The sequence below is a fragment of the Rhodocyclus tenuis genome (assembly GCF_014197755.1).
In the GTDB taxonomy this organism is placed as follows: Bacteria; Pseudomonadota; Gammaproteobacteria; order Burkholderiales; family Rhodocyclaceae; genus Rhodocyclus; species Rhodocyclus tenuis.
Map to the genome: position 1 here is coordinate 1 of NZ_JACIGE010000014.1, position 57,671 is coordinate 57,671.

The following is a 57,671-nucleotide window of genomic DNA, read 5'->3' on the forward strand; positions in this document are numbered from 1 at the left end:
CAGACGCCAGCGGCGTTCAAGAATGCCTGTTTATCAACCACCCAACCGGAGGCCGTTCTCCAGGAATAAGTGGTCCGGAGAATTCAGGCAGGTCAACTCGGTATCCTCTTCGCCGAAGATCGCAGCTTTACAGAGGCTGTCCCTTCGGCAGCCTTTTATGGATTTTTCACCCCTCTATGCAGAAAGGTATATATGAGTTCGCTCGCTGAACTGATCGCCCAAAAAGAAGAGTTGGAAAAGCAAATTGAAGCCATCAAGCAGAAAGAGCGCAAAGAGGCGATCGCCTACGTTCGCACGGTCATCGAATCTTTCGAGGTGACACCTGACGAGTTGTTCGGCAAGCCGAAGGGCGGCAAGTCTGCCGTTGCGGCGAAGTATCGGGACCCTGTAACCGGAAAGACCTGGAGTGGGCGCGGACGGGCGCCGACCTGGCTCGAGGGAAAGAACAAGGAAGATTTCGCGATCTGAGAGCAGTTCGGAAGATCAAAAGCCCACCTGATTCAGGTGGGCTTTTTTGTGGGTTGCGCGCGTCAGCATACAGAAAAGATCTCGATAAACGGCTGGAGCGCTAGGCAAAAAGTCGTCCCAAACCGTTATATCTAAGGTGATATTGCGCCTCAGGATTTGCCACATTAGCATCGCGCTTTTGAATTTTTGTGTCGAATGCGCGATTTTGTCATTTCGACCAAGCAATCAGAAATGGCCTGCGATCCTGTCCGTCAATTCCTAATGTTCAGAAGCGACTCGGTGGCTTTGCCTCGATCGCCGAACATCCGTTCGTCCGACCGGCTCGCGGTTATGCGATTCGGCGCGCTGACTATCGCCGCGCTCATCTCAGGCACAGCCCAGGCCCAACAGGTTCGGGACGAAGGCTTGCGTTTGCTGGACGAACAAAGGCTCCGTGAGAAAGCGGAGTTGATGGCGCGGCCTCCGGCAGAAGTCACGGAGAACACACGAGTTGAGTCTGCGAACGCCAGCGGGGACGTTAACGTCAATGCGATCGACGAAGACGGCCCTACCGTAATCGTGAAGGAGATCGTCCTTGCCGGCGACCAGTTATTAACGCAAGACGAACAGCAGCAACTTGTTGCGCCATTCTTGGGGCGCCCGCTTGGCGCGAAACGGATCGACCTTCTTCTGCAAAGGATTACCGCGGCCTATCTTGATCGGGGGTACATCACTACCAGAGCGTATCTGAGCCCGCAGAATCTTCATTCCGGGCGCCTCGAAATCACCATCATTCCCGGTGTCATAGAGTCGATCGCTGTGGATGGGAAACCTGCTCCATGGCTTTCAACAGTGGCTTTGCCGTTTTCGTCAGGGGGCTCACTGCGGCTTGCTGACCTTGAGCAAGGTGTCGATCAGATCAATCGCCTGCGTTCAAGACGGGCGGAGGCCCAGATACTTCCTGGACAAACCCCTGGTGGCTCAACCATCGCCATTGATACTCGCGCTGAAAAGTCTTGGCGAGTTGGCGCGGGTGTCGACAACTACGGTCAGTCCGCAACAGGGGAGCGCCGCCAGCGGATCCTTGCCGAATTCGACAATCTCCTCGGTCTTTGGGATACCTGGTCGTTTACAACGCTTGAGTCCAGCAACAGTCATTCCGACCTTCTTTCGACATCGGTGCCTATTGGCTTCGGTACTTTCAGCTACGCCTACTCCCGCTCATCGTCTGAGACGTGGTTGATCCCGAGCGTCTCGAAACTCAGAAGCGAATCATCAAGCCAGACCGTTGGCTGGAATCAGGTCATATATCGTGATTCCCGCTTCCGCATTGCCTTGGACTCGACCGTCGCGTTGAGAGAGAGCAAGCGGCGCCTCGATACCATCGAACTGAAGCCCCAGCAACAATCTACGGGGCGCCTCGCCAGCAACGTCCTCTACCGAGGCAGCCGAACAGTCTTGAGTGCTGAAATTGGCTACAGCAGAGGACTGGCGATGTTTGGCAGCGACGTCGACATCGCGAACCTGCCCCGCACCTCCCCCCACAACGATTTCGAAAAATGGGATGCCAACGCCAACCTCTCGTGGCAACCAATCGATGGGTTGACCATAAGGAGCGTTATCGCCGGACAGGCCGCGCGAATGGGGCTTCCTGGACAAGAGCAGCTATTTCTTGGAGGCGCCGGTTCAGTACGCGGTTTCAAGGAAGGTTCTTTGTCGGGTGACCGGGGCGCCTATATGCGCAACGAATTCTCCTTCAGTCACGAGTTGATCCGTGAAGCAGCGCGATCCAACGTGTATGTCGATCCCTTCCTGTTGTTCGATGCATCCGTCTCGCGGCTGCTATCCGATCCAGTTGACCGGCACTTGGCGTCTGCCGGCGTCGGCTTGCGAATGAACTGGAAAGGGCTGAACGCCGATCTGGCGTGGGCGAAACCTCTGACAGCACCTGAATGGGTCAGTCGGGAAGCACGGTTACACCTTCTTCTTTCCGCGCAATTCTGACGTGGGCGATGCGCGGGTTCTTTTCTGTTATTTCGGGGCGAGTCATGAACAGAAGTTTCAAATCGGGCGAAATACTTAATCCCCTCAGACTGGGGCACCAACGGACGGTCTTGAATGCAGTTCTCGTCGGGCTGGTGATCGGTTCCGTAGCATTCCCCGTGTGGGCTCAGAGCGCCCCACCCACTTCTTCGCACATACCCGCCAATGTAGCGGTCGTGGCTAAGGTCAACGGCAAGCCAATCTATCAGCCCCGGTTCGACAGTCTCCTTGCCTCTTACCTTGCGAACGGAGGCGTCGATGGGCCTCAGTTACGTCAAGTCATTCGCGGCGAATTGATCGTTCAAGAGCTCCTGCGACAAGAGGCTGCCAAGAAGAATCTCCAGAACGATCCGCAAGTTCAAACTGCGAGAGACGAAGCCGTGCGCCAAGCCATGATTCAGCGCTACCTGCAATTGGCTTTGAAGCCGGAACCGGTTACTGAAACGGCGGTTCGAGCACGCTTCGATGCCATCGTCGCGACCTTGGGAGAGTTTGAGTACAAGCCCCGAATCATTGCCCTCAATTCGCTTGAGGACGCACAAGGCGCCTTGGCAAAAATCCGAAGAAACGAGGCGTCTTTTGCCGACATCGCTCGTCAGGTCAGTGCACTGCCATCCGGGGCTAGCGGCGGAGAACTCGATTGGGTGTCCTTTCGCGTACCTGCAGTCGAAGGACTGACACAAGGAATTCCTTTGCCGATTGCGAACGCGCTGGCAGCGCTTCCTCCAAAAGGGATTGCGTCCGAACCGATCGGGATTGATGGGCGCTATTACCTGCTGCAACTCGACGAACGTCGCCCAACGACCGTGCCTCGCTACGAGGACGCCGCGACAGGGATCCGCCGAGCACTGGAGGCGCAAGCGCTTGAGCGTGCGACGGCGGTCCTCATGGGGCGTTTGATGAATAACGCCCGGATTGAATAGACAGCCCGCGGGATATCGCCCAGATCCATTTCAATCAAGCCGCGTGGTGAACTTCCCCACGAACGGCCCAGCCAAGGATTTTTCGATGCTGCGTCAGTCTGCCCGCATATTTACGCGCCCAGTGCCGAGAAGCTCGGAGAACACTGCTCCGGCGGCGCGCTTCCCTGCGCCTGATCAAAGGCTCCTCACCGACGCAGACCTCCATGGCGCCCACGAGGGCGTTCCTCGCTGGCGCAGGTTGGCGGCAGCTTTGCTGACGGCATGGTTGGTCTGCTCGCCGACGGGGCTTGTCATGGCCGGGCCGATTTCTGCGGCGATTGGCGCTGCATCGACGCGTCCTGAAGTCACGACGACTTCCTCGGGCGTTCCTCTTGTCAACATCACGACGCCCAACGCCGCGGGCATTTCGCACAATCGTTACGACCGCTTCGATGTCGATCCCATTGGTGTTGTTCTCAACAACAGCCGGGTGACAGCAACCAACGCGCTCGGCGTCCAGATCGACGCCAATGCCAATCTGTCGGGTCGGAGCGCAAGTCTCATTCTCAATGAGGTGGTGACTGCGATTCCGAGTCAGTTGAACGGACCCATCGCAATTTTCGGGGACCGGGCCGCGATCGTAATCGCCAACCCGAATGGTGTGACATGCAACGGCTGCGGGTTTATCAACACCTCGCACGTCACCCTTACAACGGGTACTCCGCAGTTCCTCGCAAGCCCGGGTGGTTCTGCAACAGCCTTTGATACTGCAGCTGCGCTAGCTTTCACGGTCGCTGGCGGCCAAGTCGTCGTTTCAGGAGCTGGCCTGTCGTCGCCGCTCGATCGCCTCGACTTGATCGCCCAAACGTTAATGCTTGATGGGCAGGTCAGTCTGGGCAGTGGGGCACTCAATCTCATCGCCGGACGGAACACCGTCGATGGCGCATCGCTGGCCATCCTCGCTCAAGGAAGTGCCAATACGCAGGCCGGGATCGGAGCGCAGCTCGCGATCGACGCCAGCCTGCTCGGCGCAATGAATGCGGGCGTCGTGCGTATGGTGGCAACTTCAGCCGGAATGGGCGTCAAGGTGGCTAGCAACCTCGCTGCGAGCAGCGGGGATCTGCGAATCACCAGTAACGGGGATCTCATTCTCAAGCGTGCCGACGCTGCCCGAGATATCGTGCTGGCAGCTGCCGATACCTTGACGCATGCAGGTATGAGTGCGGGACGAGATGTCGCGGTGAGTGCCGGGGTTCTCGACAACAGCAATCAACAAATCGTCGCGCAGGGGGCCGCAACTTTAATTGCGCCGGTTTTCAATAATCGATCCGGCCGTGTTCAGGCGGGTACGGAGCTTCTGGTGCGATCCCCGGGGGGAGTATTTGACCTTTCGGCTGGCGAATTACTGGCGGGGGCTTCTCTTCGTCTCTATGCGGACGTTCTCACCAACACGGGCCGGTTTACGCCCAGTGGCCCCACCACACTGGTGGCCGATTCGAGTCTGATCAACTCGGGGGTTTTGCTGTCGGGCAGCACGCTGACATTGGAAACCGGAATCGCGGGTCTGATTCTGAATACCGGCACGCTGGGGGCTTTGGGAGACCTTGCGATCCACTCTTCCGCGTTGGGAAATACAGGTTCGCTGCAGAGTGGTGCGAACTCGACGATCGACGTGAGCGGTAATCTCTACAACGACGGAACGCTCACAACAACAGGCCTGCTGTCGCTGAACGCCGGCAACCTCAGCAATGCGTCAAATGGCCTTCTGATTGCCAGCGCCGGAAGTCAGTTCGCTATTGCTGGAGAGTTTGCCAATGATGGTACTGCCGGGGGCTCCGGCTCGCTGTCGATCACCGCCGGCAGCTTTCGGCAGGCGGGCACCCTCGAAACTTTGGGCAACCTTGATCTTGCCGTTGCTGGCGCGGCAAACAACCTTGGGTCTATCACCAGTCACGCTGACTTGAGGTTCCGTTCTGGAAGCTTCAGCAACAGTGGTCGCATCCAGGCAGCCAACGATGCCTACTTCAATTTCGGCGCAGGGGGGAGTAACGCCGGCGGGAACCTGCTGGCTGGCCGTGACCTGAGCTTATTCACCCAACAGTCGAGCGCTCTTGGGGGCACGGTTGCTGCCAACCGAGACCTTGTCCTGAACTTTGGCAGCTACACCCACAATCCTTCAGAAACCGTCTTTCTAGCGGGGCAGGATCTAACGGTTAACGCAGCAGATTTCGTCAATAAGGACATTCTGGAGGCATGGCGCGATCTGCACCTGAGCGTAAGCGGCACGCTGACTAATAGCGGTCTGCTGTTAGCTGGGCGAGACATTACTGCGGCAGCCGATGTGCTGAAGAACACCGCCGGCTCGATTGAAGCGACCCGAGACCTGTCGGTTTCCGCTGGGAGCGTACTCAATCAAAGCGCGTTCACATCCACGGTCACCGTCGACTATTCGATGGATGACTACCGTGCACGTGTGCTTGCTTCGACCGACGACGAAGTGGTCCAGGGCAAGCTTTTCAATGAAATAACTCCCGACTGGCAATGGCACAACAGTCGCTTCTACCTAATTAATCGTTATCGCTATTTCCGTGATAGCGATTTGCGGAATCCGACCTTCACGTTGACGGTCTCCAGCCACGGTGCGAAAGCCACTATGTCGGCTGGCCGCGACTTGACGGCTCAAGTGAGCGGTAGTTTTACGAACGACGCGGGCCTCGTCTCTGCCGTCCAAGATGTCGCGATCACGGCAAACAGCTTCTCGAACGCCGCGAGTCAGAACGATGTCTTCTACGCGAATGTATTCGCCGGCGGCGGCGGACACAAACTCCAAGCCAATGTTTACACGCCCACGGTCGTCAAAGCAGGGAACAGCGTCACTGTAACTGCGCCAACGCAGGTCAATAGCGGCACGATTGCCTCAAATACGGTCACTTTGGCGGGTAGTCACCTCACCAACGGGCTGACGGATTACCACTATCAGACGCCGCCGCAGACCCTGCCTCATTCCGACATTGCGTTGACCGTAGGGCAACTCGGGCTGCCCAACCTGGCAACACCCGCAGCGCTGCCTCCGGGCGTGAGCTTTACGCCCACTGGAGGGAGTCTGTTTTCGAGTGCGTCCCGCCTTGCTCTTCTGACTCCATTGCCTGCAGGCAGCATCAATAGTCTGTTGCCTGCCGAGCTGCGCAATACCCAGACTTCGTTCTTGTTGGATGCCTATCTCGAACGCGAAGCTTTGCGACAAGCGGCTTTTGCCGAAGCAGGAAAAGCGAGTTTTCTGGCGAGCGGAGATGTTGACGCGGAGCGTGCACAACTTCTGGATGCGGCGGCACGGTTCGCAAGTGCGCAAGGTATCCATCTCGGCGTGGCACTGAGTGATGCACAACGTCGAGCGCTGACCGAACCCATCCTCTGGTACGTCGAGCAATCGTTTACGGGGCCAGACGGAAATCGTTACACGGCATTGGTTCCGCGCGTGTACCTGCCGGAGAGCAGTCGACAAGAACTCGCAACGTCCAGCGTCGGAACAATTGAGGCCGGTCAGGCTACGTTGACCTTCGCCTCCGATATTCGTAACACGGGCTCCATTCAAGCGAATAACCTAAGTATCACGACGGAGCGACTGGTCAACGAGAAGCGCAGTGCGGAGTGGGGGCGCTATACCACCGATATCAAGGGCGGCTACTTGGAAGTCTGGGGCGATCGCGTTCAGCCTGGAGGCTTCGTTGGTGCGGCAGCGCTCACCCTCAATGCCAACCGCGTCGACTCGATCAGCGGCGAGTTCTTTGAAGGTGGGCACGATGCGAGTGCAAAGCTACAAGCACTTCTCGGCAGTAATTTCAGCCAGAGTCTGAATGACGATCACACCCACACGAAGGCGCACGTCAGCAATAACGGCGGGCTGAAACAGGTCGCGATCATGGTGGTGGCAATGGTCGCCGCCTACTTCACCGCTGGCGCGGCTTCGGGAATGATTGCAAGTAGTGCAGCGCAATCGGCTGGTATTAGCGTGCAAGCATTGGCGTCTTCCGGCTCTGCCTGGGCCGTGGGAGGCGCGGCCAACGCTGCCGCTACTGGGGCCTTGGCGAGTATGGCAGGAAGCGCCACCTCGCAGATTCTGTCGACGGGACGCATCAATGGTGGGCAGTTGTTCAAGAGCGGCGTCACCGGAGCACTGACTGCCGGTTTGCTGAACGCTAAGGTATTCGACACCGCCAAGGGGGCCCAAAGTCTGAACCAGATCGCTGGCGTGCAGGATGTATCGGGAACCGGCGCAAAACTGGCTAACTTCAATTTCGACAACTTCGGGGCAAACCTCGGTGGCATGGCTGCGCGGGGGGTGGTGAATGCCGGCGTGAACCGCCTCGTTTATGGTGAGCAGGCCGGGAGCTTCGGTAACGCATTTCGTAACAGCTTCGTCGGCGATCTGGCGGCGGTAGGTGCGAATGCCGTTGGGGGGTTGAAAGATATCGATCCGACGACCCGTGCGCTGGCCCATGCCGGGGTCGGAGCGCTAGCTGCTAAAGCCACTGGTAGGGATGCGGTGGCCGGCGCCATCGGCGCGGCCGGTGCGTCCTTGCTTAACCCAGTGATCGACAAAGCCATCGGCGGCGAGGACGGCTCGGGCTGGGGGAGTGACACGAAGAGTGCGCAGCAGAACCAGAGCGTCACGCTGCAGGCAGCCAGCATGCTGGCTGCTGGTGCCTTCAGTCAGGCTGCCGGCCATGACGCAGTCACAGCAGCCAATGCGGCGCAGAACGAGACGTTGAACAATTACCTGTCGCTCAAGCAGATCCAAGACAAAGAAAAAAAGCTGAACGAGGCCGACACGGACGAAAAGCGGCTGCAGATCAAGAAAGACTACGCTGAGATCGATAAACGCCAACAGAAAGAAGCGGAAGACTGCTTGCTTGGCGGTGGCAACTGCGCCAGCGTCATGATCGACTCGAAAATGCTGAAAGAAGTGTTGACCGAACTCTCGGCTTCTTGCAGTCCGCCACGAGCTTGCTCTGCCGATGCGCGCTCCAGCATCAATCAGATCAACTCGCTGTTGGGCAAGGCGGACGCGATTGCAACTGCCTATCCATTAGAATCGATAGCAGCACTACTTGCGACGGGAGGGCTGGGAACTGTTGTTGGGGCGGCAGAGAGGCTTAGCTGGAATCCGTTGACTGGGCCTGGTCCGTTGGGAGCGAAAATTGCCAGCACGTTCAGAAGTTCAACATATACCGAAGCGGTAACTTCGGAAGCTACTACCCTCTATCGAGTTTACGGCGGATCGGCAGGAGAGTTGGGCGCGTACTGGACGCGTACCGCGCCAACAGGGCCTGTGCAGTCGATTATTGACAGCGCTCTTAATCCAGCTTGGGGGAACAATGCTTTGAACGTTGCCAGAATTAACGTTCCAGTAGGGACGCGCATATTCGAAGGCATTGCTGCTCCTCAGGGCGGCCTTGTCGGCGGTGGCAATCAGATCTTTATTCAGAACGTCAATCCAGCGTGGATAATCAAATGACCAAATGCCCTTGGGAAATAATCAACGACTTTCGTAGTCTCTTGGAATTCAATCGCTTTGTACAGTGGATGAATGAGCAAGTAAACGCGAATGTCGCGAGAGAGATTGCAGTCAGATCGCCATACGCTAGTTCTACGTCGCTGAATGAAAAATGGTTTTTTCATATTGATTCGGGAGAGGCATGGCGACTCATATGGCCTGACCCACCTTTTACAGGAATTTTTGAGCCGGTTCGACTGATTTCGGACACCGCGCCGGGTCATATTGCTGCCACTTCCCGCCCATAAGCGCCATTGAGCGCGTCGAGAAGGGAAAACGCTTGATGCGATTTCAGCTCATTATCGAGATGAACGAGGAAACAGTCTGCTGCCTGATAGAAGCAGTTCTTCGCTGCTCTGGGAAGGCGGTGTCTGTTCCGGCACTTACGTCAATGGCTGTGACTTATCCTCTAGTGCTGGATCAGCCTCTAGGATATCTCGCATCAGCGAGCCCTAACCTTGAGGTTAGGTCAGATGGGGACGGAAACCAGTCTGTGTGTCGACATCAGCGCGTTGCATGCGCTGGCCACTGATTATTGATTCCAAGGGGCAAGTGAGCAGCGAGCATCGAAAGTCAATCCTAATTCTGCAGCTACTTCAACAACATAGTCGCGTTGTTCAATGAGTTGTCGTGCAGGTAAGCGCGCGACTCGGCGTAGCTTATTAATCGAGATTGGGATGCGTTGCTCCGCATACTTGTCCAGTGCCCAGCGAATCGCTCGGTTGCGGAACTGCTCTTCGGTTTCGGCTGAATGCTCAGCTTCAGCCTTCGCAGATGGATAGCGATGTTGAGCGTTTCGGTTCATGACACTCAAGGCGCCAGCGGCTGACAACAACCGTGTCTGCGTCAGTCGGGTCGGGCGATCGGGCTTGCACATTTCCTCGTGCACAGTGCGCCGAATACTTGCAACGGCATCTTGGTCCATTTTGAGCCAGTTCTTGCGCGCTATCCGGGTATTTCGGTGGGCATTCCTTACGGGGGCGGGGAGCTTTGCCTCAAGCCAATCCCGGTCGTATTCCCTTAGCCAGTCGTATGCGCCGGCATGGTTCTTGGCAAAATCATCGCGTGTCTCGCGTGGGTTGCTGCGGAGAAAAGTGTGGAGCGCTTCCCGATGCTTCTCTCGCTGTCGTGCGATAGTGGCATCTCGGTGGGCGTTTCGAAGCTCCGGTTGGTCGAGTTCAATCAGGAGAATTGACCACTCGGAAACATCGAACTGCTGCGCAATTTCGTATTTCGGCAATCCTTGTCTTAATGCACTGCGAACGGCGGCGAGGCGCTCAACGCCAAGCCTCCGCGCAGTGGCCGGCGGCAAAGGCAGACGGATGCCCTGACGTCGCATGACAGATGCCAGTGTATAGGAATGAACACCTAAGCGCTGGGCGGCGACGGTAATCTTCCCTTCTGCGGAGTCGATTGCCGATAACATGGCTCTGGCGTCTAAACGCGTTCGTTCGTTGCTGCGTAGTTGCCCGTAACCAGATGGTTGTCGGTTAATCCTTTGCTTTGGTTCAGCGGCTATCGGTTTCGAGAGTGTCGCAATGTCGTGCGTTATCAGCCTAGTGAGCAGCAACATGTGCAGGACGTTTGGAATCCTCCGGCCATCTAGTGCGCTACGTGTCAGCGTTCGTGATGGACGGTGTTTGTGGGGTTGGGAGTCGAACCAGCTGCCAGTGCCAAGCTCACGAAGAAGTGGTTCGCCGAAGCGGTCGATTAGGGCGTCGATCATGGCGGCAGAATCAAGGCCGCCACGCACCGCCGCAAAACCACCGTTTCTCAATGCCGAGAAAAGATGGGCAGCAATGGGCTCACTTGGAATCGGTGCGGCTAAGATGGCGCTGACCTGTTTCGACAACCAAAGCCAGCTGGCTTCCGTTAGGGCATCGTGCCCCATTCCGAACAAAGGGGGGGTGAGCGGATCGCTACATCCACAACGGCCTGCGACCTGCCACATGCTGACAGCGTTGCGCGTGCTTCGGCAGCGCACGCAGCTTGAATGCAAAGGCCGAGCGTGGGTCGCACACATTCGCACGAACGACGGTTGGTGTTGACGGTAGAGCACGGGATAGCCCAATGTCTTGAGATCATGTGCGAGACATTCCGGGCAGAACTTGCCGGCATTTAGCATGCTCTGCCCCTGACTGACTGTGATCCCGAGCGTTGCTGCGGGGTTTGTGCTTTCGCCTGTGACTATAGTGGTCAGAGTTTCTGCAGCGCGTTTGGGATGGCAAAAGTGCAGAAAGAGCGGAACGAGCGTGTGATCTAGGGCAATTCGTTTGGGCGCGCCCTCCCATGGATGTCCCGGCGGCAGAATCGACACGAAATGTCGGAGGTCGTGGGGAATCAGCGAACTTGCAGAGGCGATACGCAGCCCGAGCAATTTGAGGTGGCGAATCTTAGGAGTGGAACTGCGTGCCAGATGGCGTGCGGCCACCGAGGCGAACGTCTCCCCAGGTTGTGCGATGGGGAAACCCGGCAGCCTCATCACCTGTCGAGGAGGGGGAGAAGATCGTTGATCGAGTCGGCCATGACGAGTTTTCTGATCTGCTCTTCGGTTAGTGCCGATGTGGCCTCAGGCCCTTGCAGGGGGCGTTGCCCGGGTTTTGCCTTGGTTTTGGCATTCGGCGTCTGGGAGTCGGGTGGAGCTTCGGAGTCGGCCGAAGCTTCCACTTCACTGGGATGTTCGCAGGCGCCCATCTCGTCCTCGCTGCGGTCGATGGTTGGGTAGGCGTTCCGGTAAAGATCGTCGAACTGATCCATTAGGCGAGGGTCTCCCGACTGGAGAATGCGGATTGCCGGGTGTAGGGGGCTCATTCGTTCCAGATACACCTTGCGGATCAAGTCGGCATCAACGGTTTCGACACCATCGTCCTCCATCGCCGCGAGTTGAGCGGCGGCCAAGACCGAAAGCATGATGCCGCTAATGCCTTGGCTGACGTCGTAGAGGGCTTCAGCGACCTCGTTGGAGTATTCGACGGGCTTGCGTACCCATTGGTATTTCCAGGCGGCGCTGCAGAGCAGATCCCAAGCATCGTCCTCGTGCGACATCGGCCGCTCAAGATCGAAAAAGCCACCTTCGCAAAGCCGACGTGCCGAACTCATGGTTCCCTCAAGGAGCTTCAGCGCCTTGTACGTGCCGATCACCACGATCGGAAGGCCGAGTTCGTCTCTCAGATTGACGAGCAGGGCGATGATCTTTGCTGCTCCCACGCCCATCAGCGAGAGATTCTGGAATTCGTCGAGCACCAGCATTCCAACGTGGTGGTTTGTGACAATTTTTCGGATTTCTTTGAGGTATAGGCTCCGGTCGCCTTTCAGCTTGCTGAATATGCCTCCGTACAGCGTGGTGCGCAGGACGTTGTCGGTGTGGTCGCCAAAGGTGGAGCACAGTGTGCCGAGTGTGCAGTGTTCGGGGAGATTGCGTCGCAGCCAGAGGATTTGCGTCTCCGGGAATTCTGTCTCGCGAAATGTGGTGTGGCGGCAGACCTGATTGCCGGCGTAGGAAAGAATACGGTCCAACAGGGTTGATTTGCCCATTCCCGAATGCCCGGCCACGAAAGATATGGTCGAGCGAAATGGCTCGCTGGTCGGTCCACCATACAGAATGGCTTGTCCCTCGGGAGTCATCGGATTGCGGGCCATGTAGCTGTCGAACATCTGGGACGTAATGCCGATCAGCGCCCGGCGATGGGCTGGCAGGCTCGGGACGAAAAAGCGCCGCAGTCGATTGACCCTTAGACGGCGTATAGAGGTGGGCAATTCGCGCTCTTCGGGGTTGAATTTGGCCTGCAGCCCGAGAGCAAGGAATGCTTCGGAGTCGTTTTCGGGAGGAAGCCGCAAATGCGCGAGCAGCGGGTTGTCGTCTATATCGGGTACGCCGATGCTACGGTAGATTGGGCCGATTTCAGTTCTTGCTGATTGCATCGACTGCGCTCCACAGTTGTTTGAATTTGTCAGCCTTGTTCGGTTTGGCTGACGAGTCGACAACGGTGCTGGCCGCAGTAGGGGCGCCGGTTTCGGGTGGCACCGTCGTCGGCAGCGCTCCATTCAACCCGGGGGAGCGCTCGTTGGCCCGTTCTTGGGCTCGGTTCTCCCGAATTCCGGCTTGGGCCGCACTGGTTTTGATCAGGGTTTTCTTCTTTCCCTTGACCGCATCCTTGATTGTCTGACGAATGTACGTCTGGCGTTCGCGACGCTTGCCATGGGCATTGAAGGCCGCCTGTCGAGTCAGCACCTCCTGCCAGCCGCGATAATTCTCCGCTTCAGCAAATGAAGCCTTGAGACGGTAAATTTCGGGGTCGGTATTAAAGGCTGGGGTCCAGGTGCTGCGTTTCCGGTCGTAGAAGTAGACTTCGGACGCCAGTAGCGGATTGTAGGCGACAGCCAGTTTGACCTTGTCGTCAATGGCCGCAGCCAGATAGCCGAGTTCGCGCAGGCGATCGCAATTGAAGATTTCGCCCTTGGCGTGGATGCCCCGGGATGTGACCGTTGCCTTCATCGTGGTGAGGAGATGTTCGTAGACGAAGTTGGGCCCCATTTCGCGAGTGAATCCGGCGCGATGCGTCAAACCCCATTCATAGAAGCCGATGCGACTTGCCACTTTCGCCCCTTCCGGCAGCGCATCCGGCGGAATGCGCTTTGCTTCGACGGGTTCGCGATTGATGTCCATGATGATTTCGACCAGAATGCGCTCGAATTCGAGGATGTCTAGGGCCGCAGCTTTCTTGCCATCGGGGTCGCGACGCTTGCGAATCTTGGCAAAACGGCCGGGTAGGTCGAAGCGGCCTTTCTGTGGTTTCTTGATTTCGGCATGCTTGCCTTCCACCGTCCCTTTCGCTTCAGGTGTCATGGGAGGCGGCGTCTCGACCCGAATGCCGGAAGCGGGAAACTCCTGGCCCATGTTCGAGACGAGTTCGGCACGGTCGGCCCGCAGCATAGTGGGCAATTCCCGACACGGCCAGTCCTTAGCTGCGTAGGGGAGGCCTAGCCGCTCGAAGACCGCCCCTTTGTCGCTGAAGCAGTTATATAGCGCCAGAGCGGCGGTCGCCCAGCTTGGGTTTTCCAGGGTAACGGCGTAGCCGACGATGGCCCCGGAATAGATGTCCACGATGAGATATACAGCGGGTCTGCCAACGAGCTTGCCCTTCGTCAGTCGGGAAACGAGTTGGATCTGGAAGTAGGTGGCATCAATCTCGAAGAATCCCGGACCGAAGGCGTCATCGGTGGCCTTGCCTCGATTGCCGCGGGGCAGTTCGGCATCTCGCTGGAAGGCTGCCTTTTTGAGCTGGCGGAAACGATACCGAGTCTGTGGCCAGGTTGGTGCGCGGTATTTGTCGATCAGGGCGGGGTCCAGGAAGTACCCACCGTCGTCTGGCGAGAAGGCTCCGGCGGGTATCTTGTAGATATCGATGAGCATGTCGTGGTAAGCGTCCCTCCATTTCTTCTTCTGCTTTACGACGTACAGATTCCAGGCCTTGGCGATGCTGTCCATGACTTCATGGGCCGGCGTGTCGGAAGTCGACTCCGAAACCCTCCCGGTTACGCCGCGCTTGTTTCCCCGCTCTTGGGGTTTCACGGACCGGTCGGCATCTCCTTCAAGGAATACCCGTAGCACTGCTACCGGGTTCCGCCCGGAGCGCAGCCATTCACAGAGCCAGCGCTTGATCGTTCTGCCGTTGAGTCCCATGGCCTTGGCGATTTCGGCATTGGCGGCGGCCAGCGCCTTGCGTGTGTGCAGCGAGGCGGGGGCTTGTGCGACTATCCCCGTGGCTTTCAGGACGTTTTTGTAGCGTTCTGTCGCGCCTTTGGGCAGCTTCCCCGGGGTGGAAGGAATCATCAGGTAAGGGTCGGTGATTTTTTGCAGCGCGTCGGATTTGAGGTGCTCAAGCCAGTCCCGGTAGCCGATCGTGAAGGGGAGCGAGTTGGCTCCGTCTCCGACCTCGATGAGGATGATTTTTTCGAGCCCTACCGTTTCGATGACGCGTACCGGGCCGTTGATCTTCGGCAAAGGCGTTGTCGGTTGGAAAACGTCGTTGATGGCAAACATGATCCCTACCTTGAACTAAGCACGACAGGTGAACGATGGTCCAGCAGCGCGGTATCGATGTCGATACGGCTGGTTCGCTTCCAGACCGCAGTGCCTAGCAAGGCATGGCCTGTCTGGATATCGAGACTGAGGTCACGGCTTGTTTTGCCTAGGACTTCGTTGAAGCAACGGTTTGGGGTATGGTTCGCTTCGAATTGCCGGCTGAAATGGGCCGGATCAACGCCGGATTTCTGCGCCCGGTCGTCATTGAGTGCCATCTCAAAAAACTGGAGATTCTCTGCTCGCACATTTGGGATGTTCTTTTCGGTGGCAAGGATCCAGCGTATTCCGCGACGGTTCCAGTAGAGGCGTTCGATGAGCAGTTTTTCCAGAGCACGGGGCTCTAGGTCCTTGGTGAGCTTGACGCTGACGGCGATCAACTCCAGTCCGTCGGGACGCTTCATCGTCAGCAGCAAGTCGGTTGTGATGACGGTTGGCGTTGCGGTACCCGGATACCGCGGGTGTTTGATCCCCAGCTTGCGAGCGATCTCCTGTGTTTCGTTCCACGGCAGGAGTGCAAATTGCTCCCGGATGTCAAGAATGGAGGGGCTGTATTCAGCGACGAGATGGACCTTGAATTCCTGTCTCGAAAGGTAGTGATGATTTCGTCCCGTGGCCCAACTTTTGACGGTACTGGAAGCCCCCATCGAAGGGACATCGCGGACGAACATGAATGGCTTGTACGCCAGCCCGCTTCCCTGGCCAAAGCCGGCGTTGATCCAGCGTTCGACAACTTCTGGCGAGGGGTTACGCGCCTTGGTCCCGGCCATGAGTGGAGGGGAAGCTGTGAGGCACCTTGGGCGTCAAGTCATGCAGATCGGTCATCTTACAAACTGCCCTGCAGTGTTGTTGAGAAGATTAGTCTGATGAGGAGCCTTGCGGTAAACTGAGACGCTACGAGGGATGTCGTAGACAGTCAGGTTCCGCAACCTCATGGTCTGCAATTTACTACTATGACATCCGATTTGGACAAAATTTTTATCCTTTTATAGGTTTTTGGACAAATAATTTGTCTCTTGGACAAAATAATTTGTCCCTGAACAATCAGGGAGGCTCGCATGGCTTCAGTCAATAAAGTAATCATCGTCGGCAATCTCGGCAAAGACCCGGAAACCCGCTATCTCCCGAACGGCGACGCCGTCTGCAACGTTACCGTCGCCACCTCCGAATCGTGGAAGGACAAGGCCAGCGGTGAGAAGAAGGAAATCACCGAGTGGCACCGCATCGTCTTCTTCCGCCGTCTGGCCGAAATCGCCGGCCAGTACCTGAAGAAGGGCTCGTCGGTCTATATCGAAGGCCGCATCCGCACGCGCAAGTGGCAGGACAAGGAAGGCCAGGAGCGCTACACGACCGAGATCGAAGCGACCGAAATGCAGATGCTCGGTGGCCGCCAGGGAATGGGCGGTCCGTCCAGCGGCGGCGACAACGAATACGGCGGCAGCATGCCTTCGGCGGCACCGTCGGCACCGCGCAGTGCACCGGCCAAGAAGGCGCCGAGCTTTGACGACATGGATGACGACATCCCGTTTTAACCCGAACTCATGTAGGAGAAAGATTAATGCAGCCCCCTTGTGGGGCTGTTTTTCTTTGCTCGTTCAATGCGTTAAGCGATTGAGGTCGCCCCTTTTCCTTCCAGACCGGGTTTTCTGGATGGAAAGATTCGCACATTTTTATTTGAAGAAACACGAACTCAATTTTGGTGGAAAGATTCTTATCGCGAACTCAGGGGGAAGGAAAGATTCTCACCACCTAGCGGCGCGAGATCGGATTGATCTTGCTGGCCTCCATCCCCTCGACAGATTTCCGTTTGGGTGATTCTCCGGCTATGCATGCATTTGCCTGTACGAGGACCTGGGACAGTGATTGGCCACGCATTTGGAAGTACAGCGTCAACAGCTGGTGATCCTTGCGATAGTTGTCAACTTCCCGCTTGAGTTGCCGAAGTTCCTCTTTCAGCGCCTGAAGCGTCGTCTCTGCCTTAATTCCCGATTCGCCGGAATCTGCCTGTTCCAATTGCCTCGCGTTGCGCAAGTCCGACGCGGTTTTCCGGGCGTCATCCATCGCGGCCTTGATTTGAGCCTTGCTACGTAAGGTAACGACGGATGTTTGAAATTTCTCGGCAAGTTCGGCATACGTCATCGGCATTTCTGGATTGTCCAGTGCATGCGCCTTGATGCAACGAACGATCGCCTCGATCTGCGGTGGCTTGAGTTTTCGGGCCGCCCGTATTTTCTGGCCCGTCTTCAATCCCGGCTTTTTTCTCTCCAAACCCTGTTCCTTTAAAGACGCATCATTCACGCCATTGAAGGGCTGATTGGGTGGTCGATGGATGGGGGCGATTGAAGTCATCGTAGGGTAGTGGTTTGAGGTGGAAATCAGGTCAGGTGTCGCTAGGTCCGTTTTTGAACGATTTCATTAAGAGCTCAACTTCTGCCGCCTTTTGCTGGTACAGATTCACCCATTTGCTGGCTTCTTCATAGCCGCACTCTGCTCGATGCCGAGCGTTATTCAGTATGAGTTGGATGAACTGCCTCATGCGATCAAGTTCGGATGCACGCTGTGGGGGAGGGAGGCCATCCCATAGCAAAGCGTCTGGGCCCAGTGAGATTTCCGCATAACGAGCACAAGGCCGGTTGCGCCAGTCATGCTGGCAGTACCCCAGCCCAAGATCGAGTACAGCCCTCTGTGCGGCAGCAGCGATTGCATCCTGCCTCGGAGAGACTTTGAGGGGAGGGGGTTGGGTATCGAACCGCTTTGCCGTTGCTCGGTGCGCGGAATGGGCTTTCTCCGCCGCCGTCATGTGCTGATATGCCTTGGTGTCGCTTGGATTCTTTCGGGCGAACCATTCGGTCTGGAGAGCATCGCTCATCCCACCCCGCTGCAGGATCGTATTCAGGGTGTGGCGGAAGCGATGCGAATTAATTCGAAAGTTAGCCTCTTCTTGCCCAGAAAAGTATCGCTTGAAAACGCCGAGTCCTCTTGCTCCAAGAAAATCACCTAAGTTGCGAACGTTCACTGGCCAGACGGCATAGCGGAAGGTGATCTTCTGAGAGTGAAAAGCGTGCTTGAACGCGATGAATATCATGTCTTCCAGCGCCAGATCTTTGCCTGGCGGAGTCACATGAACGGCAGGTCCTGAAAATATTTCCTTTTGCAAAGCAGACACTATGTCAGTCCGCAGGTAAGTGCTAGTTTTCTTCATGCCACGGGATGGAAAAATATTTCTGGTTTTCAGCCACGCCCTAATCCTTCCTTTGGGTAATCCAAGAAAGGATTGGAGGTCCTGAAGTGTTATATGAGGCGTATCGGTGAGCCCTCTGGTGTCAGCTGCTCCGGTAATCGAAATGTGTTTGGCGGCTGCCCGACATTCATGTGTCAGTTCGATTGCCTCACCAAGCGCCGCCTCAATGAGGGGAATGGTTTGTGGGATCAGATACAGCTTCTCAAGATGGACAACTTGGCAACCCTCACTCCGCTTTTCCTTGTAGTACAAGATGTAGGCGTACCCCTTCCTGTCGTGAGCGATTGTCTGGACGGGGAATGTCAGGATTTCCCCGATACGTCGTCCCGTGCATACTGCGATTACTACAGCATTGATCAGGAGTCGATCCCAGGTGTGATTCTCAGGAATGGTCTGATACAAACACCCAAGCGCCTTCATAACGTCATCGGAGATGAGCTTGGCTGATGCCCCCTGTGCAAGATTGGGTCGTCCAATCTGACGTAATCAAGTCCACCTGTTGAAGCAGGGCGGACCTTCTTCGAATATCTAAAATTGAGTCGTCGCGCACAGAGGCGGTTCTGGTCGATTGCAGCTGCGATGACTTCGACAAATCGTTGAAGCTTGTAGGTAGTGGTTTCAGCTTGCGTGGCGGCGATCTGATCGCATGCAGCTTCAAGGTCTCCTGTAGTGAGTGTCGTCAGGTCATGATTGCGCGGAGCAAGCTGTTGTGAAATGAATTGCGCCGCGATGATGACCTGCTGTTGGTCGACGAAGCACTGATTTCCAACTTGGTGCCGGAGCACCACGAGACTGCGGACAACTTCTCCAAAAGTCCTTTCGAAGGCATGACCAGGGATCTTGGGAGATTCACCTCGTTCAGTGAACCAAAAGTTCAGAGCTTTGCGCTCGCTTCTGTGGCTGCGAATGGTTTGAGAAAAAATATGAGTCACGTCCCAGACCGGAGAATCCCAATTGACTTCCCACTGCGCGGCTGCCTCTCGACCATCGCGGATAAGCGTCGAAATGTTGGTTCTGCAGTCGTCCTCAATCTTCGAGATTAGGACAGAAACCTTGCGTGGGGCCTTGCCTGCGTTATTCATTTCCACACCCCCGCCGTGTCGTAGAAGCGATCAAACGTTTAATCGACTCTTTAACTAAGGTCGTGGCTTGATTGGAGTCATTTGCTACAGTCGTTGTTTCAGGGAACGCAGCCTCTAGAGCACGGAGAATTCGGGCATGATCGACTTCTGCATAAGGCTTGAAGGCAGGGCACAAATAGCAACTCAGTGGCACCGGTAGCGGTTTGGGGCTCTTGTTATGGCTAATGTCTTGCTGACCGTAGGACTTTCCACAAGCTCCGAACATTTCTAGGATTGGCTCAATGCCTCCAGCAGATGCATTCTTGAGGTGAGGAACTATGCGTGACCCGATGTCGTAATAGACCCTGACGGATTGGGTGTCACTGTGGCCAAGCGCGACGGCTAGTTCAGCCTTGGAAATGCCCATGTCAACCATGTCGGTTGCGAATGTGTAGCGCATTCTCCTGGGGTTGATGTGTAGCAGTTCACCTGTTATCGGGCTGGTAATCTTGTGACGACGGACAAATTCAACGAGGAGTTCATTAAAATCCCCGCTTCTAAAGCATAGTGCGAATTGTTGGTTGTTGGTTTCAAGTACCTGCCGACGTGGATGACGCAGCATGAATAATGGGCGACCATATTGAGCATTGTCCTTGGCAGGGAAAATTTCTTCATTAGACTTGATCACTTGCCTGATCAGATTTGATAGATACGGGGTAGTGATAACCGTCTGAAATGAAGTGCGAGGACAATTTCTTTTCTTTATAAGTGGAATAGATAGAGAGCCGTTCGGGTCCGATAACGGATGAGAAGAAGGTTTGAAATCTTCTTCGAACAAGGTACGGAGGCTGAGTGAATTTCGACCAAACGCTAAGGTCAATGCGATAGCTAGTTTTTGCTGGAGATGGCGGTGCTTAGTGGACTCATCATTAAGCAGCGAGAGTTGGAGTAGTGGCCGTTCAAGTTCGTGATCTAAAGGCCCACGCAGTGGATCGTTACTTCTTACTGCAACCCCTTTGGGTCCGCCTGGGATGCGCATTGTGTTGACGCGCTGAGCAAATCGTTTGTCAAAACCGAGGTCGGCGGTGCGTGTCGCCCCCCATTTGTACCACGCGACGGGAAACCAATAACGCGAGTAGGTTTTGGCACGTTGCAGTTGGTCAGCCAATTCCTGCATTACCAAGACAAGAGTAGAGCGATAGCTTTCCAAGTCTGGTGCAGCGGTTAGGTGCTCATAAGAAGGAGCCTTCTTGAGCAGGTTAGGCACTTCGACCAATGCATTTTTCCCGGCAGATGAAGAAACGCGGATGGCTCTAGTCATCGAGAATGACAACAGCGAGTATCTCAAAATGGGGCAGTCGATTTTGAAATTGGTATATTGCGTGTTTGCGCCTGTTGGGAAAATCCAACGGTTATCCGATGTGACAATCTTGTTTCCGTCACGGTCGATGATTGATTGAGGAATTGGAAGGATGGCTCCGGACTGCACAAGCGAGTCGAGATAAGCGGCTTGCCATTCGGCTGATGTCTGAAATGTTGTTGCGTTAGTGAGGGACATCTTCATCCTCCAGTTGTTTTTTTTGCGAACATGGCTCGCTGTCTCGTGATGAGGTGTTTTCTCGAGCGCTTCTCCCTTGTTCTCTGAATATATGGTTCTACACTTCTAGGCGATGAGTCACCGCGTAGCTGCATCAAAATTGGGCGGCGCTCTTCTTCGGTAAGCCCCTCACTAACGAGGCTTTCCTCTGTGTCATTAGAAAACGTGTGGCGCATGCTCATTGGCGTGAGGCCGCTCATTGGGAATCCGTCAATATCGCCATCGTCACAAACTGCAGCGCGCAATTCTTTGAATATTTTCTGTACTGCACGGGCCGACAATGGTGTTCCACGGTCAATGCTTAAAAACATCAATGAAGTGGGCTCGTGGTAGCGCTTCTCTAGTTCCGGCCGAATATCGTCGAGATATTCCTTGAGATGCTTCGCGGCGCCCTGATGGCTGAGCGGCAAAACTCTGGACTTGCGTTTTACTTGGGCGGGGTTGGGCCTCGGATCGTCAGCTGCGTGGGGGCGACGGACGATATACAAACTCGTTGGATTCCCAAATTCGACATCTTGGACCCGAAGATTTAGTAGCTCCCCAAGTCGGATGCCGGTGTAGTACATCAGCTCAAATATCGACTGATTTCTGATTCGTGTAGATAATTCTGAAAATGGGTTCGCGGGATTTTCGGGGTCTAGCAACTCAAGAATTCTATCGGCTTGGCGAGGCGTTAGAGACTTGACGCTATAAATCGCGACAGGCTTAGTGGGCCTCATGTCCGAAAAAGCAGTTTCGAGCTGGTGGATTCGTTCGATGAAAACCTTGCTCCGTGGATCGGAGAGCGGGATGCGAACGGAAGCTTCCTTCATCACGAAGGAACAAAATTCACTGGCTCGAAGGAGTCTGGTTAAATGGGTTTCGGCGCAGACGACTGACGACGACTTCCCGCCGCTCCTTTGACGAGAAGTTCTGAGAAATTCTGAAAGGCTAAATATTTCAGCAGCGGAAAAAATTTCCCCCGCCAGCAATCGTCCGACCAAACCACGATGGTCTTGGAGGATGGATGCCCCCCATTCCAGTGTGAGCGCAATGCTTTCAGCAACTCGGAGAATGGTATTGGGGGCGTACCCTCGATAGTTGTTGATGAGGAAGGTCAGGGCATGCTCATCAGGCCTGGCTGTTTGGAGATCGATGACCATCGACATCCGCTCGCCGCCAGCATGGACGGCAGTTACTACTTTGTAGTGCTTCATATACGCTCGATCGGCTGATCCAACTTTGACTCTTCCCGAGGGAGTGCCACCCTGCGAGCAAGGACTGTGTCGATCACAATCCAAGCTGCATGGTTAGAAAGTTACAGATCGAGATTGGGGATTTCCTGAAAATCTTCGCCGAATAGAGATGGCGGCAAGACGCGATAACGCCATGATTAATAATGAATTAAGCGTTTATCGTCTTGGTGGGTGTCCGTTACGGACGATGGGCAATGAAAAATTAAAATTAGATTTACCGACTCAATTATGGTAAGGGCCCGACGTTCGCCCCCGAATTGAGTAGCGGCTGCCTTTAGAGACCAATCGACGACGACACGGAGATTGGGCATGAAGAAGCGCTTTACCGAAGAACAGATCATCGGCTTCCTGCAACAGGCGGAAGCTGGCGTGCCGGCCAAAGAGTTGTGCTGGCAGCATGGATTCAGTGACGCCTCGTTCTACAACTGGCGGGCGAAGTTTGGGGGAATGACGGTTTCCGACGCCAAACGCTTGAAGGCGCTTGAGGATGAGAACGCCAGGCTCAAGCGTTTGCTGGCGGAGTCGATTCTCGATGCCGAAGCCTTTAAGGCCGCACTGGGCCGAAAACGCTGAGCCCCCGACGACGCCCCCAGAATCGAGTAGCGGCAGACGTTGGAGTCCACTCAGTGGACTTGCCACGAAAGCCAGGGCCGATGCCGGAACGAACCACGCTCATCCGCGCACCCTCACGAGATCCTCCCATCGGGTCGAATAGCACGGCGACTTCCGCCCCTGCCGCATCTGCCAGGCACCCCGGCTTCCCGTTGAAGCCCCCGTCTTCAAGGTGCCTCGCCCGAACTTTCCATTCACCCGGTCCACGGCCGCCATCAGCGCCGCCAACCGGCCGGACCCGTGCTCATCCGCAAACAGGTCGCGAGGCACTTTGTCCTTCCCGAGCAGTTCGCCGAGCAACACCCCGGCCTTCGCATAGGGGAATCCCGGTCGATAGATCGCCCGTACTCCCTCTGTTGCCACCGTGGTCAGTTCAAGCGTGTCGTCACTCGCAACGGCCAGTGGCAGGGTCAGACTCTGGCTGTACTGCGGGTCATCCCTCCGGAACGGACTCGTACGGATGAACACCGTCAGGCAGCCGGCACATGAACCCTGGCTGCGCAGCTTCTCCGCCGCACGCCCGACAAAATGCGCCACCGCCTGCTGCAGGTCGGCCAGTTCATGAACCGAATTGCCGAAAGAGCGCGAGACCATGATCTGCTGCTTCGGCGGAGCCGCATCTTCCAGCGCCAGACACGATTCACCGCGCAGTTCGCGCACCGTCCTTTCAAGCACCACCGAGAACGCCTGCCGGATGCGGGTTGGGTCGGCATCGCGCAACTGTCCGACCGTGGTAATGCCCATCTCTGCCAGCCTTGGCGCGGTTCGGCGGCCGACGCCCCAGACCTCGTCTACCTCGATATCACCGATAAGACATGCCTGAGCCTCCGCCGAGAGTGCCGTCAGGTCGCAGACCCCGTTCCACGCCGGACGCTTCTTGGCGACATGATTGGCGAGCTTGGCCAGTGTCTTCGTTGCGCCGAAGCCGACGCATACCGGCAGCCCCGTCCAACGCTTCACCTTCTCCCGGATGTCCTGACCAATTGAGCTGAGTTCTCGGAATCCCGCCATTCCGAGGAAGCACTCGTCGATGGAGTAGATTTCCTGGTCGGGACTGAAGGCGGCGAGCAGTGTCATCACCCGGTGGCTCATGTCGGCGTAGAGCGCATAGTTCGACGATAGAGCGATGCCGCCTTCCCGTCTGAACTCCTTCTCTATCTTGAACCAGGGCACTCCCATCGGAATGCCCATGGCCTTCGACTCGGCATTGCGCGCAACAACGCAGCCATCGTTGTTCGACAGGACGACCACCGGCTTGCCGGCAAGCTTGGGATTGAAGACGCGTTCGCAGCTGGCGTAGAAGTTGTTGCAGTCGACGAGCGCAAAGCTCATGGCTGCCGGCGCTTGGCGCGGGGCCGCGGGTCGTGGATGACGCGGATGACCACGCCCCAGACCTGAATCCCTTCGGGCGGCACCGGAATCGGCGGATAGGCCGGGTTGGCCGGTAGAAGATGCGGCTTGCCTTCTTGGCGGCCGAGGCGTTTGACGGTGAACTCGGCATTGATCTCGGCAACGACGATGTCACCCATCTCTGGCTCGACCGCCTTGTCGATGACCAGCAGGTCGCCATCACGCAGCCCAAGGCCGGTCATCGAATCACCTTCACACCAAGCGAAAAAGGTCGCTTCGTGGTGCTGGATCAAGTCATTGAGATCGAGCCGACCTTCAACAAAATCCGCCGCCGGCGAGGGAAAGCCGGCGCGGATGCCGGTGGCGAAGACGGGGAAGCTGACGCGCTCGGCCACTTCTGCCGGCGAGAGGAAACGCAGGTGGAAGTGCGCACGCGCAAGGGAGGAATCGGGATGTTCAAAGGGGAGGAGCATGACCTTGTAGCGAATACTGGATGGATGTCCAGTATAAGGCTAGAAGGGAGTCCCTCCAATGCGCCGTGTCTTGCGTTCGTACCGCCACTCCCATGGCGGCGTCGGATTCGGGTCGCGCCAGAGGCCGCGCTGGGCGATCTGCGCCTCGTGTTCGGCCAGTTCGTACTGCATGCGCAGTGAGGGTTCCTGCTCATGCGCGTATTGCCGGTACCACCAGGCTAGACCGGCCTCGATCTGGGCAAGGTTCTGGTCCTGACCATAGACATAGACGGTACAAATCTCGCGCCGGTACTTGTCGCGCTTGCTGCATTCCAGGGTGACCTGACGGCCGAAGACGTGATTGGCGAGGTGCTGCTTCGATGCCTGTCCGAAGGCCTGGGCTTTCTCCGGCGCATCGATTCCTGCCAGGCGAACCTTGTGCGGCTGGTTGCTCCCATCGAGCACGGTGATGGTGTCGCCATCGCTGACGCCGACGACTCGCCCGGTAATGGTGTCGGCGCTGGTCGCCGAGGCGAGTCCGATCAGGCTGATGCCGAGGGCAAGCAGAGCGAGGTGGCGCATCACGGCAATGGTACTGCTGCGAGCAGGTCCGGGTCGTCGTTGGCCGGGCCGTTCACGCGTTTGCTAACCGGATGGGCTTCCATGAAGCGCTCAGGGTATGGGCCAAGCAGTGCCTGCAGACGACCGACATCGCCGAAGTCCGGATCGAGCCAGAGAGCGTAGTCCTCCGGGGGAATGATGGCTGGCATCCGGTCATGGATGGGGCGCATCAGCGGGTTGGCCGTGGTGGTGAGCACGGTAAAGGTCAGCAGGGTTTCGCCGCTCGGAGCGTTCCAGTGTTCGAGAAGACCAGCGAGGCCCATCGGCGAGCCGTCGCGCAGGTGGATGGCGAAGGGCTGCTTGCCGCCGGCGACCGGTTTCCATTCGTAGAAGGCATCGGCTGGCACCAAAACACGGCTCTTGCGGAAGGCATGGCGAAACATCGGCTTGATGGCGACCGTTTCAGCCTTGGCGTTGATCGGGTGGCCGATGTCGGCGGGGTTTCGGACCCACGAGGGGATCAGGCCCCATTGGGCGAGAGAGCAGGCACGGCTGCCATCAGGTAGCAGGCGGACGACGGGCAGGGACTGCGAAGGGGCGGCGTTGAAGCGCGGGGCGAAGTCGATGGAGGCCGAAGTGGGTCTGGTACCGGCTGCTCGGGCCGGAGAGGGCGTATCTGCCGCACATGGGGGGATTGTGGCATGGAATGCGGGCGGAACAGGTGTATGGGTGGTCGGGCAAGGAACGTCGTTTTATGGGTGATCGCCATGATTGACCAAAGACATTCTTCAGGACTGTAGCCTCGATGGCGCGCCAACGGCTGCAAATGCTTGATGAACGAGCCGTGGTATCCGGCTGTTCATCAGCCTTTCCGGGCATTCGCCTAATCGGAAAGGCTCGTCCGGTTGCCGTTTCATAACGGCCCTTCGGAACCGTCTACAAGGGCAGGGGCGATTCAGACCATTCGCATTAGAATCGCAGTATGGTCAATGGGGCAGAACATAAGTTAAGCCCTAGGCGCCTACACACCGGGGAGCCGCATGCAATTACGCCAAATCAAGGTCAGCCATTTTCGCGGCATCGCCGCCCTGGACTGGAGGCCATCCCATTCGTTCTGCTGCCTGATTGGACCAGGAGACTCGGGAAAATCAACGGTGTTGGACGCCGTCGAGGCGCTGCTGTCCTCCCGTTGGTTCTCGTTCACCGAACCCGATTTCCTTGGCTGCGACACTTCGACGTCGATCGTCATCGAGGGAACCATTGGCGAGCTGTCGCGCGCCTTGAAGTCCGATGAACGATTCGGCCTCCACATCCGAGGTTGGACCAGCGCCGGAGCCATTCGCGACGAGCCGGAGGACGACGACGAGCCCGTGCTGACCCTAAGGCTGACGGTGGATGCAACCATGGAGCCGGTTTGGGAGCTAATTTGCGACCGCATGGATGATCCACGAACCCTGTCCAACCGGGACCGGGCGTTGTTCGGCTTGGTCCGGCTGGCTGGCGAGGATGCCCGCCACCTCGCTTGGGGCCAAGGATCGGTCTTGTCGCGCCTGACTGGCGACACCGAGGACGCAGCCGCGCGGCTGGCCGACGCCTATCGCACAGCCCGAGCTAGCGCCAAACTTGACGAGATCGAGTCGCTGGCTAATGCGGCAGAAGCCGCTGAGGGTTTCGCCAAGGGACTTGGCGCCTACGTCGAGGACTCCTACGAGCCAGGCCTCGAGCTCGGGCGTTCGGGTTTGTCGTCTGGCTCAATCGCCTTGCACGACGGCGGTGTGCCGCTGAGGCTGGCGGGCTTGGGATCGCGCCGCTTGGCAACACTCGCCATCCAGAAATCCGCTATCTCCGAGGGCGCCATTATCTTGGTCGATGAAATCGAGCATGGCTTGGAGCCACATCGCATCATAGGAGCTATCGCCCAGCTCAAAGGGGACCAGACTAGGGCGGTAACAGACAAGAAGCCCGTAGGCCATGTGCTAATGACCACACACTCGGATGTAGCCTTAGGTGAGGCCGGTGAAAAAAGCCTGCACGTGGTCGAGATCACCCGGCCCGACCGCCTTACCAGCATCACGACTCCTGCGACGCCACAATCCATCCGCTCGCTGCTTCGTTTCACGCCCAGAGCCCTATTCGCCCGGCGTATCCTAGTCTGCGAAGGCTATACGGAAGTGGGTCTCCTATTGGGGTTGAGGGAGTATTGGCCGACGCGACATGACAACAAGCCGATCGAGCAACTCGGTGCCGCCATCGCCGATGGCAATGGCGGCGAGGCCTGCGCGATGGCTTTGGCGCTGGACAAGCTTGGATACCTAACGGCGCTCTACCGCGACAGCGACGATCCGCTATCCGCTGAACAGCAAGCCAAGCTGGCTTCGGCAGGGATTCCAGTCTTCGAATACGGTGGGGGACTCTATACGGAACTTGCAATATTCAGCGCCGCGACCGACGCCCGTGTCCAAGAGCTTCTTCAACATGCTCGCGAAGAGAGAGGCGACGATTTCATCGACAACAACCTCGCCGCGAAGATCGACGATCTTAACGTCGACTGCGTCCGCCTTGGGTTCGACTCGTGGGAGCTACTGTCTTCCAAGAACGGCGAAGAACTCCGAGTAGCCATTTCCGAGGTCGCCGCATCGAAAGGCAAGGAGAAGAAGAACAAGAAGCCCTGGTTCAAGGACCAACGCCTTGGACGCGGCCTCGCTCCATTCGTTTGGAGCATCGCAGCCGAGGCGCCTGCCTCCCCGTTGGCAGTGGCGTTAGCCGCCGCCGAGGCTTGGCTGTATGCCTGAGGCCGCGGACCTCATCGCTCTGAGCAACGCTGCGATCGTGGCCCCAGCCGGGCACGGCAAGACCGAGATCATCGCCAACGTTGCAGCCTTGGGGCGGCGTGCGCTCGTCCTGACGCACACCCATGCCGGCGTTCACGCTATCCGGTCGCGCATGAAGCGACTGGGCGTCCTTCATTCAGCAGTGGCAGTGGACACAATCGCCGGATGGTGCATGCGGTACGCCCATGCATTTCCTGGAGTTGCCAAGCCGCCGCCCGATATGCCTAAGACAGCAGCGGAGTGGGAACAACTCTACCAAGGAGCGGCGTTGGCACTGCAGGTCACAGCCGTGCGGGAGGTAATCTCCGCCTCGTACGACCGCATCCTGATCGACGAATACCAAGACTGTGGAGGGAGCCAGCATGCGTTGGCCATTGCCCTCTCCGGAATAGTGCCGACGTTGATCTTTGGCGATCCTATGCAGGGCATCTTTGAGTTTGCTGGTGCGACTCTCAAATGGGACAGTGAAATTCATCCAAGCTTTCCGCTGGCGGGAACGCTCGACACACCCCATCGCTGGAACGGCAAGAGTCCGGCACTTGGGGAGTGGATTGCCGAGACTCGGATCAAACTCATGACGGGCGAAGCCATCGATCTGGCGGATCCTCGCATTACCTACCGGGAATCCAATGATGCATTCGACATGGCTACGTTGTTCGAAGGCTTAGACGGCAAGGAAGGCAGCTTCGCCGCGATCCACTGCAACAAACGCATTTGCTATGGGCTAGCTAAGGCAGCAAGCGGCGGCTACCAAGCTATTGAGGAAATCGCGGCAGGCAGGCTCAATGAATTCGCAAAAGCGTGGGACCGTGCGTCAACTGCCGATTTGCGTCTTCGTGCCATCACGGGCCTGCTGGCCGACTGTTACCAGCAGAAGGATCTCGCCGAAGGCGAGACCGTTGATCCAGACGAGGCCGAGATGAACATGGCCTTGAGTGAAATTAGGGTTGGCCTCGGGGTGGGCAACGGCGCCGATGCTGCAGCTCAGTTTCTCGGGCTATTTCGAAAGCGTCCCCGCTGGAAACTCTACCGAAGCGAGTTATGGCGCGATGCAGAGCGTGCTGTGAGCGAACTCGCTGCTGGCAGGAAAGAAACGATGGTCGACGCGGCGGGAAGCATTCGTCAGCGCGTCAGCAATTTGGGCCGCAAGCTGCCGAAGAGAACCGTCTCGACGCCGTTGCTACTCAAAGGCTTGGAGTTCGATCACGTCGTCGTGCCGGACGCTACCCATTTCGCGAAAGAGAGCAAAGCCCAAGCCAAGCTGTTCTATGTCGCGATCTCACGAGCCACGCGATCATTGACGATCAGCTCTTCGAGTCGTTGGATTTCGCTGCCTATCCCTAATTCTTAACCATCGAAAGAAATGGCGAGCCTAATTTTGCTGCGGCGCGCCGCGCCGTAGCTTGCAAAAAAGCAACGGTTCAGATTCGTCAGGCCTGTAGTTAAGGTGCGACAGAGCGTTCATTACTTGGTCTATTAACGCACATAAATTCGTCTGTGCTGCGATAACCCAGGCGTTCTATTCAGGATTACGTGATGACAGAGGAAACTAACGAACCGGCGCTCCCTGCGGACGGCCCCGATGGCCAAGACTCAGGTTCAGGCGCCTATTCGCTCGCTGGCTACGACTATCAAGTCGACGTATCCATCTGGCTGGCCCTCGATCTGATGCTCGGTTCCGGTCTGACTCGAATGGTTGAGCTTGAACCCGGAAGCGAGGAGGATATTGAAGCTCAATTGGCTGACGACGAGCCGAGTCGCGTGACGACGCGCGTTGGCTTGGATGGCTACACGCTCGTTGTGCAGGTGAAGCTGCGCGGCGGAGACGCCTGGACCGTCAGAGGAATCCACCGCCTACTGAAACATGGAAGCGCCAGCCGGCCGTCGGCGGCAAAGCGGCTGGCCACCTCAACGATCCGATACCTTCTCGTTACAAGCGCGGCGCTGAACGGAGGTACTCAAGGTCTGAGGGTGACGCGCGCCGGAAGTTGGCCGAAGAAGAGCGGAATGCCTAAATCGATGGCGAAGGTGCTCCCGGCCGACGCCCCAGGACGCGTCGCCATCATCGGAAGCTTGGACGAAGACCGACTAGTCGACGAAATCAAACGGCTTCTGATCGAACGATTTGGCATTCCGAATTCGCGCTGGATAGAGTGTCTTCGTGCACTCCGCGAGGAGGCGCGTATGCGCGTCCGGCACGTCGGCGAGGGGCGATGGCACAGGGAAGAGCTTGCACACATTATCCGTAGCCATGACGGTTATCTCGCAAGCTCTCCGCAACTCGACCACTATGTGCCCCCCCGAAACTGGCAGGAGCTTTGGGACGCCATGGGGGCGCCAAATTACGCCGCCATAATCGTCGGCCAATCCGGAACTGGAAAGACGCTCGCGACGAGCAAACTCTACGAGGAGCTTCGCCTCGAGAACCCGGGGTTAACGCGCGTGCCGATCCGACACGGTCCACAGCAATTGCGTGATGATCGGACTCCGCCGCCGGTTCTCTATGATATTGAGGACCCTTGGGGGCGCTACGACTTCGATCCTGCGAGCCGGCCTTGGAACGACGAACTTGCTCGATCGCTGGGACGGGCACGCGCCGACAGCATGATCATCGCCACGAGCCGACGGGACGTCGCCATGTCGTCAGGCGCTCTGAAATCGGTCGAGCCGTGGGTGGTTCCGCTTGAGGCGGAACATTACGGCAATCCTGAACGACAGCGACTCTATCGGACGAGGATCGACACGCTCCCGCGTGACGTGCGCCTGCTGGCGGCCGACGCCGAGCGGCAGGTGCTCGACAACTTGGCGACCCCTCTTGAAATCGAAAAATTCTTCGACGCGCTGCGCACCATGGGGCGCCCTCAGCAAAGCCGAGAGGGTGTTTTCATAACAGACGCGATCGCCAAAGCGCATGAGCATTCGATCGAGTTGACCGTCATCAATCAGATCGAGGAACGAGACGATGTTCGCGCGGCCGCCGTCATCTGGGGGTTCCTGAAGGCAAGCGATCGTCTATCGCTCCGGGTGCTTCGGAACCTCGAGCTGGAGCTCGCCGTACGCCTCCCCGCCTGCGAGAAGGGCGTCACGCCGTTAGTAGATTTCTTCGTCGCTGCGCGCAACCTGCGTTCCGGCGCTGGCGATGTGACCTACTATCATCCCCGGGTCGAAGCCGGGGTGGAGGGTGCGCTCAAGCGCAATGCGGTGCCCGTATGCCTCGCACTGCGCACGCTCCTTGACTTACTGACGGATCCTGATGGAGCAGGGGAAGATTGGGGCGCTGGGTTCGCAGCGCGAATCGTCGCCGCCGCCAAGCGCATTCCGGAGCTAACGCTCGTTCCGAGGCCAAAAACGGCAATCAGGATCGATTCTTGGCTATCCGATCGCCTCGCCGACCCTTCTAGCAAATTGAGCGAGCATGTGAGCCTTGCAGCTGCGGCAGGATCGCCTGCGTCCAACGCCGCGGAATTCGCCCGCTACCTTCTGCACCGACCGGACCAAAGATTCGGCTGGTTTCACATCTGGCAACGTCCTGGCAATCCCGATGCGTGGTATGACCGCTTACGCGCAGATCCAGCGATTGCAGCGATTGCCGGGCGCTTCGTCCGGGAGATGCTGTTGGATGATCGCGACCACTACAGCGTGTCTCTCGTCGACGACCTCGATCGCCTCGCACCCAGCCTGACCCCGGCTTATCTCGAAACGGCTGCAATAATCGTCCGCTATGGCGTCATCCATTCTTCCGATGTCGTCGCTGCCGGCGCCTTGCGCGATCTTGATAGCTTCGAGCCGATCGTGGATAGCGCGGTCAAGGAACTCACGCCGACCAGCGAAGAACGGGCAAGGTCGCGCGAGACCAGCCTCGCCATCACGAATGAGGTCCACAACGACGACTATGCAGAGTATCTGGCGGACAATGATGATGGCCATACGGCAACCGAGTTTTTGCGAGCTTACGCAGATCGCATTCGTGAGGTGAAGGGGTGGAGGAGCCTCGCGCAGCATCGCCACGCCATACCTCTGCTTTCGTACTGGATGCGATCACTCGTAAACAGCGCAAAATCAGGGCCGCCATCAGACGATGAAGTGGCCGGCGCATACGCCGCCGCATTCGGTAGCGAAGAGGAGTACGCCCTATGGTTTGTCCTCATGCAGCATTGGGACGAGCAGTACCGGGAGCGCCTCCTTTCCCGCATTCGCGAGGGGTCGCCGCTAAGTGCTACGCGGCATGCCGCGCTGGCGTGCATCGTCGAACGAGCGCCTGATTTGCTGGCGCCGATTGTCGATGAGCTTCGGCAGGCCGGAAAGGATGAGCGGATTGTCGAGATCATGATCGACCTCGCTCATCTTAAGGACCGACGAACAGACGACGGAAATAAGCTCAAAGTTACTGCTGCCGCCGCTATGAATCTCCTCGAGCCAGCGCTTAGAGAACTGTGTGAAGCGGCCGGCAACAGCGGAGATGATGAACCGCAGCCTTTATGTTTGACCGCGGTCGCCCTGCTGAGCAAGCCGGCCCGATCGAGCGAGAGCGTGCGTGCCCTGCGTATTCGTCGGCATCAAGATATCTCCGGCTCCGTGCGGACCGATATCGAGTGGACGCTCGCCCACAGCGATGACCGCGACGCTTGCGTAGAGGCAGTTGACGCCGCCATCGCGCTGGGCATCGAGGATGTCATCGTTGGCGCGTTGGACCATAGGCTCGCCCATGTCGTAGCAAAGGCGCTCGCCGCAGTCGGAGATCGCGTTTTGCCCCCCCTGCCGGCGGACTTGCTTGCCTTTGCGGACGCCAAGGGTAGTCCGGTGCGAAAAGCGCTGGTTCGTCTGCTTGCCGCCAAACCTCATCCGGAACATCTTTCCGTGCTGTTGCGCCTCGCACAAGATCATTGGGCTTCTTCGTCGCACCACTATGGTGAAGACGATATCTTTCCGATCGCGCGCTCAGCGGTCGATGCAATCGCCGATCTGTCGCCTCGTGGTTCAGCAATCCTTGAGCGACTGCAGGAGATCGCGTTCGAGACATCCGACTGGGTGGTCTGTGTCGGCTTGTTCAAAATCATTTCCGCGCAAGGTGGTTGCGCATTTCAGGTCCGCTTGTTCGAGCTTGCTGTCACGCCAGGCCGCATCCGCGTCAGACGCGCGGCGGCCCGAGCCATGTTGATGGAAACACATACTCTGGACTCGGCAGTGGTTTGCAAGATCACCACAGGTCTTCTCGCGACCCAAGAACCATCAATCGCCGTCATACTCACCCTTATCGTCGCCTGTAGGGCGTCGATTCAACAACGTCTTGACCTCGCGCGCGGAATATCGGCGAACCCGAAGCGCAGAGCCCTTGTGCTACTGATGCTCTGGCCAGCGGTGGGCCCATGCGAGGCATCCAAGACGACCATCGAGCAGCTCCTTCCAGAAAATCACTTGTCACTTGCATGGGTGAACGCCGGGCCAAACGAATGCGCTAAGGACGACTTGATTGCCGACCTAGGCGACCCCGCCATTTGCCGGGAGGTCCTAAGCTGGTTGAACCCCCAAAAGGTGAAGTTGTGAGCAAGCCTTTCGACCTCCTGCGAGAGTTTTCCCGATTTGGCGATGGTAGCGAAATCAACCTGAATGACGCGACGATACGGCCGGCCTTCGAATTACATGTCGAACAAATGATCGATCGCGCTCTGAATGACCCCGTAGCGTAAGGATGCGAGCATGCAGAAATCCTACATTGGCCTTCACGAAATGTCTCACCGGAGGCGATCCGCGGACATTCCATTTTGCTATCACTTTCGTTGCATGCCCTGCGGCAGAAGGCACTTGGCTGTCGGCTTCTGGTAAAGTCTTAAGTTGTTGCGCCAACAAAAATAACACCGCCGCATGCATCCTGGGCGCCGCCAAGAGCCAGTGCATTTGATGTCCGAGCCGGCCCCGGGACCGGAGCGGCAGTATTTAAGGGGAGTTACAACGATGACCTACGAAGCCCAAATCAGCCGCAGCAATCCGACCGCATTTCTTTTTGTCGTCGACCAGTCGGGGTCTATGTCCGACAAAATGTCGTCGGGCAAGAGCAAAGCGGAGTTCGTCGCCGACGCCCTCAACAGGACCCTGATGAACCTCGTCACCCGCTGCACGAAAGCCGAGGGCGTGCGGGACTACTTTGACGTGGGCGTGCTAGGATACGGCGGCAACGGGGTCGGCAACGGATTCTCCGGCGCGCTGGGGGCAGCGGTGCTCAACCCCATCTCCGCCATCGAACAGAACCCGGTGCGCGTTGAGGATCGCAAAAGGAAAATGGACGACGGCGCCGGAGGCATTTTGGAAACCTCCGTCAAATTCCCGGTTTGGTTTGAGCCCAAGGCCAGCGGCGGCACGCCGATGCGCGAGGCCCTCACCCGCGCCGCCGAGGAACTCGTCGCTTGGTGCGACGCCCATCCCGACTGCTATCCGCCAACGGTCCTGCACGTTACCGACGGCGAATCTACGGACGGGGACCCCGAGGAGATCGCCGGGCACCTGACGCAAATCCAAACCAACGACGGCGCGGCGCTGATGCTCAACATCCACGTCAGTTCCCTCGGGGCCGACGCCATCCGCTTCCCCGCAAGCGCTTCCGGCCTCCCCGACGACTACGCCAAGCTGCTCTTCCGCATGTCTAGCCAGCTGCCCGAGCATCTCATCCGCTTCGCGAAGGAAAAGGTCCACACGGTCGGCGTTGAGTCGCGTGGGTTCATGTTCAACGCCGAGGCGGCGGAGATCGTGGACTTCTTCGACATCGGCACGAGGGCCTCCCAGCTGCGCTGAGGCCCTCGTGAGGCTTCTCTTCTCCGGAAGCTGCCCCAAGGATCCGCTCGGCGACGACATCAACGAGGACAAACTCGCGTTCTCGGGATCCAGAGGGACCTTAGCGCTGTGCGACGGCGCCAGCGAGTCCTTTGACTCGTCGGTGTGGGCCCAGATACTCGCCGACAAGTTCGTCCTCGATCCAGCTGTGACGCCGGGATGGCTCTCCGACGCGATTGCCGAATATGTGGCGCGGCACGACTTCGCAGCAATGTCGTGGTCGAGGCAGGCATCCTACGAGCGCGGCAGCTTCTCGACGCTGCTCGGAGCCCAGCACATCCCCGGAAACAAAACGGTTGAGGTTCTCGCCGTCGGGGACAGCCTCGCCGTCCTGGTCGACGGGAGCCGCTTCGTCTCCGGCTGGCCCTACGCCGACCCGGAGCGCTTCAAGGACCGGCCGACGCTGTTCGCCACGCTGCCCGAGCACAACGACTTTGTCTCCACCCCGGGCTTTTGGACGGAACGCGGGACGCACTTCGACCTCGGCACCTTGGAGTCCCCGCGCTTGGTTTGCGTCACGGACGCCTTGGGCGAATGGCTCCTCCGCCAGGTTCTGTCGGGGGAGGACGGCCTCGCAAGGCTGCTGGCGCTGGCTGACGAGAACGATCTCATAGAGCTGGTGGTCCGGGAGCGGCATGCCGGGCGCATGCGCGTCGACGACTCGACCCTAATCGTCGCCGCGTTCGACGGGGAGGAAGCGCTGGATGGCCTACCCCTCGTTTGAGCAATACAACAACGCCTTCCAGGCCCATGACCGGCTGCTAGCCGATCCGGAGCTGAAGAAGGGGGTGGTCTCCAAGAGCGGCCTGGGCACTCCGCACGTCATCAGCGGAGGCTTCGCACTCACCTACACGGTCAAGGCCGGATCGAAGAAATACGCCGTCCGCTGCTTCCACCGCGAGTCCAAGGCCCTTGAGAGGCGCTACCAGGCCATCGCCCGCCGCCTCGCCCAGCTGCGCTCGCCTTACTTCCTCGACTTTGAGTTCCAGCCGCAGGGCATCAGCGTTGACGGTGGCGCCTATCCCATCGTCAAGATGGCGTGGGCGCAGGGCGTTACGCTCGGGGAGTTTCTGGAGGACAACCACGGCAAGAAGGGAGCGCTGGCAAGTCTGCCCGCCTCGCTGCTCGCCCTCTCCAAATACCTCGAGTCGGAGCGCGTCGCGCACGGCGACATCCAGACCGGCAACATGATGGTGTCGGGCGGCAGCGCCGTCCAGCTCATCGACTACGACGGCATGTTCGTCGAGGACATCAAAGACTTGGGAAGCTCGGAACTGGGGCATGTCAATTTCCAGCATCCAGAGCGGAAGGCCAAGAACCCCTTCGGCCCGACGATGGACCGCTTCTCGCTCATTACCTTGTCCCTCGCCCTGAAAGCGCTGCACGAGGAGCCCGCGCTGTGGGACAAGACGGGATCCGACATGGACTCGATTGTTTTCAGGGCAAACGACTTTGCTGATCCGGCATCCTCATCGGTCTTTTCCGAGCTCATGCGCAGGCCCGCACTGGTGGCGCATGCGCAGCACTTCGCTGCAATCTGCCGCGCCCCGATTGAGAAGGTTCCAAACCTGGAGGATTTCCTCGCGGGAAAGAACATTCCCGCCGGCGTCGTCCAGATCACCGCCAAGCCCCAGGAGGGACGTCCCAAGCCTGGCTACATGGGCGTCTACGACGTCTTGGCCGCCACCAATTACGCGCTCTGCCTGCGCCGGGTCGGCGACAAGGTCGAGGTCATCGGCCGCATCTCGGAGGTCAAGGTCGACAAGGCCCGCAACGGCAAGCCCTACATCTTCATCAACTTCGGTCCGTGGCAAGGGCAGATATTCAAGATATCGATTTGGTCGGAGGGTCTGGCAGCCATCGCCAACAAGCCCGACGCCTCGTGGGTCAGCAAGTGGGTCAGCGTGGTCGGCCTGATGGAGCCGCCGTATGTGAGCCGCAAATACAAATACTCGCACCTGTCCATCAATGTGACCGCCAACGGGCAGATGAGCATCATCACGGAGGTGGAGGCCAAGTTCAGGCTGGCGTCGGCGCAAAAGATATCCTCCGCGCCATCGTCCAACCGGGAGGCGCTCGACCGGATCAAGGGAAAAACGTCGCCGAAGCAGCCGGCTCCGGGGCAATCTCCGCCGGCGTCCCCGAACAAGAGCGTCTTGGACAACATCCACAAGGCTCAGGGCGCATCACAGGCGCGCCCGGCGCAGACATCGTCGCCACCTCAGCCCCAAGCTCCTTACGGCCGACCGACCTATCCGCAACAGCCTCAGGAAAAGGGACTGTTCGGAAGACTCATCGACTGGCTTTTCAAATAGCCGCCGCCCATCAGGGCTTCGAGCGGTGTATCTCGTCGAGTATCCGCTGGTTCGGAGTCATGGCGGCCGAAGGGGGCCGTGGGATGGCCGCGACGGAACCTGAAGCGGGAATCTGCTGCTATTGCGAAGAGGCCGGCTGGGATTGCGAGCCGAGGTATTTAAGGATGCTGATTCCGGTGCCCGGAATGATGAAGGAAACCCAAAGCGATCCAGTCGGAGAGCGCCCGATGCGAAAGCCGGCGAGACCCCAGCTGATAGCAACCACCCGGATGCACCTCTAACTTTGGCCTAGAACCAGCCTCACCCATGCAGCAACAGGCAGCACTGCGGCATTTACTGAAGTGCTTCAAGGTGGGGAAGCAAACCACCGTTTTCTATACGCAGCTTATCACCCCTCCAAAATACATCCAAACAGCATCATTCGTGTAAAGTAATCGCGTACAGTTATCAACGTACAGATTAGGAGCGTTTGATGCGCATTGGCTATGTCTGGAGCTTCGCCAAGGGACGGCCGGATCCCGGAGAGACGCCGGAACAGACGGCGCTTCGGGAAACAAGGGAGGAGACCGGGGTGGAAGCGACCATCGTCTGCCCGATTCCCGGCGAGTTCGTCGGCGGCACGACGATCAATCGCTATTTCCTCATGCAGGCCCCCGCCGGTCCCAGCGTCGAAACCCCGGATTGCCCGGAAACGTAGTCCATTCGCTGGATGACGCCGGAAATGGCGGAGTCCCTGATCGCGCTCACGACCAACGCGCTTGGCCGGGCCCGCGATCTGGCGGTGCTGGACGCCGCGGTGGAATTCTGGTCAGCCCTGCCTCGCTGAAGGGTACGAAGCCGCTGTGGTGCCGAATCGCTGGCAGGTGAGGAGGGGCAGGCCGCCGATGAAGGCGTACTCGGTGCTCCAGTGGAACTGGAAGGCTTCTCCGAGCGCGAAGCTGAGCGGCACGTATGTGGAGCCGGGCTTGCCGGACTCGTCCTGCCGCCAGCGCTTGATGAAGGCGCACACCCGGTTGTAGCTACCGCGCTGAGCTTGACCTCCTTGAGCAGCCCAATCCCTCACTGGTGTCCATGCTCACCGGGCTAACTGCTCCTTCGTCCAAGCGCGGCCGATAGATGGGCTGTGACAGCGGCGAGGGCAACATCGACCGAAACCTCAGGAGACCATCCAGAGCGCGTTGCGCTGGGGCCTTTATGCGAAACTGCCACCTTACGCCCCCCCCTATGCGAAACCGCCACCTTGGTCATTCAGAAACGCCACGGAGCTTCTGCGAGACCGCCCGCGAGCTTATGTCAAGCCGCTGCAAAACAAGCGGTAAGTTGTTGAGGCGGCGCGGAAATATGGGCGCGAAACGGGGTGGCGGATGTTGGAAAATTAACAACACACCGTCGCCGGTTTGGTGATCGCGCTCCGACAGCACGTCTGTCCAAACGGCCTTCAACGCACAAAAAGCAACTTCGAGGGGGGGAAATGCCCGACGATGGGCTGCTTTAATGATGGCAGTTTGGCATAAGCTAGATTTATTCCGACGCCCGATGATGCCGTGCTTCTTCGCAATCTCCGCGACCGGCGCTTTGTCCGCTTCGCGCAGGATCGTCACCATCTGGGCTTCGCTGAATCGACTCTTCCTCATGACTTCCTCTCTTCAAGGAAGCCATCCTCTCAAGTTTCAGATGGCCCGAAAATCCCCAGGCAGGTCAATGACACCCTGACCGCTGCCCTGCTGGATCGGCTCCTGCATCACGCCCACATCATCCAGATCAAGGGCGATAGCTATAGACTGAAGGACAAGAAAAAGACGGGGTTTGTTGGCACACAAGGGGCCACAAACAACTGACTCGGCAACCCCCTGAGCCGTTCTGTGAAGGGCGGCTCAGGCAAGACGTCCTACGACCGTAACGTGTCCATTGCTGCCGAAGCCACTTTGGAATGCTGACGCTCAGAATAATCAACGGTCACTCGGCACGGCCTTGATGAACCGAACAATCGTATCGGCAACACTTGGAGCCAAGGGCAAATTCGGGTCAGTGTAAGTAGAAATATTGATGCGGCGGTCGTCACTGGTCACCACCTTCAAGACGTGATTGGTATTATTAAGCAGCGAAAGTTCTGCCTTGGCATTCGCCCCTTTCAGGCGAAAGGCATCATGTTCTCCAACCTGAAGATCACGTTTCCCATGAATAATAAGAACGGGAAGAGTAGTATTCGCCAGAAGCTCCGCCGGATCGTAAGCAAACTCGTCAATCAGAAAGTCCTGCACTTGCGGTCGGAACAAGGGTAGAAGGGCTGGCGACATGGTCCGCGTATCTACGTGCTTGCCGGCTTCCAAAGCTTCAATCGCGGCAAAGGCCTGATCTAGCAGGGAGGCATTCGCCGGATTTGACTTGAGTTGTTCGCGGAGCACCTCTCCTATTGGTCGCCCTGGTGCGGCAATCAATACCAAGCCACAAAGTCTGGATGGGTTCTTCGCCGCAACCAATGTAACTAGTGCACCTTCGCTGTGACCGAGCAGCCATACACACGATGTGCCGGTGCGGGAGCGAATCGATTCCACCCAGGAATGGACGTCTGCCGCGTAGTCGGAAATGGTCACTGCATTAGGGTCTGCCGCTGCTGCAGCGCTGGCAAACATCCCACGCTTATCAACTCGGACCGTGCTTATGCCTTGATCCGCCAAGCTCTCAGCCAGTAGCCTGTAAGTCGATGCTTTTATACCTGAGGGGCTGTTCCCATCTCGATCTATCGGCCCGGAGCCGGAAATGATTAAAACCACGGAGCCACTATAGGTTGAAGCGGAGAGCATCGTTCCATTGAGCGGACCGGACGGGCCTCGCGCCTCTAAGACTGCATCAACGGGATTGGCATGACAGGTTGAAACGGCGATCAATAAAGCAACACATGCGAAGCACCCTAGTTTCATTGGCTCCTTCGAAGGCAATGGTGAATCAACGGGACTAGGCTGGATTTTTACCGAGCCCCAGACAAAATAACGCCAATAGCATACACGTAGCACAGCCGATTGTCCGCTTCTGGAGACAGGGCTAAACAGTCGCTCTTGGCCGGCAACAGAAGGAAGGTCAAAACCACCCAACCAGAAAGATGCGGCAACCAACCCATGTGGGTCAGTTCTATGTTGTTGTTGACAAGGCTTCGGAGTGTTTACGGGGGACGGGGCGATACACCACGAATTTCAGGTGGTCAAGCGACGATTTCCTATCCGACGGGGTGTAACGCTTCAGATTGCATTGATGCGTAAAGTTCTTGCGTAGAGGAACCGAGCAGACGCCCCCCTTTCCGCGGACGGCGCGTCAAAGGTCACTTTGGCCGTTGCTTGACGGGTATTCTTCTTCGTCCGCTAAGTGCGCAGTTGTTGTGCTGAGCGCAAGAGCTATTCCATCGAATGGCCGCAAAGTCAGAAATCCTGCCGGTAAAAAGAGGTGGCTAATCAGGAGGGGAATTTTCCCCACCTTTTCGGCTGTCTTCAGAAATTTGCTAGGCTAACGCGAACATCGCGACGAAAGTTCAGTAGGCTCCGATTATCGCTTGGTGATGTCGGGACGGTAATTTTTCGTCCTGATGGGGAGATTAGTTTGCCGTGCTTACCACCCCAACTGAAGTGCCAACCCTTGCGTATCAAAGCCCGTACTTCCGTACAAATGTCTTTGTTTGCACTGTACCTCATGATTCAGAGCCTTCAAGGCTTCTCAATTCGATCAGAATTTTCTCTTGCTGATCGACCGTACTGAAGGCGATTTGATTGGTGAGAGCATCGATCCAAAGGCGTTTTTCACGAAGATCAATTTCATAAGGCACTACTGGATACTCATCGCCTCCTCCTTCTTCATAGAATTCAGCTTCAATCCATTGCCAGGTGTCATCCTTCCGGAATTGCTCGTGAAGCGTTGATGCGGTCAGCAGACAGTCCAACATTTGGCCGTTCACTGCTTCTTCTGCAAGCCCTGCCGAGACAACAGAAATTGCTTGTAGATATAGCCAATATGTGTCGCTGTATGCCGTGTAACTGATCAGTTCGAGATCAGGGTGATGTGTGCGAGATCGTGCCAGCTTGCTTGGTTTCAAATATTTTTCCGCTAGGACTGCCGTTTCAAAGCAAGTTTTGTAGTCATGGCTTGCGAAGCTGTTATGGAAAAGTTGAGTGTATTGATCCAGTAGCACATCAACGCTGTGCGAGTTGTTCCGCTCGTTGATCGAGTGATACCAATTGTTCAATGTTTGATGAACAGCATAGCTTCCTGTGTTTCTTACTTTGTGGGATTGCCATAGCCGGGATAAAAATCTGTTATGCAAGATTTCTACTTCAAAGCGTTTCGGCGCGTATCCTTCCGCTTCCTCTGACCATTCCTGCCAATGTTTTTCGTAGCCATCAAGCTGAAGAATCCAACGTAGATGGAGAAGCTTAAAGTTTCGGGCGAGCAGGCCATCTCCCAAAACGTTGAAAAATGTATGCCGGTACTTGTCACGTTCAGTGATGAGGTTCCTAAGTAAGGTGACCTCATCTTCTGAGAACGGATGTTGCGGGAGCTCTGGCTTAATGTCCGATGTTTCGGATGCGAATAGCGGGAAGTGCTTGCTAGGCCAAATTGGACCAAGGCCATTCAGAGTACGAACCTCACGGCTGGGCGCATTCCGCTTTCCGTTCATGGCGGTTAAGAAGGCTTGGTCGATGAAAATGTCCCGGACAATCCGATATTCGTCGGCATGTTCAAATTGCCAGCGAGTGGCTCGGGGCCAGTTTGACAGCGCTTTCGGCAATATTGAATTAAGGTCATCATGAAATGAGGCGGCGATAGAAGCCTGTTCGTCGGCAAGCTCGCGAGCCATGGTTTCGTGCGCTGACATTGGTTCAGCTACTTCCTCGGAAATCATTTGCTGTCGTTGCATCTCGTGAATTGCACGGTTTCTTTGGTGTAGAGCAACCATTACGCGGATGAACCAGGCGCGGGCGTGATTGGGCTCAACCGTGATTGCATCGCGAGCTTTCTGGCTAGCCTTCGCATAGTCCTTCAGTGCGAAATAAGCCTCAGCCTGTTCTGCATATTCAGCTGCTGACCAGCGGCCTCGCCGCCCGCGCTCTTCTATGGTTTCCAGGTTCTGGATAGCCCGCAGCGCAAAGGGTAAGGGTGGAGTGGTCGGGCTCTGACCTTGAGACTGGCGAAGCTTCTCGTCAAGGCGTTGCTTCTTAAAGTCTACCTGTCGGTCTGTGAGTATCGCCTTGAGCGTACCGAAATGCTCCCTCCAGTAGGAATATATCTCAAATCGCCGATTGATTTCTCGTTGAGTGTCGTCAATCGTTCTGGATAGTTCAGTCGGGTCCAGTTCATTCTGGATAATTTTCGCGACTGTTTCCGTTTCGCCACGAAATGCTTCGTCCAGCTTCAGAGCGTTGAGTAATATCAGCTCGGCCTCTTTGTTGGCGAGTTTCTCAGCACGGCCGGCTTCTGAGCGACGGCTGTTCGGAAAAAGGCTTGAGTCCAGATATTTGTTAGCAGCGTGACGGAGATACGCGGGGCATGGTTTCTGCCCAGTTAGCCTTTCGACGACGGCTTGTACTCCGGATGATGATTTTGTACGACCCATAAAAATCTCCTGAACGAGGTCGGGCTTGCCCGACCTCGTTTATGCAATCTTACTTTTTCTGGCCAGCGGTCGTGCCACGACTACTGTGATAAGCCGGATTGTTCGGGTTTCCTTGGTTCGACCGATTGTTGTTAACCTGCTGGTATGCAGGACTATTCGGGTTGCTTTGGTTGGATTTGTGATTGGCGTTAGTGCGGTTCATGGCTGGTTCTCCAGTCGGTTGGTTAAAGGAGATGCCAGTTTCTTTTTGTGATGGTCACAGAAAAGCGAAATTTGATTTTTTAGGGGCTTTGTTGGCAACGCGCTTCGTTGTCGGCTTCCGTCTGTCGCCGAACAGCAGGTAACAGGCGTATTGTCGCCTTAGCTTGACCAGCAACCGAATTTCCGTTTTGGCCGAGTTGCGGACACATCCGTCCGTCTCGTTCTGGGCCATTACCGCCATACGGTCCTCGGTCGGCTGCGAGTGCAGCACTGTACCGAACGGCGATTCATCGTCGGAGCGGCCCGAACCTGAACGGAAGTATTGGAACTGGGAAGCAGACGGTGCGCGTAGAGGTGTTACCGGGACTGCGCGGTTATAACGCGCAGCGTTCAGCGACCGAAGGGGGGGCTGACGCTATGCTAGTAAAGATTGAGAAGACGTTGCAGGAAAGATTCGTCACAAAATTCTGTTAGATCATTCTGAAACATATCGGGGTATGCAATTATTGGTAGTGCAGGAATGGTGAATGCAAGAAACCATGAGGCTTTCATGAGCTCAAGGGTAAATCTTTCCACCCTTGGGGTCGTACAACCATTTTAGACCCGCGCGCATTCATCGCAAACCAGGAAACGGCGTCTTCAGGATGCCGTTTTTGTTTGGTGGCTGGCAGGCTTGAAAGCAGGCGAGCGCTATCGCATCATGGTGGCGAAACCTGATCGGGTTTCCATGACAATTACACCCGGAGACAGAAACATGGATGAACACTGCAAAGACAGTATCGGGCAATGCCAGCTGCCGCGGCGCCGGCTGCTGAAGATCGGCTGCGCGGCGCTCGTCGCCGTTCCGCTGATGTCACTGAGCGGCAACGCTGCTGCCGTGACCAACGCGACAATGCGCAACGCGCTCAAGTACGTCGATCAGTCGGCCGACCCGGCGAAGGTCTGTGCCGGCTGCCTCAATTTCAAACCGGGGCCAGCGCCGACCGACGCCGGCGGCTGCAAGATCATCGGCAACGATACCGAAATCCTGCCGACCGGTTACTGCAGCGGTTTCGTCGCCAAGAAGTAGGCAGCCTGAAACCCAGGTGATGGGCTGACGGGCGCCGGTATTTCCGGCCTTGTCAGCCCGCAGCGTTTTACCCGCCTTGATTTTCGTCGTTGGCGCCAAGCGCGAGCTTGTCGACGATCAGGCTGCCGACCATGTCACCTTCAACGTTGACTGCGGTGCGCACGGTGTCGAGGATGCGGTCGATCGGCAGCAGCAGCGCGATTGCCTCGGTCGGCAGGCCGACCGATTGCAGCACCAGCACCATGCTCAACATGCCGACGCTGGGAATCCCCGGTGCGCCGACGGCGCCGAGAATGGCGACAAAAACGATGATCAGTTGTTGTGCGATGTCGAGTTCAATGCCTGCAAGGCGGGCGACGAAGAGCGCTGCGGCGCCCTCGTAGAGCGCCGTTCCGTCCGAGTTGAGCGTCGCGCCGAGCGGGATGACAAAGCCGGCGACTTCACGGCGCCCACCCAGGTTTTCGGTGACGCAGCGCAGCGCCACCGGCATCGTTGCCGCGCTCGAGCTGGTGCCGAAAGCCAGCACCATGGCGTCGCGCGCGCCGCGCCAGAAGCGCAGCGGCGTCGTGCCGGTCACCGCGTAGAGGATCGCCGGCAGGACGACGACGCCGTGCAGCAGCGTCGCGCCGATGACGACGACGATGAAATAGCCGAGGCTGCCAAGCAGGCTGACGTCCTGCGTCGCCACCAGTCGCAGCAGCAGGGCGCCGACGCCGAGCGGCGCCAGCCACATGATCCAGCGCACCAGAACGAGCGCGAGTTCCTGCAGTTCCTGCATGGTGCGGCGCAGGTTGGCGTAGCGTTCGCCGCCGACGGCAAGCGCGATGCCGAAGACCAGCGCCACCACCACCACCGCCAGGATGTCGCCCTGCGCCAGCGCGGCGAAAGGGTTCTGGAAAATGCCGTGCAGGAACTGCGCAAAGTAGTCGGTGAAGGGCATCTGCCGCGCCTGAAAGTTGCGCGTGGCGTCGGCGAACATGTCGAGATGCATGCCTTCGCCTGGGCGGAAGATGTTCGCCGCGGCCAGCCCGATGCCGATGGCGATGAGCATCGACAGCACGAAGAAACCGAGCGTGTACCACCATACGCGCTGCATGCTGTGATGCGCGCCGAGGCTGGCGACGCCGCAGACGATCGAGGCGAAGACCAGCGGCACCAGCACCATGCGCAGCAGGTCGAGGAACAGCGTGCCGGCGAGCTTGGCGGCATAGAGCGTGCCTTCGCCGAGCGGTGTCGCCGTGCCGTGTGCCGCGAGCGCAAAACCGCCGACGGCGCCGGCAAGAGCGCCGAGCAGGATCAGCGTGTTCAGGCCGAAACGGCGGCTGGAGGGTTGGGTGAGCGGGATTGCCATGAAAAGGGAGCGAGGTGCGCTATTCGCCGCGGAAACGGGGCGGGCGCTTCTCCTTGAAAGCGCTGATGCCCTCGACGTAGTCGCGGCTCTTGTACACCTTGTGCCGCAACTCCTGGATACGCTCGAAGATTCCCGGCTGCAGCGGCGCCGAGTCGCCGAGCATACGGAACTGCTCCTTGATCGCAGCCACCGCCAGCGGCGCCTTGGTGGCGATGCGGTTGGCCAGCGCCAGCGTGAAGGACTGCAGTTCGGCGGTCGGCACACGGTGGTTGAGGATGTGCCAGCTTTCGGCTTCGGCAGCGTCGATCGGACGCGCGGTGAAGATCATTTCCTTGGCGACGTTGAGCGGCAGCCGGCGGATGAAGTTGAGCGTTCCCGCGGTGTTGTAGGGCAGGCCGAGGTTCACCGGCGTCAGCGCGAACGAACAGCTGTCGTCGCCAACGATGATGTCGCAGGAAAGCACCAGGTCGGTGGCGCCGCCCCAGACCGAACCGCTGACCATGGCGATGACCGGCGCCGGGAAATGGCGTACGGCGCGCAGCAGCTGTTCGAGCGGGTCGGAGTAGAGCAGCGGGTCTTCGCCGTGCGGCAGTTCGTTGATGTCATGCCCGGCCGACCACACCCTGGCGCCCACGCCGGCGGTAAGAATCAAGGCCCGGCAGCGCGCTGCCGCGAGGACTTCCATCTGCTCCATCAACTCTGCAATCAGCGCTCGCGACAGGGCGTTGCGCTTTTCCGGGTGTGTCAGGGTGAGGATGCCGACATCCCCTGCTTGTTCGCTGCTTACGTACATGTGCTTCTCCTTGCTGCCTTGATGGCAGTATCGGCGGCGATTATGCGGCATCGTGGCGGCGGCGTGGGCAGCCCGCGCTTATTTGCATATGCCGGATATCTGCCTCGGCGAGGGCGCTATTTGCCATCAGATGCAGCGCGCATCAAGTGTGTACGCACATTTTTTGCTTCGTCGGACATCGTTAAGCGACGCTTAAGCGAGTCTCGCTAGACTTGATCGTGCAGCATGGTCCGGCCCGTGTGGACCAGCCTCTTGTCAGTGACCGGATGGGCTCCGGAGGAGACAGCGCCAATGAATATCTGGAAATTCGTGAGCGGAATGAGTGTGCTGGCGATGAGTAGCCTGCCGGCGTTCGCTGAAACACCGCAGCAGCTTCTCGCCGGCTACGTCGCCGAGGCCGCGCAAGCAACGCCGGGTTTTTCGCCTTCAGCTGAGCGCGGCCGCCAGTTCTATCTGCAGCGTCATGCCGTGACCGACAGGCAGCAGGGATGCTTCAGCTGCCATACCGATAATCCGCTGGCTCCCGGCCAGCATGTGACGACCAGCAAGAGCATCGAGCCACTGGCGCCCGTTGCCGGTTCGGAGCGTTTCACGCGTGCGGCGAAGAGCGAGAAGTGGTTCCGCCGCAACTGCAAGGAGGTGATTGGTCGCGAGTGTAGCGCCGGTGAGAAGGCCGACCTGTTGCACTTCCTGCTGGCCGAGGCGGCTCGATGAGAACGACAGCCCTTGTCTCGCTCGTCGCCGCGCTCGGCGTTGCCGCTTGCGCCACGCAGCACCGCGAAAGAGTGTCGCTTCCCGCCGAGAAGAACGCGTTGTGGCGCAGCGAATGCGGTGCCTGCCATCAGGCATTCCCGCCGATGATGCTGACGGTCGGCAATTGGCAGGCGATGATGCGCGAACTTGAGCAGCATTTCGGCGAAGATGCCAGCCTTGACGAAGCCAGCCGTCAGGAAATCGCCGCTTATCTGCAGCGCAACGGTGCGCCCGACAGCTATGGCCGCCATTCGGCGAGCAGCCTGCGCATCACCGACACTGCGTACTTCCAGCGGCGACACAAGGGGTCGAGTGTTCCGCTCTGGCGGCGGACTGGCGAGAACAAGCCTTCCAACTGTCCAGCCTGTCACAAGGCCAGCGATGAGCAGCTCTGGTAGCCGCACCCGCGCATGTGCGCAACGTATCCTGCCCGAGACGATGATGCTGGAAAAGATACTGGTCTGGGATTTACCCGTACGCATCGGCCACTGGCTGCTGGCCGCTGCGTTTGCCGTTGCTTGGCTGACCGGCGAGAGCGAGAACTGGCGTGCCGTGCATGTCGCCGCTGGCGCACTGATGTGTGCGGTCGTCGTCTTTCGCCTGTTGTGGGGATTCATCGGCAGCCGGCATGCACGCTTTGCCGATTTTGCCGCCGGGCCGCTGGCGGCATTTGCCTATCTCGGCGATCTTCTGCGTCGGCGCGCCGCGCATTTTACCGGGCACAATCCGGCGGGCGCCTGGGCAATCTATCTGCTGCTGTCCCTGTCACTGGCTGCCGCTGCTTCGGGCTGGTGTGTCTATAGCGGACTTGGCGGCGAGGCGGCCGAGGAACTGCACGAACTGACGGCGAATGCCCTGTTGCTGCTGGTCGGACTGCACATTGTCGGCGTTGTGGTCGGCGGTCTGTTACACGACGAGAATCTGGTTCGTGCGATGTTGACCGGCCGCAAGCTGGGACGACGCGAAGACGCGATCACGCGCAGCCACCTGCCCGCGGCGCTGGTGCTCCTGGTCTGGGCGGCAGCTGTGGCCTGGCTGTCACGCTACATCTGAGCAGCTGCAACGGTCTCCGGAGACAAGTTTTTCAGCGCGCGCCAGCCGGTGCTTTCTGCATCTTCGTGGCGGCTGGTGCCGTGGCGACCGTTGGCGGCGGCAGGCGGGACATGTAGTCGGCGACAGCCTTCAGCTCTTCGTCCGAATACTGGCGGATGACACGTACCATCTTCGGGTTGGAGTTGCGCCGCACACCATCACGTATGTCGATATTTTGTCGCAGCAGGTAGGCGAAATGCTGGCCATTGACGCGTGGATAGAGCTTTTCGGCACTGCCTGAACCGTTCTTCTCGTGGCAGCTTACGCAGCGTTTCTCGTAAATCGTCTTGCCGGTCTCAAGGTCCGCACCCGGCCCCTTGCCGTTGCTGGCGGGTGAAGGCAGCGATTGCAGGTAGCCGGCGATGTCGGCGATTTCCTGCGCTTCGATGACATGTTCGTTTACGAAGGGGTACATCTTCGGGTTGTCGCGGCGGCCGGCGCGGATGTCGCTCATCTGCTTGATCAGCACCGTGTCGTGCTGAGCCGCAAGGCGCGGGTAACTTCCGTCCTCGCGCCCGAGCGCGTTGGCGCGGTGACAGCCCTGGCAGACCTCGAAGGCGACTTTGCCGTTGCCGAGGTTGACCTTGGCACGCAGCGCCAGCAGTTTTTCGCTGTCCATCTCGTTCCAGATGTAATCGGCTGACTCAATGCCGGGGGCGTGCGGTTGCACCTCGGCGGTCGCGGCCAGCACCAAACCACTGCTGCACAGCGCGAGCAGTGCTAACAAATACCTGTTCATTTCATTTTCTCCACGGCTTTTCGTCCGCTCCGTTGCGGGGCGTCACGATCAAAGGCCGGCGATGTACTCGGCGACGGCCTTCATTTCATCTTCGCTCAGACGTTCGGCCACCGCGCGCATGACCTTGCCCCGGTCATTGGCGCGGGTGCCGTTCTTGAAGTTGTTCAGTTGCGAAACCGAGTAGGCTTGATGCTGTCCGGCCAGGCGCGGGTAGCGCTCATTGCCCTCGCCGTCGGCTTGGTGGCAACCTTCGCAGGCCGGAACACCGGTACTCACGTTGCCTTCGTGGAAAAGTCGTTTGCCGACCATCGCCAGTTCGCCGTCCTCGACCTTGCCGGGTGCTGCCTTCTGCTCGCTGAACCAGGCGCCAAGCCCCGCCATGTCGGTATCGCTCAGTCCCTGGATGATCGGCACCATGATGTCGTTGGCGCGTTTGCCCGAAGCGAACTCCTTCAATTGCTTGGTGATATAGACGCGTTGCTGACCGGCAATCTTCGGGAATATCGGCGTGATGCTGTTGCCGTTTTCGCCGTGGCAGGCGAAACACACGGTCGTAGCGATTGTTGATACGTCGCTCGCCATGGCTGGCAATGCCATGACAGCGCCAAGAAAGGCGGTGGCGAATGCGAATTCGCGACGCGGGCCAAGATGGGGGCGACGTCCGCAGTTCATAGATCGATCATCAACATGGCACCGAACAGCGTCGCCCGATAGCGTTGCGGACCGGCGTCAAGGTAGGCGGTGTTGTTGGTCGGCATCGGATTGGCGGCGACGCCGTCGTAATGCCAGTCGCTGACCTTGCCGACTTCGTAGCGGTGCATCAGGCGCACGTTCATCTGTTTGTCGATCGGAATCATCAGGTTGCTTTCGAGGGTGTTGACCGAGAAGGTCATGTCCGACCAGCCATCGCCTGCAAGCCCGGTCTGCAGTGCCGTCATGCCGAGGGCGGTCGGGTTGTAGCCGTAATGGATCTTGGTGCGCCCCTGCGAGAAGGTGTAGTTCATGTCCAGTCGCACCTTGCCGAAGTTGTAGTTGAGACCCAGACCGAGCACATTGTTGCGGTCGTCCTGGGTGACGTCCCACATGCGGCTGGTCGGATACAAGGGGCTGAAGGCCCCCGCCGTTCCGCACACCGAGAGGAAGTTGCCGGCGGTGACGGCGGTGCTGCCCTGGAGCGAGGTGCCGACGGGCACCACACCAGTGGTGTTGATCGTGCCGTCGCTGAAGAAATAGTAAGTTGAGCCGATGACGCAGGCATTCGGCCAGATGCTCGCCTGCTTCATTCTTGCCTGCTGGAACGAGTAGTAGGCAAAGACGCTCATCTGTTCGTTCGGCGTCCACGTGAGGTCGAAATTGAGCGAGTTCTGCCTCTGCTTGCTGTTACGGCCGTAGGCCGAGGACGGATAGTTGATGTCCTTGAACTGCGCGGATACGCCGGCATCCCAACCCTCGGCCAGCGCGTAGTTCAGCCGGCCGTTAAGGATGTTCTGGTCGCGATCGGCAAGGTCGAACTTGCGGAATTGTTCGATGTTGTGCACCCAGCTGGCCACGTTGGTGCCGTTCGCTGTCGGTAAGGGACCAAGTGAAGCGCTGTAAAACTCGTCGTAAGGGTCGGCTCGGTACTCGCTGCCGCGGCGGCGTCCGTGTTCAAACGAAAGGCGCAGGCTCCCCTCCTCGAAGCCGCGGTTGATGTAGCCGAGCTTGAGTTTGTCTTCCCAGGTGTTGTCGCGCTCGCGGTGCTTGCGATCGTAGCTTTCGCGCTCCCACGCCGCGTTGAAACTGTTGGTGCGATTGAGGCGGTAGTCGGCGCCGAGCGTGTAGTTGAACTGCTTGTATTCGAAAGGCATGTTGCGGATGTTGATGTTGCCGGCGACCGGGACGATGCCCAGCGCCTGCGTCGCCGCAACATTGCAGCCAGTAGCGGTGTAGTTGGTATTGAGCAGCGCCGAACCGCTGCCGTCGTTGATGATGCGGCCCCACTGGCCGGTCAGCGGGTTGCACGCCCAGTACACGGTCTTGTTCTGTGTTTCGTAGTAGCGCAGCTTGCCCTGCACGTCGAGATCGTTCAGCGGCGTCAGGCGCAGGCCGAGATCGACCAGACGCGTGTCGATTTCGGCGTTGGCGGTCTGCTGTGACAAGGAGTTGGTGGTGTTCCATTGCCCGGCGGCGATGGGCGCACCACCGATGGTGGCGCCGCTGGCGGACAGGTCGTTGACCGAGGGCGCGATCAGATTGTCGTTTTGCGACAGCTTCGCCAGCGAGACAGCAGCGGTGAAGCGGCCGTCGTAGAAGTCGGGCAGACGGCGCGCGTACTCGCTCTTCAGGTTGATGAAGTTGTTGTCCGGATAGAGGTCGTAGCGGGCGCGGGTGATGTTGCCCGACGTTGATACGGCGCCGTTGATGGTGACGAAGAGTGGATTCTCGATCGTCAGCGTGTCGATGTTGTTGCGAAACAGCGAGGCGGCGAGCTGCAGGTTGAAACTCTGCAGGCTGTCGGCGAACTGCAGTCCGGCGAGCAGGTCGTGCGTCGTGTAATCGATCGACTCGGCGGTCTCGATGTTGCCGCCGCCGCCGCCGCCGCCGAAGACAGTGCCGAAGGGGCGCGCGCCCTGTCGGCGTTCGTTGCTGTAGCTGGCGAAGAATTTCCAGTTGTCGGGCAGGTTCAGATCGAAGCGGGCGCCGCCTTTCTTGCGCACCAGCGACAGTTCGCCGTACGGCGTCGTCGCCAGCGTGTTGCGGATGGCTGTCTGTGCGGCGGCAGCGCTGGCGCCACCACCGGCGGGCAGGCCGTTGAGCGTCTGCGTGTCGCTGCCGACGCCGCTCCACAACGAGCGGTAGGTCGTCGTGAATACATGTGGCGTTTCGTTGTAGAAGGCTTTCACCTTCCAGTCGTTGTAGTGACCAAAGCTGAGACTGTAGAACTGGTCCTTGCGCCCGACGCCACCGCCATTGACGTCGAAGAAGGCGGCATCCGCCGGCTTGGCCAGTTGCAGGCCGAAGGTGTTGAGCAGCAGCCCGTCGTCGAGGTCGCGGTATTCGATCAGTTTGGCGGCACGTGCCGTGGTCGCGTTGCCGCCGATCACGCCCACTTCGGCATTGGCGTTGTACAGCCAGCCGTTGGCGTTGGTGTTCGGTTCCTTGACGAGGAAGGGCTCGCGCGTGCGCAGGCCGGTCGGCGAGCGCGAGTCGGGCGATTCGCCGAGGCCGTCGGGATCCTTTTCCCGAAATGTGCTGAATCCGGCAGGATTCATCGCGTTGCCGAGCACCGTGTCGACGCCGTTGCCGGAGTCGGCGCTGGCGATATTGCTGGACATCTGAGCCGCCGCGCCGGCCACGGCGATGGTCAGCAGATTCAGGCCGTTGATCCGGCGCGCGCGCGAGGCTGATAGCCGATCCCGCTGGGCCGCGAAAGAACCAAGATTTTTCATGCCGATCTCCTCGTCACGTCAGCGCTGGAAGCGGGCGCCGGAGGGGTGATTGCTGCCATGAATTTGCGAGTGGCAGTTCTGGCAAGCCCGGCCAATTACGCGCTGGCTTGGTGTGCCGCCGCCGAGTTGCGCGGCGGCCGACTGGTCGGCACGGAAGAACTGTCCCGGATGGCCGACTGCAGGGTTGTGGCACTGCGAGCAGAGGTAGGGACGAGGCGAAGCGAGCAGCTTGTCCTGGTTCGAGCCATGCGGCAGATGGCAGTTGGCGCAGTTTTCTCGGACCGGCGCGTGCTCCCAGATGAAGGGGCCGCGTTTTTCGGCGTGGCAGGTGTAGCAGACGTTGTTGATGCTGTCGGCCTTGAGCAGCGGCTTGGTGATCGAGCCATGCGGGTTATGGCAGTCGACACAGCTCATCTTGCCTTCCGGCAGCGGCATGTGCGAGCGCTTGCGGAACTCGGCGCGCTGCTGCTGGTGGCAGTTCATGCAGGTTTCGTTGATGGTGTGCCGGGTGAGCAGCGCGTTGCCCGAGATCTTCTCCATCGGGTTGTGGCAGTCGGAACAGGAGAGCTTGTTCTTGGCGTGCTCGGACCCCGGCCAATGCATGCGGTTGCCGCCCTGGTGGCAGCCGAGACACTGCGCCGTCTGCTTCTCAACCGGCGTTCCCCAGCCCTTGGTGTAACCGATCAGGAGGTCCTTGTTCTTGGTGTCCTTGGCGTGCGCAGCGCCGGGGCCATGGCAGGCCTCGCAGACGCGGGCTTCCTGCTGCGTGCGCGGGTTCTGTCGAAATACCTTGGCGTGCAGGGTTTCGGTGAAGTGCGTGGCCTCCTGCCCGTGGCATTCGATGCACTTCTTCTCGCCGATATAACCGCCGTCACTGGCCGGCGCCGCTGCGAGCGCCTTGCCTGATAGCGCGCAGCACAATCCGATGCTCAGGGCGACCGTAAAGGCTCCGGTACGCAACAGTCTTCCGAGTCTGGCGATGCTCATTCGCGGTCGCTCCTTATGGTCCGGCCTGATCTGCAACGTCCTTTGCCGGATATGCGGGCGGCAGACGGCCGCACGAATTCCTGCGCTCAGGGCGTCGAAGCTCGCAGCACGAAGGTTCTCGACAGGGGAGGGGCGTTGCGGTCAGCGAGCGCGCAGGGCTTGCCGCCGGAACAGCCTTTTCCTTTGGTCTGGCGTTGTCGCAAGACCGGGCAGGGCAGCCCGGCGTCGACAATCTTTTTTACTTTTTTTACGTTCTTTCACACGAGGACAAGACTAGCGGCTTGGCGACAGCGATTCTTGCCTCAAAGTGAAAGAGCTTTTGCTCAGGAGTGCCCTTGTCGCGCGCAGGGTTTTGCGCGCGCCGGGACGCTCTGGCTAGCGCGGTTTGCCCTGGGGGGCGACGGCGACGACCTCGCGTGGCGGGCAGCCGAAGCGTTGCTTGAAGGCGCGGCTGAAGTGCGCCTGGTCGTTGAAACCGTAGGAAAAGGCCAGAGCGCCGATGTTGCGCCGGCCCCCTTTGTGTTGCGCCAGCTGGCGGTAGCAGGAGGTTAGCCGCAGTTCCCAGACCCACTGCATCAGCGGCATCGATTCGCCTTCAAACAGCTTGTGGATGTAGCGCGATGACAGATCGACACCGCGCGCGATGGCGGCAATGTCGAGCGTCGGCTCGCACAGATGTGTACGCACATAGTTGCGGATGCGTTCGCGGTGGTAGGACTCCAGCCGCGAGTTAGGCGCCGCTGGCCGGCCTGCCGTTTGCGGCGCCGCTGCCTGTTCCTCAAGGTGCTCGTTGAGTGTCGTCGCCAGCAGGTGGATTACTGCCTCGCCCATGGCGCGTCGTCCTTCGCTGGCGAGCGGGCGTTTGCGCGCAAGCAGATGGCGCAGCAGGGTCAGCAACACGACGGCTGCGCGGTCGGCGGGTAAGGGCGTGCCGGCAATGCGTCGCCAGTTGGGGCAGTAGTGCGCGAGACGTGCGAGCGACAGACTCATGGCCGCTTGCTGGCCTTCTTCGCCTATCGCTTCGATGTCGGGACTGCGGGCGGGCGGCATCAGGCAAAAGTCACCGGTCGCCAGGCGCGAGCGTCGTCTGCCCAGTTGCAACAGCGAACTGCCGGCCATCTGGAAGAGAACGATGCAGCGCGGCTCGTCCGCCCGGTCTTCCAGTTGCACGGTGAACACCGCTTCGTCACTGCGTGCCAGTCCCACCTCGCCCAAGGCTTCCCAGTCGATGGGCACGCTACCCGGCGCTTCTGCCGGACGAAATCCGCTGCCGGCGAGTTGTGCGCCAATGCTGGCGCCACTCCGTGCAGAGTCGCTACCGTCCATATCTCCTCCTCCTTTTACAGGGCCGCCGGTGTATTCCCGGCTAGCCTGCAGGTTTGCCCAAAGGGCGGCAGCGCTGTGGCGATATCGGATGATCGCTCTTGGAATTTGTTGTGTGAACGCCGGCAAAGCTTGACTGCGAGGCTTCGGCGAGATGAGAAACTATTGCACATTCTCCGGTAGGGGTGAATCAACAATACGGCTCCAGCGCCGGCGAGCTTTGGTGTGAAGCCGTTTTTCGGGCAAAATCCACGCGCCGCGCTTCCTGCGGGTGATACTGGGCGCCATGGTCAATCCTGTCTGTTACCGAATCCTTGAAGACATCGCTCGCGACTTGTCGGGTGATGAGGTCACTTTTCCGACCTTTCTCGACCTCACCTTCCGCATTCGCACGGCGCTGAAAAATCCGGATCTGGCGATCGAGCAGCTCGCCAGTCTGGTCGGCGCCGAGCCGTTGATGAGCGTACGCATCATGCGCATGGCCAATTCGGCGGCGCTCAATTCATCAGGCCGGCCGATCGCCGACGTCAAGTCGGCGGTGACGCGGGTCGGTATCAAGGCCGTGCGGACGGTGTCGTTTGCCGTTGCCATGGAGCAGTTGCTGCGCTCGAAGAAAATGGCGCCCTTCGAGGCCTTGTCACATCGCCTGTGGGATCACACGGTTCTCGTCGCCGCGCTGTGTCGGGTGCTGGCGCGGCGGCTGTCGCCGGTGAATCCTGACGAGGCGATGTTTGCCGGCTTGGTCCATGACATCGGCGCCTTCTACCTGCTGTCGCACGCGGTCAATTTTCCGGAGCTGCTGGCCGACCACGAGGAAGTGATCGCTCTGCTACGACAGTGGCACGACAATATCGGCCACGCGCTGCTCTCCGCGCTTGGTCAGCCCGACGAGGTGCTGCAGGCGGTGCTGGAGCACGAACAGCCGCGAGCCTTGTCGACAGTGCGGACGCTGGCCGACGTGGTCTATCTCGCCAACCGCCTTGCCGATACGCGCTGCAGCTGGTCGGGTGATGGCGGTCGTGGGCAACTGGATGGTGAGGCACTGAGCGGTGTGATCGAGGGCGACGCGCTGGCGATGTTGCTCGCCGAAGCAGAACAGGAAATCCTCTCCCTGAAGGCGGGGCTGGGCGGCTAGGCAAAGCAGCCCGGGACGGCTTGTCAGCGGGGCGGTGAGGCACTCGGCGGCGCGGGTGTTTTTTCCTTGAAATGAACTGAAAGAGCAGATCGATGCACGTATCCCCGGCCACTGCAAAAACGCGCCTGCCTGCTCTGGCGCTGGCGGCGCTGGGCGTCGTTTACGGCGACATCGGTACCAGTCCGCTGTACACGATGAAAGAGGTGTTTGCCGGCAATCACCCGATTCCGCTGACGCCGGACAATGTGCTCGGCATCCTGTCGCTGATCGTCTGGTCGCTGATCATCATCGTCTCGGTCAAGTACGTCTTCTTCATTCTGCGCGCCGACAACCGCGGCGAGGGCGGCATCATGGCGCTGATCGCGCTGGCCTTGAGCGACGCCAAGGGCAATCCGCGGCGCGAGAAGGCAATCATGCTGCTCGGCATTCTCGGTGCCGCCATGTTCTACGGCGACGGCATGGTGACGCCGGCCATTTCGGTGCTGTCGGCGATGGAGGGGCTCGAAGTCGCGGCGCCGGGACTTGAGCATTTCATCATCCCGCTGACGCTGATCGTGCTCTTCCTCCTGTTCTTCTTCCAGCGCCGGGGCTCGGCATCGGTCGGCGCGCTGTTCGGGCCGATCATGGTCGTCTGGTTCACGACGCTGGCGTCGCTCGGCATCTACAATCTGCTCGCCGATCCGGAGGTGTTGCGTGCACTCAATCCGGCTTATGGCGTGCGCTTCCTGATCGAGAACCGCGGCATCGCCATCGTCGCCATGGGTGCCGTGGTGCTTGCCGTCACCGGCGCCGAAGCGCTCTATGCCGACATGGGCCACTTCGGCCGCCAGCCGATCCGCATCGCCTGGTTCTGTTTCGTTCTGCCAGCATTGATCCTCAACTACTTCGGCCAGGGCGCGCTGCTGTTGCTTGATCCCTCGACCGCCGAGAATCCGTTCTTCCACTCGGCGCCTGATTGGGCGATCTATCCGCTGATCCTGTTATCGACGGCAGCCACGGTGATTGCCTCGCAGGCAGTGATTTCCGGTGCCTTCTCGGTGACGCGCCAGGCGATGCAGCTGGGTTTCGTTGCCCGCGTCGAGGTGCAGCACACCTCCGACCGCGAACAGGGGCAGGTCTATCTGCCGGCGGTGAACTGGGGGCTGTTCGCGGCGGTGGTCGTGCTCGTGCTCGGTTTCCGTTCGTCGAACAATCTGGCGGCGGCCTACGGGCTGGCGGTGACCGGCGACATGGTCATCACCTCGCTGCTGGCGACCATCGTCGCGGCGCGCGTCTGGGGCTGGGGATGGGGCCGCGCGCTGTTCCTCTTCGCTGCTTTCCTGTCGGTCGAACTGACCTTCCTCGTCGCCAACGTGATGAAGATTCCCGACGGTGGCTGGTTCCCGCTGGCGGTTGGTGTCGTCATCTTCGTCTTGATGACCACCTGGAAACGCGGCCGGCAACTGCTCAACGAGCGCCTTTCCGTCGATGCCATCGCGCTCGAGCCGTTCATCGACGCGCTGCTGGTGGCGATGCCGCCGCGCGTTCCCGGCACCGCAGTCTTTCTCTATTCCGACCCGGATGCCGTGCCGCACGCGCTGATGCACAACCTGATGCACAACAAGGTGCTGCACGAGCGCGTCGTCGTCGCTTCGGTGCGCGTTCTCGATCAGCCCTACGTTGCCGCGGCCGAGCGGATCGAATTGCGCGCGTTGAAGGCCAATTTCTACCGTGTCGTCGTCCGTTACGGTTTCAAGGACGATCCGAATCTGCCTTACGCGCTGACGCTGTGTGCCGAGCAGGGCTTGCCGCTCGACATGATGGAAACCTCGTTTTTCCTCGGCCGCGAAACGCTGATTCCGCGCCTGGATTCGGAGATGGCGCTGTGGCGCGAAAAGCTGTTCATTGCCATGTTCCGCAACGCCAGCAGCGCCACCAACTTCTTCAAGATTCCGAGCAACCGCGTCGTCGAACTGGGGTCGCAGGTCGTTCTCTGAGGCGGCAGGCGCGCCAAGGCGAAGGCGCGACCGCGCTGCGCTGAGACTCTCTCTTTCCGGCTCGGCGCTCTTGCGCTTGCGCCGGGTGCTCCCTGGTCCTGCGCGCGCTTACAGCCG

42 protein-coding genes and 3 pseudogenes (1 of these 45 running past the window's edge) are annotated in these 57,671 nt (G+C 58.7%); 20 read left to right on the forward strand and 25 right to left on the reverse strand.

What is annotated here, in order from left to right; all coding sequences use genetic code 11:
- Positions 1–192 precede the first annotated feature (192 nt).
- The 4 genes from GGD90_RS15740 (at position 193) to GGD90_RS15755 (ending at position 8,907) form a co-directional block, all read left to right on the forward strand.
- Complete coding sequence (locus GGD90_RS15740) at positions 193–468, forward strand: H-NS histone family protein (RefSeq protein WP_153117659.1); 276 nt, start codon at positions 193–195, stop codon at positions 466–468.
- A 195-nt stretch (positions 469–663) separates the two neighbouring features.
- Positions 664–2,451: a ShlB/FhaC/HecB family hemolysin secretion/activation protein gene (locus GGD90_RS15745; protein ID WP_153117660.1), complete on the forward strand. Its 1,788-nt coding sequence runs from the start codon at positions 664–666 to the stop codon at positions 2,449–2,451.
- A 44-nt stretch (positions 2,452–2,495) separates the two neighbouring features.
- Positions 2,496–3,413 (forward strand): peptidylprolyl isomerase, encoded by a 918-nt coding sequence (locus GGD90_RS15750; protein ID WP_184415247.1) that lies wholly within the window; start codon positions 2,496–2,498, stop codon positions 3,411–3,413.
- 292 nt (positions 3,414–3,705) lie between these two features.
- On the forward strand, positions 3,706–8,907 hold the full coding sequence (locus GGD90_RS15755; RefSeq protein ID WP_184415250.1) for a two-partner secretion domain-containing protein: 5,202 nt from the start codon (positions 3,706–3,708) through the stop codon (positions 8,905–8,907).
- A gap of 571 nt (positions 8,908–9,478) precedes the next feature.
- Here the strand turns inward: GGD90_RS15755 and GGD90_RS15760 are convergent.
- From GGD90_RS15760 to GGD90_RS15775, 4 genes are read right to left on the reverse strand one after another with little or no spacing between them, the layout of a single operon-like run.
- Positions 9,479–11,428 (reverse strand): TnsD family Tn7-like transposition protein, encoded by a 1,950-nt coding sequence (locus tag GGD90_RS15760; protein WP_153117663.1) that lies wholly within the window; start codon positions 11,426–11,428, stop codon positions 9,479–9,481.
- Positions 11,428–12,867, reverse strand: a complete 1,440-nt coding sequence (locus tag GGD90_RS15765) for an ATP-binding protein (protein WP_184415251.1) — start codon at positions 12,865–12,867, stop codon at positions 11,428–11,430. The genes GGD90_RS15760 and GGD90_RS15765 overlap by 1 nt, the downstream gene beginning before the upstream one ends.
- Positions 12,848–14,989, reverse strand: a complete 2,142-nt coding sequence (locus GGD90_RS15770) for a hypothetical protein (RefSeq protein WP_184415253.1) — start codon at positions 14,987–14,989, stop codon at positions 12,848–12,850. The genes GGD90_RS15765 and GGD90_RS15770 overlap by 20 nt, the downstream gene beginning before the upstream one ends.
- Before the next feature lie 5 nt (positions 14,990–14,994).
- Positions 14,995–15,798 (reverse strand): TnsA endonuclease N-terminal domain-containing protein, encoded by an 804-nt coding sequence (locus GGD90_RS15775; RefSeq protein WP_153117665.1) that lies wholly within the window; start codon positions 15,796–15,798, stop codon positions 14,995–14,997.
- Between the two features lie 288 nt (positions 15,799–16,086).
- Between GGD90_RS15775 and ssb the strand changes: the two genes are divergently transcribed.
- Complete coding sequence (ssb, locus tag GGD90_RS15780; RefSeq protein WP_153117666.1) at positions 16,087–16,560, forward strand: single-stranded DNA-binding protein; 474 nt, start codon at positions 16,087–16,089, stop codon at positions 16,558–16,560.
- A gap of 217 nt (positions 16,561–16,777) precedes the next feature.
- Here ssb and GGD90_RS15785 read toward each other — a convergent pair whose 3' ends face one another.
- The 5 genes from GGD90_RS15785 to GGD90_RS15805 are packed head-to-tail and all read right to left on the reverse strand — an operon-like array spanning position 16,778 to position 22,123.
- Positions 16,778–17,377, reverse strand: coding sequence for a hypothetical protein (locus GGD90_RS15785; RefSeq protein WP_153117667.1), 600 nt, complete (start codon positions 17,375–17,377; stop codon positions 16,778–16,780).
- A 31-nt stretch (positions 17,378–17,408) separates the two neighbouring features.
- Complete coding sequence (locus tag GGD90_RS15790; RefSeq protein WP_153117668.1) at positions 17,409–18,671, reverse strand: hypothetical protein; 1,263 nt, start codon at positions 18,669–18,671, stop codon at positions 17,409–17,411.
- Positions 18,672–18,685: 14 nt separating this feature from the next.
- Positions 18,686–19,357, reverse strand: a complete 672-nt coding sequence (locus tag GGD90_RS15795; RefSeq protein ID WP_153117669.1) for a hypothetical protein — start codon at positions 19,355–19,357, stop codon at positions 18,686–18,688.
- Positions 19,344–20,888 carry a site-specific integrase gene (locus tag GGD90_RS15800; RefSeq protein ID WP_184415255.1) on the reverse strand — a complete coding sequence of 515 codons (1,545 nt, stop codon included), beginning with the start codon at positions 20,886–20,888 and terminating at the stop codon, positions 19,344–19,346. The genes GGD90_RS15795 and GGD90_RS15800 overlap by 14 nt, the downstream gene beginning before the upstream one ends.
- 2 nt (positions 20,889–20,890) lie before the next feature.
- A complete protein-coding gene (locus tag GGD90_RS15805) occupies positions 20,891–22,123 on the reverse strand; it encodes a tyrosine-type recombinase/integrase (RefSeq protein ID WP_153117671.1) in 1,233 nt (410 codons plus the stop codon).
- A gap of 348 nt (positions 22,124–22,471) precedes the next feature.
- Between GGD90_RS15805 and GGD90_RS15810 the strand changes: the two are divergent.
- A pseudogene (locus tag GGD90_RS15810) lies at positions 22,472–22,729 on the forward strand (transposase); the annotation flags it as partial.
- Between the two features lie 105 nt (positions 22,730–22,834).
- Here GGD90_RS15810 and GGD90_RS15815 read toward each other — a convergent pair.
- Genes GGD90_RS15815 through GGD90_RS15830 form a run of 4 tightly spaced genes read right to left on the reverse strand, consistent with a single transcriptional unit; the run spans position 22,835 to position 25,832 of the window.
- Entirely contained in the window at positions 22,835–24,106 is a 1,272-nt protein-coding gene (locus tag GGD90_RS15815; RefSeq protein WP_153117672.1) for a Y-family DNA polymerase, read from the reverse strand.
- Positions 24,103–24,597, reverse strand: coding sequence for a LexA family protein (locus tag GGD90_RS15820; protein ID WP_153117673.1), 495 nt, complete (start codon positions 24,595–24,597; stop codon positions 24,103–24,105). Before GGD90_RS15820 ends, GGD90_RS15815 begins: the two co-directional genes overlap by 4 nt.
- Before the next feature lie 39 nt (positions 24,598–24,636).
- The gene (locus GGD90_RS15825; RefSeq protein ID WP_153117674.1) at positions 24,637–25,158 is read right to left on the reverse strand and encodes a thermonuclease family protein; all 522 of its coding nucleotides are present in this window, start codon (positions 25,156–25,158) and stop codon (positions 24,637–24,639) included.
- Positions 25,158–25,832, reverse strand: a complete 675-nt coding sequence (locus GGD90_RS15830) for an SOS response-associated peptidase (RefSeq protein ID WP_228273794.1) — start codon at positions 25,830–25,832, stop codon at positions 25,158–25,160. Before GGD90_RS15830 ends, GGD90_RS15825 begins: the two co-directional genes overlap by 1 nt.
- A 345-nt stretch (positions 25,833–26,177) precedes the next feature.
- Here GGD90_RS15830 and GGD90_RS15835 point away from each other — a divergent pair, with 345 nt between their 5' ends.
- From GGD90_RS15835 to GGD90_RS15865, 7 genes are all read left to right on the forward strand, one after another.
- Complete coding sequence (locus GGD90_RS15835) at positions 26,178–27,929, forward strand: ATP-dependent nuclease (RefSeq protein ID WP_153117675.1); 1,752 nt, start codon at positions 26,178–26,180, stop codon at positions 27,927–27,929.
- Positions 27,922–29,319 carry a UvrD-helicase domain-containing protein gene (locus GGD90_RS15840; RefSeq protein WP_153117676.1) on the forward strand — a complete coding sequence of 466 codons (1,398 nt, stop codon included), beginning with the start codon at positions 27,922–27,924 and terminating at the stop codon, positions 29,317–29,319. The genes GGD90_RS15835 and GGD90_RS15840 overlap by 8 nt, the downstream gene beginning before the upstream one ends.
- Before the next feature lie 185 nt (positions 29,320–29,504).
- On the forward strand, positions 29,505–33,512 hold the full coding sequence (locus GGD90_RS15845; protein ID WP_153117677.1) for a hypothetical protein: 4,008 nt from the start codon (positions 29,505–29,507) through the stop codon (positions 33,510–33,512).
- A gap of 408 nt (positions 33,513–33,920) precedes the next feature.
- Positions 33,921–34,754 (forward strand): VWA domain-containing protein, encoded by an 834-nt coding sequence (locus GGD90_RS15850; protein WP_153117678.1) that lies wholly within the window; start codon positions 33,921–33,923, stop codon positions 34,752–34,754.
- Positions 34,755–34,761: 7 nt separating this feature from the next.
- Positions 34,762–35,517 (forward strand): hypothetical protein, encoded by a 756-nt coding sequence (locus GGD90_RS15855; protein ID WP_153117679.1) that lies wholly within the window; start codon positions 34,762–34,764, stop codon positions 35,515–35,517.
- Positions 35,498–37,108: a protein kinase family protein gene (locus tag GGD90_RS15860; RefSeq protein WP_153117680.1), complete on the forward strand. Its 1,611-nt coding sequence runs from the start codon at positions 35,498–35,500 to the stop codon at positions 37,106–37,108. The genes GGD90_RS15855 and GGD90_RS15860 overlap by 20 nt, the downstream gene beginning before the upstream one ends.
- 472 nt (positions 37,109–37,580) lie before the next feature.
- Positions 37,581–37,805 (forward strand): NUDIX domain-containing protein, encoded by a 225-nt coding sequence (locus GGD90_RS15865; protein WP_153117681.1) that lies wholly within the window; start codon positions 37,581–37,583, stop codon positions 37,803–37,805.
- 177 nt (positions 37,806–37,982) lie between these two features.
- On the opposite strand, the pseudogene GGD90_RS18425 reads toward GGD90_RS15865, so the two are convergent.
- Together GGD90_RS18425 and GGD90_RS15870 are read right to left on the reverse strand one after the other, a co-directional pair.
- Positions 37,983–38,132 (reverse strand): annotated as a pseudogene (locus GGD90_RS18425) (IS21 family transposase); the annotation flags it as partial.
- Between the two features lie 220 nt (positions 38,133–38,352).
- Positions 38,353–38,712 carry a hypothetical protein gene (locus GGD90_RS15870; RefSeq protein ID WP_184415263.1) on the reverse strand — a complete coding sequence of 120 codons (360 nt, stop codon included), beginning with the start codon at positions 38,710–38,712 and terminating at the stop codon, positions 38,353–38,355.
- Between the two features lie 96 nt (positions 38,713–38,808).
- On the opposite strand from GGD90_RS15870, the pseudogene GGD90_RS17870 reads away from it, so the two are divergent.
- Positions 38,809–38,946: pseudogene (locus tag GGD90_RS17870) on the forward strand (ATP-binding protein); the annotation flags it as partial.
- 111 nt (positions 38,947–39,057) lie between these two features.
- Here the strand turns inward: GGD90_RS17870 and GGD90_RS15875 are convergent.
- Positions 39,058–40,200 (reverse strand): alpha/beta hydrolase, encoded by a 1,143-nt coding sequence (locus GGD90_RS15875; protein ID WP_221227811.1) that lies wholly within the window; start codon positions 40,198–40,200, stop codon positions 39,058–39,060.
- Positions 40,201–40,787: 587 nt separating this feature from the next.
- Positions 40,788–42,707, reverse strand: a complete 1,920-nt coding sequence (locus GGD90_RS15880) for a hypothetical protein (RefSeq protein WP_153117683.1) — start codon at positions 42,705–42,707, stop codon at positions 40,788–40,790.
- A gap of 955 nt (positions 42,708–43,662) precedes the next feature.
- Here GGD90_RS15880 and GGD90_RS15885 point away from each other — a divergent pair.
- A complete protein-coding gene (locus GGD90_RS15885; RefSeq protein WP_153117684.1) occupies positions 43,663–43,977 on the forward strand; it encodes a hypothetical protein in 315 nt (104 codons plus the stop codon).
- A gap of 67 nt (positions 43,978–44,044) precedes the next feature.
- Here the strand turns inward: GGD90_RS15885 and GGD90_RS15890 are convergent, their stop codons facing one another.
- Together GGD90_RS15890 and scpB are read right to left on the reverse strand one after the other, a co-directional pair.
- Positions 44,045–45,328 carry a dicarboxylate/amino acid:cation symporter gene (locus GGD90_RS15890; protein WP_153117685.1) on the reverse strand — a complete coding sequence of 428 codons (1,284 nt, stop codon included), beginning with the start codon at positions 45,326–45,328 and terminating at the stop codon, positions 44,045–44,047.
- A 19-nt stretch (positions 45,329–45,347) separates the two neighbouring features.
- Entirely contained in the window at positions 45,348–46,121 is a 774-nt protein-coding gene (gene scpB / locus GGD90_RS15895) for a methylmalonyl-CoA decarboxylase (RefSeq protein WP_153117686.1), read from the reverse strand.
- 291 nt (positions 46,122–46,412) lie between these two features.
- Between scpB and GGD90_RS15900 the strand changes: the two genes are divergently transcribed.
- From GGD90_RS15900 to GGD90_RS15910, 3 genes are read left to right on the forward strand one after another with little or no spacing between them, the layout of a single operon-like run.
- Positions 46,413–46,835 carry a DUF1924 domain-containing protein gene (locus GGD90_RS15900; protein WP_228273789.1) on the forward strand — a complete coding sequence of 141 codons (423 nt, stop codon included), beginning with the start codon at positions 46,413–46,415 and terminating at the stop codon, positions 46,833–46,835.
- A complete protein-coding gene (locus tag GGD90_RS15905; RefSeq protein ID WP_153117687.1) occupies positions 46,832–47,272 on the forward strand; it encodes a cytochrome C in 441 nt (146 codons plus the stop codon). The genes GGD90_RS15900 and GGD90_RS15905 overlap by 4 nt, the downstream gene beginning before the upstream one ends.
- Positions 47,256–47,927, forward strand: coding sequence for a cytochrome b/b6 domain-containing protein (locus GGD90_RS15910; protein WP_228273790.1), 672 nt, complete (start codon positions 47,256–47,258; stop codon positions 47,925–47,927). The genes GGD90_RS15905 and GGD90_RS15910 overlap by 17 nt, the downstream gene beginning before the upstream one ends.
- Before the next feature lie 31 nt (positions 47,928–47,958).
- On the opposite strand, the gene GGD90_RS15915 is transcribed toward GGD90_RS15910, so the two are convergent.
- The 5 genes from GGD90_RS15915 to GGD90_RS15935 form a co-directional block, all read right to left on the reverse strand.
- Complete coding sequence (locus tag GGD90_RS15915) at positions 47,959–48,705, reverse strand: c-type cytochrome (RefSeq protein WP_153117688.1); 747 nt, start codon at positions 48,703–48,705, stop codon at positions 47,959–47,961.
- A gap of 48 nt (positions 48,706–48,753) precedes the next feature.
- Entirely contained in the window at positions 48,754–49,302 is a 549-nt protein-coding gene (locus tag GGD90_RS15920; RefSeq protein WP_200384866.1) for a c-type cytochrome, read from the reverse strand.
- Between the two features lie 71 nt (positions 49,303–49,373).
- The gene (locus GGD90_RS15925; RefSeq protein ID WP_153117690.1) at positions 49,374–52,133 is read right to left on the reverse strand and encodes an MtrB/PioB family outer membrane beta-barrel protein; all 2,760 of its coding nucleotides are present in this window, start codon (positions 52,131–52,133) and stop codon (positions 49,374–49,376) included.
- An 18-nt stretch (positions 52,134–52,151) separates the two neighbouring features.
- A complete protein-coding gene (locus GGD90_RS15930; RefSeq protein ID WP_153117691.1) occupies positions 52,152–53,120 on the reverse strand; it encodes a DmsE family decaheme c-type cytochrome in 969 nt (322 codons plus the stop codon).
- A gap of 375 nt (positions 53,121–53,495) precedes the next feature.
- Entirely contained in the window at positions 53,496–54,446 is a 951-nt protein-coding gene (locus GGD90_RS15935; RefSeq protein WP_153117692.1) for a helix-turn-helix domain-containing protein, read from the reverse strand.
- 283 nt (positions 54,447–54,729) lie between these two features.
- Between GGD90_RS15935 and GGD90_RS15940 the strand changes: the two genes are divergently transcribed.
- On the forward strand, positions 54,730–55,578 hold the full coding sequence (locus GGD90_RS15940) for an HDOD domain-containing protein (protein WP_153117693.1): 849 nt from the start codon (positions 54,730–54,732) through the stop codon (positions 55,576–55,578).
- Between the two features lie 92 nt (positions 55,579–55,670).
- On the forward strand, positions 55,671–57,554 hold the full coding sequence (locus GGD90_RS15945) for a potassium transporter Kup (protein WP_153117694.1): 1,884 nt from the start codon (positions 55,671–55,673) through the stop codon (positions 57,552–57,554).
- A 108-nt stretch (positions 57,555–57,662) separates the two neighbouring features.
- Here the strand turns inward: GGD90_RS15945 and GGD90_RS15950 are convergent, their stop codons facing one another.
- Positions 57,663–57,671, reverse strand: partial view of an adenylyltransferase/cytidyltransferase family protein gene (locus GGD90_RS15950; protein WP_153117695.1) — the end only. Its footprint extends 480 nt past the window's final position; the window shows 9 of its 489 coding nt (coding positions 481–489); the start codon falls outside the window, past its right edge; the stop codon is at positions 57,663–57,665.

What these genes read in the sequence shown, in the direction of transcription:
- GGD90_RS15940 (WP_153117693.1), top strand. Translation starts at nt 54,730, where the DNA reads ATGGTCAATCCTGTCTGTTACCGAATCCTTGAAGACATCGCTCGCGAC.
- GGD90_RS15930 (WP_153117691.1), bottom strand. Translation starts at nt 53,120, where the DNA reads ATGAGCATCGCCAGACTCGGAAGACTGTTGCGTACCGGAGCCTTTACG.
- GGD90_RS15870 (WP_184415263.1), bottom strand. Translation starts at nt 38,712, where the DNA reads ATGGTGACGATCCTGCGCGAAGCGGACAAAGCGCCGGTCGCGGAGATT.
- GGD90_RS15945 (WP_153117694.1), top strand. Translation starts at nt 55,671, where the DNA reads ATGCACGTATCCCCGGCCACTGCAAAAACGCGCCTGCCTGCTCTGGCG.
- GGD90_RS15885 (WP_153117684.1), top strand. Translation starts at nt 43,663, where the DNA reads ATGGATGAACACTGCAAAGACAGTATCGGGCAATGCCAGCTGCCGCGG.
- GGD90_RS15865 (WP_153117681.1), top strand. Translation starts at nt 37,581, where the DNA reads ATGCGCATTGGCTATGTCTGGAGCTTCGCCAAGGGACGGCCGGATCCC.
- GGD90_RS15805 (WP_153117671.1), bottom strand. Translation starts at nt 22,123, where the DNA reads ATGAAGCACTACAAAGTAGTAACTGCCGTCCATGCTGGCGGCGAGCGG.
- GGD90_RS15925 (WP_153117690.1), bottom strand. Translation starts at nt 52,133, where the DNA reads ATGAAAAATCTTGGTTCTTTCGCGGCCCAGCGGGATCGGCTATCAGCC.
- GGD90_RS15835 (WP_153117675.1), top strand. Translation starts at nt 26,178, where the DNA reads ATGCAATTACGCCAAATCAAGGTCAGCCATTTTCGCGGCATCGCCGCC.
- GGD90_RS15820 (WP_153117673.1), bottom strand. Translation starts at nt 24,597, where the DNA reads ATGCTCCTCCCCTTTGAACATCCCGATTCCTCCCTTGCGCGTGCGCAC.
- GGD90_RS15755 (WP_184415250.1), top strand. Translation starts at nt 3,706, where the DNA reads ATGGCCGGGCCGATTTCTGCGGCGATTGGCGCTGCATCGACGCGTCCT.
- GGD90_RS15860 (WP_153117680.1), top strand. Translation starts at nt 35,498, where the DNA reads ATGGCCTACCCCTCGTTTGAGCAATACAACAACGCCTTCCAGGCCCAT.
- GGD90_RS15935 (WP_153117692.1), bottom strand. Translation starts at nt 54,446, where the DNA reads ATGGACGGTAGCGACTCTGCACGGAGTGGCGCCAGCATTGGCGCACAA.
- GGD90_RS15785 (WP_153117667.1), bottom strand. Translation starts at nt 17,377, where the DNA reads ATGACTTCAATCGCCCCCATCCATCGACCACCCAATCAGCCCTTCAAT.
- GGD90_RS15760 (WP_153117663.1), bottom strand. Translation starts at nt 11,428, where the DNA reads ATGAGGCTGCCGGGTTTCCCCATCGCACAACCTGGGGAGACGTTCGCC.
- ssb (WP_153117666.1), top strand. Translation starts at nt 16,087, where the DNA reads ATGGCTTCAGTCAATAAAGTAATCATCGTCGGCAATCTCGGCAAAGAC.
- GGD90_RS15905 (WP_153117687.1), top strand. Translation starts at nt 46,832, where the DNA reads ATGAGAACGACAGCCCTTGTCTCGCTCGTCGCCGCGCTCGGCGTTGCC.
- GGD90_RS15900 (WP_228273789.1), top strand. Translation starts at nt 46,413, where the DNA reads ATGAATATCTGGAAATTCGTGAGCGGAATGAGTGTGCTGGCGATGAGT.
- GGD90_RS15840 (WP_153117676.1), top strand. Translation starts at nt 27,922, where the DNA reads ATGCCTGAGGCCGCGGACCTCATCGCTCTGAGCAACGCTGCGATCGTG.
- GGD90_RS15750 (WP_184415247.1), top strand. Translation starts at nt 2,496, where the DNA reads ATGAACAGAAGTTTCAAATCGGGCGAAATACTTAATCCCCTCAGACTG.
- GGD90_RS15880 (WP_153117683.1), bottom strand. Translation starts at nt 42,707, where the DNA reads ATGGGTCGTACAAAATCATCATCCGGAGTACAAGCCGTCGTCGAAAGG.
- GGD90_RS15800 (WP_184415255.1), bottom strand. Translation starts at nt 20,888, where the DNA reads ATGTCCCTCACTAACGCAACAACATTTCAGACATCAGCCGAATGGCAA.
- GGD90_RS15825 (WP_153117674.1), bottom strand. Translation starts at nt 25,158, where the DNA reads ATGCGCCACCTCGCTCTGCTTGCCCTCGGCATCAGCCTGATCGGACTC.
- GGD90_RS15910 (WP_228273790.1), top strand. Translation starts at nt 47,256, where the DNA reads ATGAGCAGCTCTGGTAGCCGCACCCGCGCATGTGCGCAACGTATCCTG.
- GGD90_RS15915 (WP_153117688.1), bottom strand. Translation starts at nt 48,705, where the DNA reads ATGAACAGGTATTTGTTAGCACTGCTCGCGCTGTGCAGCAGTGGTTTG.
- scpB (WP_153117686.1), bottom strand. Translation starts at nt 46,121, where the DNA reads ATGTACGTAAGCAGCGAACAAGCAGGGGATGTCGGCATCCTCACCCTG.
- GGD90_RS15740 (WP_153117659.1), top strand. Translation starts at nt 193, where the DNA reads ATGAGTTCGCTCGCTGAACTGATCGCCCAAAAAGAAGAGTTGGAAAAG.
- GGD90_RS15765 (WP_184415251.1), bottom strand. Translation starts at nt 12,867, where the DNA reads ATGCAATCAGCAAGAACTGAAATCGGCCCAATCTACCGTAGCATCGGC.
- GGD90_RS15775 (WP_153117665.1), bottom strand. Translation starts at nt 15,798, where the DNA reads ATGGCCGGGACCAAGGCGCGTAACCCCTCGCCAGAAGTTGTCGAACGC.
- GGD90_RS15770 (WP_184415253.1), bottom strand. Translation starts at nt 14,989, where the DNA reads ATGTTTGCCATCAACGACGTTTTCCAACCGACAACGCCTTTGCCGAAG.
- GGD90_RS15850 (WP_153117678.1), top strand. Translation starts at nt 33,921, where the DNA reads ATGACCTACGAAGCCCAAATCAGCCGCAGCAATCCGACCGCATTTCTT.
- GGD90_RS15845 (WP_153117677.1), top strand. Translation starts at nt 29,505, where the DNA reads ATGACAGAGGAAACTAACGAACCGGCGCTCCCTGCGGACGGCCCCGAT.
- GGD90_RS15920 (WP_200384866.1), bottom strand. Translation starts at nt 49,302, where the DNA reads ATGGCATTGCCAGCCATGGCGAGCGACGTATCAACAATCGCTACGACC.
- GGD90_RS15815 (WP_153117672.1), bottom strand. Translation starts at nt 24,106, where the DNA reads ATGAGCTTTGCGCTCGTCGACTGCAACAACTTCTACGCCAGCTGCGAA.
- GGD90_RS15745 (WP_153117660.1), top strand. Translation starts at nt 664, where the DNA reads ATGCGCGATTTTGTCATTTCGACCAAGCAATCAGAAATGGCCTGCGAT.
- GGD90_RS15890 (WP_153117685.1), bottom strand. Translation starts at nt 45,328, where the DNA reads ATGGCAATCCCGCTCACCCAACCCTCCAGCCGCCGTTTCGGCCTGAAC.